Genomic DNA, 56,340 nt, shown 5'->3' with positions numbered 1-56,340 from the left:
TGGTTTCCGCAACTATCTGAAGGGCAAGTACAGTGTCCCGGCTGAGGCGTTGCTGATCGACAAGGCGCAATTGCTGACCCTGACGGCACCCGAGATGACGGCGCTCATCGGCGGCTTGCGCGCCTTGAAGGTCCAGAGCGGGCAGGATTCGCATGGTGTCTTCACCAAGCGTCCGGAAACGCTGACCAACGACTTTTTCGTCAACCTGCTCTACATGGGTACGGAATGGAAACCGGTCTCCCGGGACGTGTTCGAAGGGCGTGACCGCAAGACCGGTGAGGTGAAGTGGACCGGTAGCCGTGTCGATCTGGTGTTTGGTTCGCACGCTCAGTTGCGGGCGCTGTCCGAAGTCTATGCAAGCGAGGACGGGCAGGCGAAATTCGTTCGCGACTTTGTCGCTGCGTGGGTCAAGGTGATGAACCTCGACCGCTTCGACCTCGCCTGAGCAGGTGTGCGGGTTCCGTCAGGGTTGCTGCAACCCTGACGGAACCTTGCCTCAGCTTGCGAAGGTAATTCTGCATGTCGCGGTGCGACTCTGGTTATATCGGAGCCGCACCGTTTTTTTTGCGTCCATGCCATACCGTGCAGCCTGAGTGACTCGAACATTCGCGTCATTACATCAGCCTGCATGATCGTCTTCCCCCTTCCTTAGGCTTCGTAGCGGCCCACTTTGGTCCGCGGCTCGACCGTGGATTGCTTGCGGGTATCAGTCAGTCGATTCAGGGTTTACGCGGTGCACATATACTTGAAAAATCAAGTACACTCGGTCCCAACATGTTTGAAAAATCAAATAAATTAGCCTCTGGGACAAACCCGTGTGATGCACCTCATCTCTCCTTTGCAGATGAGGTTGCGATGCCTTGAATTGGAGCAGATCAATGAGAAACAAGATTGCACTTGAGGAACACTTTGCGATAGACCTCACTATCGAGCAGTCGAAGATTTATGCGCCTGCGCCCGTTTGGGAAATGCTGAAGTCCAATCTGATGGACATCGAGCAGCAGAGACTCGAGCGGATGGAACAGGGCGGAACCGAGTATTCAATCTTGTCGCTCAACTCGCCGGGCATTCAGGGTATTCCGGACATCAAGCAGGCGATCGATGTCGCGCGCCGGGCTAACGATGTCCTCGCAGAACATGTTGGCCGCCATCCAACCCGTTTGGGTGGATTTGCCGCGTTGCCTATGCAGGACCCCGAAGCGGCGGCACGTGAACTCGAGCGAAGCGTGAAGGATCTCGGATTCCATGGCTTCATGGTGAATGGCTTTTCCCAGGTGGGCGATGCGGAAAATGTCGTGTACTACGATGCCCCGCAGTACACCGACTTCTGGACAAATGCGGCGGCGCTCGGCAAGCCTTTCTATATGCATCCTCGCGATCCGTTGCCGTCCCGTGAGCCGATCTACGATGGCTTTCCGTGGCTGACCGCCGCGACCTGGGCGTTCGCGGTTGAGACGAGCACTCACGCACTGCGACTGATGACGTCAGGTCTTTTCGACCGCAATCCTGAGTTGCAGATGATTCTTGGCCATCTCGGCGAGGGGATTCCGTTCAACATCTGGCGCGTCGACCACATTCTTCAGAAGGCGCCACGAGGATTGCCGTGCAAGCGCAGCGTGGGCGAATACCTCCGGGAGAATGTCTACGTCACGACGAGCGGGAATTTCAGAACCCAGACGCTGCTGTCCACGATGCTCGAAATGGGCAGCGACCGGATCATGTATTCGGTCGACTATCCGTTCGAAACGCATGACGAGGCGTCCCAGTGGTTCGACACATGCTCGATCAGCGAAACGGATCGCGTGAAGATTGGACGGGAAAACGCACAGCGTTTGTTCGGTCTTGAATGATGCGAGGAATAGGAGAAATCGAATGTCCGTATTGACTCAATTGGCGCCAGCAGATGTGTGGCGTAACAGAATCTATAGCGGCGGATGGAAGACCGGAGGCGCGGGTACGATCCCGGTGACCGAGAAGGCGACCGGCGCGGAAATGGGATCGATTGGTTGCGCATCGGCTGCCGACGTATCCGCCGCTGCCGCGATCGCGACCGAAGCGCAACGCGCCTGGGCCGCGACGCCAGGGCCTCAGCGAGGGGATGTGTTGCGCGAGGTCGCCCGTTTGCTGGAGGTTCACAAAGAGGAGATCGCCGTCCAGATTGTCCGCGAGACCGGGTCGATACGGCCAAAGGGGCAACTGGAGGTGAAGCTGGCGATACGCGAGATTCTCGAAGCGGCGGCCTTGGGCAGCCAGCCAACCGGGATGATCACGACAAGCGACGTTAAGGAGCGGCATAGCGTAGCGCGCAGAATTCCAATGGGCGTGGTCGGCGTTATTACTCCATGGAATTCTCCGTTCATTCTAGCGGCGCGCGCCATCGCTCCGGCGTTGGCCACCGGCAATGCAGTGCTGCTCAAGCCCGACCCTCAATCGCCGGTTAGCGGTGGCGTTCTGTATGCGCGGCTATTTGAGGCTGCAGGGCTGCCCGAGGGACTGTTCCATGTTCTGCCCGGTGCAGCGGAAACCGGTGACGCGCTGGTTCGGGATCCGCTTGTCAACATGATCAGCTTCACGGGATCCACACGGGTAGGGCAAGCGATCGGCGCAGTAGCAGGCGGCTTGCTCAAGCGAGCGAGCCTCGAACTCGGCGGCAAGAATCCCTACATCGTGCTTGATGATGTCAATGTCGAAGCTGCGGCGAGCGCGGGAGCGTGGGGATCGTTTTTGCATCAAGGGCAAGTCTGCATGTCCGCGGGCCGGCATCTCGTTCATGAACGTATTGCTGACACCTACATTGAAAGCCTCGTCAGACGCGCCAAAGCGCTATCGGTTGGCGATCCTTTCAAGGGCAATGTCCATCTCGGTCCTATCATCAATGAACGGCAGGCTGAAAACGTCGATCGCATCGTTGCTGAGTCTGTGAGCAAGGGCGCGAAGCTTCTCGCCGGTGGGACTCGCGACGGACTGTTTTTTAACCCGACCGTTTTGGTAGACGTCGCGCCTGGGATGCCCGCGTTCGAGGAAGAGATTTTCGGTCCCGTCGCCGCGGTGACCGTGTTCAAGAACGATGACGAGGCGGTAACGCTCGCCAATCAGAACCGCTATGGCCTGGTCGCGGCAGTGGCTTGTTCGGATTTGCGTCGCGCCCAACGGATTGCGGACCGGCTGCACGCCGGCATCGTCCACATCAATGATCAGACGGTCATGCACGAGGTGTTTGGTCCGATGGGCGGTCTGGGTTTGTCCGGCAACGGGCATAACTACAGCACGCTGACCAACATCGACCAGTTTACGGAATGGCAGTGGGTGACGAGCCGCGACGAACTTCCGGCTTATCCCTTCTAGAAAGCTGTTGTGCCGGGCTAGCCGCATACGCGCACGGAGTCGCGTCGCCCGGCAACGTCGAGAAGACAGCAGTGACCCATTGGCGCACGATTTCATGCGCAAACAGAGCGAGGTGAAGCGTGACCCCCGATACTGTCCAGCGAGTCGAAAAGGCGCCCGCTTCGATCGTCGACATTGGCGCGTTGATCGATAGCCAGCCACTGAGCACCTTCCAGAAATGGATCATGGTGATGATCGGTTGCTCAGTGGTGATGGATGGGTTCGATGTGCAGACAATGGGTTTTGTCGCGCCTGCGATTGTCCGTGCGTGGGGCATCAGCCCGGCCGAGCTCGGCCCGATTTTCGGCGCCGGCTTGCTGGGGATGCTCGCGGGCTCCATCGTTCTCGGCGCCATGGCCGATCGCGCGGGGCGTCGGCCGGTGCTCATCGGCGCGACCGTTTTCTATGGGCTATGCATGCTCGGTACCACCCTGGTTCAGAGTGTGCCGGAATTTCTTGTCCTTCGGTTCCTGACCGGCTTCGGTATCGGCGGCGTGATGGGTAACGCTATCGCGCTGGTCAGCGAATACAGTCCGCAGAAATATCGGGCATCACTGATGACCTGGGTCTCGTGTGGCTTCACGGGCGGGGCCATTGCTGGAGGCCTTCTCTGCGCAGCCTTGCTTCCGTCGATGGGCTGGAGGTCGGTGTTCTTCGTTGGGGGCGTATTGCCGCTGCTTATTGCCGTCCCGATGGCGAGGTATCTGCCTGAATCGCTCCAACTGCTGGTGGTCAAACAGCGCAGCCTGGAAAAGGTGGTTCAGTGGCTCGGGCGAATTGCGCCGGGCGTCCAGTTCGCGCCCGGGACCCGCTTCGCCGTTCGCGGGCAGCCGCAAGCGAAGGCCTCCGTTGGCGAACTCTTTCGCCATGGTCGCGGCACGATGACGTTGTTGCTATGGGGGATCAACTTCGCGAATCTGCTTGATCTCTTTTTCCTGTCGAATTGGCTTCCGATGCTTTCCTTGAGAGTTGGCCATGGGGTGGCGACGGCTGTGCTCATCGGCACTTCATTGCAGATCGGCGGTACGGCAGGTGCGCTGCTGCTGGGTCCGTTGATGGACCGCTTCGGCTTCTATCGTGTGCTGGCGCTCAGTTTTCTGGTGGCGACATTTTCAGTGGCATCTGTCGGTCTCCCCGATCTATCGACGGGGCTGCGCTATGCCGTCGTGCTGATAAGCGGAATCTGTATCGTCGGTGGGCAGCCGGCGGTCAACGCGTTGACCGCGACGCTCTATCCCACCTCGTTGCGGGCCACCGGGGTTGGCTGGAGTCTGGGAATCGGCCGGGCGGGCTCGATTATCGGTCCTGTGGTGGCCGGACAACTGATCAGGCTGCAATGGTCGAATACCGCGTTGTTTGTCGCGGCTGCGGTGCCCGCGTTGGCATCGTGTTGGATGCTTGTTCTTCTTAGCCGTGCTTCGGCGAAAAATCGGATCGATTGCGTTGAGTGCTAATGTGCTGCGACAGATTTAGATAAAAGAAAAACAGCAAAGCACTGTCGTGTCAACGACAGATTACCCAATCGGTCAGCCCGGATAATGACCCCGTCATCGTTCGAATACGACGGCGACAGGTCGTACCGGTAACGATCGCGTGCGTTTGCTCAAACGGAGCGGCGCGGCTCGAACGGTTCAATCGAATGGGCGGGGGGCTGCCTGACAATGGACTCGAGTTCGGCGGTATCGACCAGAGTGATCCGGCCGTATCGGATGCGCACGAGTTGCCGGTCTATGAACCAGCGCAGTTCCTTGTTGACGTGCTGGCGCGAGGCCATGAGCAGTGCAGCCAGATCCTCCTGCGACAGACGGATGCCGAGCGTCACGCCATTGTTATCGGTGTGTCCGTAGCGTTTGCCGAGCGCAAGTAAATGGCCCGCGAGGCGCGCGCGAAACGACATCAAACCAAGATTGCCGAGGCAGTCGTGAAGGTGGCGTGCACGCGTGGCGAGTAGCCGGAGCAGGCTTGCGGTGAGGGTTGGATCGCGTTCGAGTGCGGCGTTCAACGCATCGGCGGGAATGTGGAAAAGCCGGGTGAGCCCGCGCGCCCGCTGGTTGTGAATGGAGCGCTGATCGGTCATCACTGCGGTGAGGTTGGCCAGCTCGCCTGGCGGGATGAACGTCTCGACGGCCCGAATGCCCTGAGTGCTTGGCCATCCCCATTCAAGCATGCCGGAAAGAATGATGTGGATATCGGTGCAGGGATCGTTGGCGAGATAGATCAGCTCGCCATCTGCATACGTGCGCAGAGAGCCAGCTTCGACGAGGGCGTCGAGGACAGCTTCCGGCCACGCGCTCAGGGCCTCATGGTTACGGAACGCAGTCCATATGATTTCCCGCTGCCTGCGTGACAGATCACGGCCGCTCGACTGCAATGGCAGATTTGCCGCTGCTTTAGCGGAGATATCTTCAGCGCGGTCGACAGGGGAAAGGTTTTGCGGTGCACCTTGCATGCGGCAGTCCGGTTCGGGAGGTTTGAATCGAGTATCGATAAACGCGAGCTGTGCGAATGAAATGTCTCGAGCGATTAACGATAAACGATAAACGTGTATCGCGGCATGGGTGCAGGGTCGCTTTAGGAACGTTTTTCTTATGAGCGCCGGATGTCAGCCGGCGGGACGTTGGAACGCGAGCCATCTGGACCTCGCCCTAATGGGAGAAGTTTTACATGAGTCAACCGATTGTGAGCGGCGGCGCGCTGGACGATGCAACCGCAGCTACGCGTCATGATGTCGATGTGCTGGTTATCGGTGGTGGTCCGGCCGGCACTTGGGCCGCGATTGGTGCTGCAGCGAGGGGGGCGAAGGTCGTGCTCGCGGACAAGGGCTTCTGCGGGACATCGGGCGCGACGGCGCCGTCAGGCACCGCGATCTGGTATGTCTCGCCGCAGAGCGATACGCGCGAGCGGGCGAAACAGAGCCGTTTTGATCTGGGAGGCCAGCTTGCGGAACACGAATGGATGGATCGTGTGCTTGAGCAAACCTGGGTGAACGTCCACCAGCTTGCGGAATGGGGCTATCCGTTTCCCATCGACGAAAACGGCGAGGAGCAACGCACTTCGCTGCAGGGACCGGACTATATGCGGCTGATGCGCAAGCGCGTGAAGGAGAGTGGTGCAAGCATCCTCGATCACAGCCCGGCCCTCGAACTATTCGTAGATGGGGGCGGCGCGGTTGCCGGCGCGCGCGGCGTGCAGCGCCAGAGCGGGGACACGTGGGTCGTGCGCGCGAAGGCCGTGGTGATTGCGACGGGCGGCTGCGCGTTTCAGAGCCGCGCGCTCGGCTGCAATGTGCTGACGGGCGACGGCCATCTGATGGCCGCCGAAGTAGGCGCGGAGATGTCCGGCATGGAGTTCTCGAATGCGTATGGGCTTGGTCCGGCATTCGCTTCGGTCACCAAATCGCTCTTCTACAAGTGGGCGACGTTCTACGACGAACAGGGCGTGAAGCTCGAGGGAGCGGGCTCGGCATTCGGGCGCAGCATCATCGCGCGTGAGCTGCAGACGCGCCGCGTGTTCGCGTGCCTCGATCGCGCCGACGAACAGGTTCGCGCGTGGATGCGCACGGCGCAACCGAACTTCTTCGTACCTTTCGACCGGCTGGGCATCGATCCCTTCACCCAGCACTTCCCGGTAACGCTCAGGTTAGAGGGGACGGTTCGCGGAACCGGTGGCCTGCATGTCACGGGCCGCGATTGTTCGACGTCGGTGGAAGGGCTCTATGCGTCAGGCGACGCCGCGACACGCGAGATGATTTGCGGCGGGTTCACCGGAGGCGGCAGCCATAACGCAGCATGGGCGATGTCGTCGGGTTTCTGGGCGGGCGCCGGTGCCGCTGACCACTCGCTCGCGAAGCGTCGCGCCGGGACCGGCAGACTCTATTGCGCGGGCGATGTCGGTTTGCGCGACACATCGCACAACTTGGCTTTTGACAGCGCGAGCGTCGTGAAGGCCGTGCAAGACGAGGTGTTCCCGTATGAGCGTAACTGGACGCGCAGCGGGGACCTGCTGGACGATTCGCTGGGCCGCCTCGACACACTGTGGGCGAGCTTGCGCGCCAGCGCGCCGGCACGCGGCGCACAAGAGGCCGTGCGTGCGCGAGAGGCGGCGGCGATGGTTGCGACCGCGCGCTGGATGTATCGCAGCGCGCAGGTACGTACCGAGACGCGCGGCATGCATCGACGCGCGGAATATAAGTCGATCGATGCAGGGCAGCGTCACAGGTTGATCAGCGGAGGCCTCGACGACGTATGGGTCCGCAGCAAGGAGGTAGGCACGGGGTTGGCGCCGTCTGAACATCAAGGAGCCCATGCATGATCGAAATTTTGAGCGAATCGCGCTGCACGGGATGCAATATCTGCGTGCGCGCGTGTCCCACGAATGTGTTCGAGGCGGTGGAAGGGGGCATTCCGCGGATCGCGAGGCAGGACGACTGTCAGACCTGCTTCATGTGCGAGCTGTACTGTCCGGCGGATGCGCTGTTCGTCGCGCCGCAGGCCGACGCCTCCGTCATGGTAGACGAAGCACGCCTTCCGCACGGTGTGCGCCTCGGCAGCTATCGCGAAGCACTCGGCTGGGGTCCAGGGCGCACCTCTACCGCCGCACTTGACGCAAGCTACGCACTACTGACGCCTATCCGTTGATGAACGACGGCAGCAATGCCATAGCTTCGACGAAACGCCGTACCCCTCATCAAAGGGATAGCGGTATCGCTCACCCGGGCACGAAGCCGGCCTTGCCCTCGAACATCACGGACTCTGCGATGTCCTTTTGCGCCTGCAGCTTGGCCAGACTCCCGGCGTAGCCGGCCTCCAGCACCGAATAGGCATCGCCGCCGAGGACAGTGCGCAGCGGCGGCTCCGGCATCTGGCTGACCGTATAGATGGCGTCGGCCATTTTCACGGGGTCGCCCGAAGCGTATGCGTCGCCGTTTTCCGCGATCCAGCGGCGCAGCTTGCCAACCACGCTGTCCTTGTATTCATCGAGTTCTGCGGTCCAGCGGATATTGGCCACGAAGTCGGTCCTCATGGAGCCTGGTTCGATGATGATGGTCTTGATACCGAACTCGGCGATTTCCTGGCTCACCGCTTCGGCAAAACCTTCCAGACCGAACTTCGCGGCGTGGTACAGCGCGCCTCCGGGGAAGGCCGCACGTCCGCCGACGCTGGTGACATGGATGAACGTGCCGCGTTTCCTGGCGCGCAGCGCGCCGAGGAAGGCGCGAGTGACGTGGATAGGCGCCAGCAGATTTAGCGCAATCTGCTGCTCGATATCGGCCTCGCTCATTTCCTCCATCGCGCCGATCACGGCGCCGCCCGCGTTGTTGACCACCACGTCGACATCGGAATGGCGCGCTGCGGCGGCCCGAACCTGTTCGTGATCGGCGAGGTCAACCGACTCCACCTGGAGCAGATCCGGATGGGCCTGCTTCAGCGCCTGCATCGCTTCGACACGCCGCACGGCTGCAACCACAGGATGCCCTTGGGCCAGTACTTTTTCCGTGAGGGCGAGTCCGAGACCGCCGGACGCGCCGGTAATGAACCACTTCTGATTTGCCATGATACCGTCCTCCTTACGAATAATGAGCGCGTACGCGCTCAATAATGGTCGAAAATTTTTAAGCCGTAATTGCCCGCCAGGCGACATGGAAGCCGAGTTGCAGGTGACGTTCGGCGCTCTCGGGGTGCTTGTCGACGTACTCGATCGTCGTGTCGGCGATGTGCTCGATTATGGACGAAAGAAATGCGATCGAGGCATCAACCAGCACACCGTCGCGCACGGCGTCCTCCATCATCTGGGATATCGCCAGAAACGGTCCCATTCCCTGTGCCCGTGTGTCGTCGAGTATGTGGCCGGAAGCCGAAAGCCGCGAGAGAGCGGAGCGCCCAGCCGCATTGGCCAGCCCCCAATTCACATAGCGCTCGAAGACGTGCTGCATGCGCTGGCGATAGCCCGCCTCGTGTGGATAGTCCGGCATCACGGATCTGGCCAGATCCTGCTTCAGGTGCAGGTAGAGTTCCTGGAACAGCGCGTCCTTGTTCTCGAAGTAGGTGAACAGGGTGCCTTCGGCCACGCCGGCGCGCTTGGCGATGCCCGCCGTGGTGGCCAGCACGCCCTGTTCAGCAACGGTCTGCGTTGCGGACAGCAGCAGGGCGCCGCGTTTTTCCGGACTCAAAGGACGTGCCATCGTATGTCTGAAGAAAAAATAGAGTGATTACGCGCTCAATTATAACTGCTTTTCGAGATGAACGCCGATCGGCAGATGGAAGAAGAACGACACGTCGGTCGCGATCGAGTCGGGCTAAACAAGGTCATCAAGCGCGCCGGCGTTTTCGTACACCTTGAGCAGCATGGCGCGCAGCACCTGAACGTCGTCTACCGTAAAACCGCTCAGTATCACCGACTCATGTTGCTTCGCGACCGGGACGATGCGCAGCGCCAGTTCGTCGCCCTTGCTCGTCAGGGCAATCCTGATTGATCGTCCGTCCGTCGTACTCTTCTCGCGCTTGACCAGCTCCTGGCTTTCAAGACGATCAATGATCCTCGACAGCGCGGAAATATCCGATGTCGCATGCACCGATAGTTCAGACAAGGTCTGGTGCGGAACGTACAGCAGCGAGGCACAGACGCGCCACTCGCTGAGGTTCAGGCCGAACGGTTTCAGCGCCTTCGCGAAGGCGTTTCCCATCCGGCCTCCGGCCCGTGTCAGCAGGAACGGAATCGCCTGTTCGAGTTCTTGCGGTCGCTTCGGTGTCTTCATGGTCATCGGTAGGTTGCGGGTTTACATGGGTACGTATATTTGAAAAATCAACTATACTCCACTTCAAATGTAGTTGAAAAATCAAATAAATGTTACCCGGTTGAATTCGGATAGACCGCCTCTTTCCGGGTGAGCAACGCGTCATACGCTGAACTGGTGCAGACGTGAGGGAGGAGTCGGATCGAACGATCCTGGCTGGACATAAAAGATTCAACGTTGGTCTTTCAATCACTTCATTGGCATTGCTAATAAAAATAATAATTGCAGTGACGATCTATACGAACGGAGATCGGATTTGGACACTCAAGTCATCATTGTCGGCGCTGGCCCGGTAGGACTGACACTTGCGATCGACCTCGGCAAGCGCGGTATAGCGTGTGTGCTCGTCGAGCAAAAGGCGGAGCCGCAGTTTCTGCCGAAGATGGAGCGTTGCAACGCGCGGACCATGGAGATCTTCCGGCGGCTTGATATCGCGGATCGCATCCGGGCGGCCGGCATGCCCGAAGACGTCCCCATGGACATCCAGATCATCCGCTCCATGACGGAGCCTGCGATTCTGCGCTTGCCCTATCCCTCGGTGGCGCAGGCTCGCGCGCTCACGCACGAGAGCCACGACGGCAGCCTTCCGCTCGAACCTTATCAGCTGATCTCGCAGTACACGCTAGAGCCGCTTCTGCTTGAGGTGGCCGAGCAATTGCCGGCGGTCACGGTGATGCGGAGCACGACGTTTCTGGAATTCACCGAGCAGAACGATGGTGTTCTGGTGGCGGTCAATGCCGCCGACGGTGCGAGAAGAACATTGAAGGCCGCTTACCTCGTGGGCTGCGACGGTGGTGCGAGTTCCGTGCGTAAGCAACTGGACATCCGTCTGGAAGGCGAGGGCGACATCGCGCGGCTGAGACAGGGCCTGTTTTACTGCGAGCAACTCTACGAGCGGCTTCCGATTGGCAACGGGCCGAGCCGGGGGCGGCACTACCTGATGGCGGGCGGGCCTCCCACGTTCATGATCATGCAGGATTCCACACGACATTGGACGGTTCATTCCGCTGTCGAAAGCGATGACGAGATGCGACGGATGTTCGAGCGGATCATCGGCGTTGCGTTGCCCTACGAGATGCTGTATTGCGCGGAATGGCGGCAGAATTTGCTGCTGGCCGAACGCTATGGAAAAGGACGGGTGTTTCTCGCGGGCGATGCGGCGCACCTCGTGATTCCTACGGGCGGTCTCGGCATGAACACTGGCGTTGGCGACGCCACCGACCTTGCCTGGAAACTGGCCGCCACGCTGCAAGGGTGGGGCGGCCCGGGATTGCTGGCCTCCTATGAAGTTGAACGGCGCCAGATCGGCGAGCGGGTCGTCGGCGCATCGCGTTACGCGTCGCTCGGGTATCGCGCCTGGCTGGCCGAGGTGCGCCCGGAGATCGGAGACGACACGCCCGAAGGCACGACTGCTCGTGCCCACCTGGCCGTTGTGGCGAACGTGGAGCAGCGCAAGTCGAACGAGATGATCGGCGCGGAACTGGGCTATCGCTATGTGGATTCGCCCGTTATCGACAATGTACCGGGAGGGCCGCAGCACGATCTGCGGGCCTATCTTCCCACCACATGGCCGGGCGCGCGGCTTCCCCATATGTGGCTCAAGGACGGAAGCGCGGTCCAGGACCGGCTGCGGCCGGCGCGCTACACGCTGATCGACACGGCGGGTAGGCATGATGCAAGCCCGCTGCTCGCCGAGTTCGAAACGCTCGGCGCGCCGCTCGATGTGCTCGTGCTCGCGGATTCGGCGCTTCGCACCGTCTATGAGCGCGACCTGATCCTCGTGCGGCCCGACATGCATGTCGCGTGGCGCGGAGATCGGCTCCCGCAGGCCGTCGATGATCTCGCCGCAAAGGTGACAGGACATGGCAACGTAAACCGCGCATCAGGTTCGATCAGCAGCGGCTGACCGAACTCACTGAATCGAAGCAAATCAGTATCGGTCAGCCCCACGCAGCAGACTCGACGCGCGACGGCGCAGGGGTGCCGTCGTCTTGAGATTTCAACAACATTGGAGACGAGAAAATGAGCGCACGGTTGAATTGGGCCAGAGGTGGCCATTCATGGTACCGGCTGTTTTGGTGGACGCTTCCGTCGCTTGCGGCATGTGTGTCGGGCGTGTCGTATGCGCAGAGCTCGGTCACCCTGTATGGGATCATCGATACCGGCGTTGAATATGTGACGAACGTCGGTGCTCAAAAATCCAGCTCGGTGCACATGCCGTCTCTCACGGCATCGCTGCCATCGCTGTGGGGTCTCCGTGGCAAAGAGGATCTGGGTGGTGGTCTGAGTGCGGTTTTTGTATTGGAGTCGGGGTTTGCTCCAGCGCAGGGCACGCTGAATCAAGGGGGACGTCTGTTCGGCAGGCAGGCCTACGTCGGGCTCGCGGGGCGGTGGGGGACGTTGACCCTCGGGCGGCAATATTCGCAAATCTTTTGGGCGGTATTAACGGGCGACACGCTGGCGCCGAATATCTTTGCCGCCGCCGATCTTGACCCCTACTTGACCCAGCCGCGCGTCGACAATTCGATCGCCTATACCTTCACGTCGTCGGGACTGACTGTGAGCGCGATGTATTCACTGGGACGTGACGTGGCCGATAGTGCGCCGGCCGGAGGGTGCGCCGGCCAATCGCCGACTGACTGGCGGGCCTGCAAATCAATGTCCGCGATGGTGAAATATGACGCTGGGAAATGGGGTGCGGCAGCGGCCATCGATCGCAACTACGGTGGGGGCGGCACCGGCTCGCCCTTGCCACTTAGCTCTCAAACCGATACACGCGCCGTCATCGACGGCTATGTGAAGTTTGGCAATTCGACTCTTGGCGCGGGATTCCAGCACCGGATCGATCACGGCGTGCAGACGCCGAAAATTTTCGACGCGACCAGCAACTATTGGTGGGTCGGTGGTTCCTATTTGCCCGTTCCATATATTTCGCTCGACGCACAGTTCGGCCATATGACCGTGAACAATGACGCGGGGGGCTCCGTGATCGCCGCGCGCGCCATGTATTTCCTGTCCAAGGGCACCGCGGTGTACGTCACGGCGGGGCATGTGTTTAACCAGCGTAACGCAGCGTTCTCGATTGACGGCGGTGTGGTTCCGCCTGCTTCGACGCCATTGCCGGGCGTGGGTCAAACCGGTGCGATGCTGGGTATTCGACACCTGTTCTAAATGTGATTTTTTCGCTCGATTGCATTGTTAGGATAACAATATGTTCTATATGAAATCCCGATTCCATCAACTGATATTGGTCGCCACAGCTGCCATGTTGCCCTTTCTGGGTGTTGCGCATGCGCAGGTCGATACGTCGAAAAGCACGGTGACCGCCACCTCGAAGCAGATGAACGTGCCTGTCGACGGGACCTTCAGGAAGTTCACTGCGCAGCTTGTCTTCGATCCGGCCAGGCCGACGGCGGGCAGCGCGCAACTGAGCATCGACACCGCCAGCTACGATCTCGGCGACCAGAGCTACAACCAGCAGGTGCGCGGCAAAGATTGGTTCGACTCGGCGCAGTTTCCCAATGCCACATTCGTCTCGAGCTCTATTGCACCGGCCGGCGGCAACCAGTTCAAGGTCAGCGGCAAGCTGACCATCAAGGGCAAGTCGGAGAACGTGACGGTGCCGGTCAGCGTCACGCAGCAGGGTGCGGTGCAAACCTTCGACGGTACCTTGCCGATCAAGCGTAGCCAGTTCGACATCGGCACAGGCGAATGGAAAGACACGTCGGTCGTCGCCGACGAAGTGTTGATCAGGTTTCACATTGTCGAAGCCAAAAAATAAGCAGCATACCGCTCAGAGCACCCAGGAGAGAATCACAATGAAGAAGCAATTTTTGACCGTAGTGATCGCTGCTTTGGCAGCCGGCACATCGTTCGGCGCAAAGGCAGCGGAGACCACGTATCAACTGGATCCCACGCACACGTACCCGAGCTTTGAAGCCGATCACTTCGGCGGCGTCTCGATCTGGCGCGGCAAGTTCAACAAGAGCAGCGGCAGGGTGACGATCGATCGCGAAGCCAGAACCGGCACGCTGGAAGCGACAATCGACATGACGTCGGTGGATATCGGCAACGATGCGCTGGATACGGCGTTGAAGAGCTCGAAATTCTTCGATGCCACTCAATTCCCAACTGCTGTTTATAAGGGCACGTCGATGACGTTTAAGGGTGATGTGCCGGTCGAAGTGATCGGCGAGTTGACTCTGCATGGCGTGACGAAGCCGCTGAATCTGAAGATCGAATCGTTCAAGTGCTTCCAGAACCCGCTGCTCAAACGCGAAGTGTGCGGCACGGAATCGACCGCGAGTTTCGACCGGTCGGATTTTGGCGTTGACATGGGCAAGACATACGGCTTCAGGATGCAAACGGTGCTGCACATCCAGGCTGAAGGTATCAGGCAATGAGGTAGCAGCGCCCTGCAACGCCCCGATCGCCTTGGTAAGGTTATCCACAGAAAATGTTCATATCCTTGTGGACAAGTCCTGGCCAAACCTGCCAAGTGATTGAGCGCAGAGCGATTTCCTGATTGGTACGGTGAACCCGCACATCCAGGCAGACCCAGGCAGACCACCGGCAACGCGCCGCTCATTCCACCGGCGAGGCCAGCAGCGACACCGGCACGCCGTGACAACTCACCCTGGCCACAAGCGCCGCGCCGAGGTCGGCGCTTGCTTTTGTGTGCGCGTCGAACGACGACTCTTCCTTGTCGACCCGCAGAATGTTAATTGGCCACGACGCCCGGGAGAGCCGTTCATGCGCAAAGGACCCGACCCACAGCGGCGTGGAGGACACGCCGTTCTCCACGGCATAGCCGCTCGGCCAGAAACGCAGAACGTCGCGTTCGTCGCGCGTGTCGCCGGGACGCATGAAGACCAGCGACGAAGGCACGCCGTTGTTCAGTTTCGGCAATACCGGCAGCGAAGTCGCCGCGACGTTCGGTGAAGCAAGCGAGAGCAGGCTGCGCGCGGACAGGTCCGTGCCTTCGATCCATCCCTGGGCGCGCAGTTGTCCCTTGATCGAATCGAGGTTCGACACCCATTGCAGCGTGAGTGGTTCCTTGTGGTCGCCGCCCATATCCGAGCGATAGCATGGCAGTCTCTTCCACAGCGACACGGTCCACTGCGCTTGCGTGACCAGCACGGGCCGCGGGCGCGGCATGTTGTCCGGCGGCGCTGTCGGGGGATTGATGCTCAGTTGCACGCCCACGCTCACGAGCATGACCACCAGAACCACGACCGGCATGAAGCCGCGTGAGGGCGGCACGGTCGGATACCGCAATATCGCCGTCAGCGAGACGATGGCTACCCACATGTACGCGAGCGCGGCGCCGCCGATGGCGTCCGAGACCCAGTACCTGCCGAAGTAAAGTCCCGCGAGCGCGACCACGATCACGACAACCATACTCGCGGTCGCCACGAGCAAACCTTCCAGCATGCCGACCCGCCGCACGAGCAGGAACGCGAGGAAGCCGTAGACGATTACCGTCGCGGCGACGTGATTGCTCGGAAACACGTACGCGTCGGACAGGAGTTCATTGGGCGGCGCGCGGTGCATGGCGAACTGCAGGGCAAAGATCAGCAACTGGGAAAAAACGACCGCGGCGAGCCAGTAGCCGATGGCGCGCCAGCGCCGCTCAAGCAGCATCCACACGACCACCGTCACGACCACCGCCGTCAGCGTGAAGACGCTGCCGAGTGTCGCCACGCCTGCAAGGACCGTGTCGCTCCATGGCGTGCGCACCGATTGCAGGAAGTGATAGACGGACAGATCGACGCTCACCAGCGGATCGCCGCTGACGACGTCTTCGAGCACGCCGAAGAAGAGCGCACCCGCTGCCAGCACAACCACCGACGTCAGCAAGATACTGCTGGCATCCGGCTGTTCGGGGTCGAGCAGCCGCCGCGCGAATCGGCCGAACGGGCCAGGGTGGCGGCACGCCCAGCTTCCCAGATAGCGGCCCGCCGCGCTGGACCACGCACTCGCATGCGAGACCAGAAACTCCATCGCGCGAAAGCTCAGCCAGACGATGCCCACCAGCAACGCGATGATGACGACGAGGCGAAACGACACTGCGCCGGCCAGCAGCACCGAGGCGCCGAAGACCACGCCCGGCAGGATATGCGCGGGGGCCCATAGCAGTGCCGACAGCACGTTCATGCAGTAGAAGCGCAACGGCGTCATACCCAGCATGCCGGCCACCACCGGCACGATCGCTCGTAATGGTCCGACGAAGCGGGCAAACACGACACCTTTGGCGCCGTGTTTCTGAAAGAAGCGGTGGCCGGCGTCGAGTATCTGCGGGTGGGTGCGGAACGGCCAGAACTGGACGATCCTGTTCTTGTAGCGGCCACCGATCCAGAAGCTCATGCCGTCCCCGGCGATGGCGCCGGAGATCGCCCACAGGAACACCCAGCCGAGGCTCAGTGAACCCGTGCCGGCCAGTGCGCCGGCGAGGAACATCGCGGTGCTGCCCGGGATGAAGGTGCCGATGACGGCGATGGCCTCCAGAAAGGCCGCAAGAAAGACGACCGTGAGCATCCACGCCGGATGACCGGCAAGCAGGTGCAAAAGGTGGATGTAGGCATGCTCCATCGTGCGCGATCAGCCGTTCTGGCGTAACGGTTGATCATAACGCGCACGGCGCTGCCGCACATTTTTGCCGGCAGGCATCGGGCGAGATGCCGGCGCACAATCTCACGAAGCCGTCAGCAAATCGCCAGATGCGTTCATCCGTTAAGAAGCCGTCAACGAATCACCGGATACGTGGACCCGCTCGCCGATCTGGACGTCCGGCTGCGTCGGGTAGCTGAAGTTGCGGTAGCTGCCGTCCTGCATGCGCACTTGAACCTGATAGGTGGTCTGCTTGCGCACGGCGTGCTCGATCCCGTTGCCGGCAAGACCTCCGCCGACAGCGCCCGCGATGGTGGTGAGAATCTTGCCCCGTCCACCGCCGATCTGATTGCCGACGAGGCCGCCGGCGACCGCGCCACCCAACGCGCCGAGCCCGGTGGTCGGTTCAGGCGCCTGCACCGTGTTGATGGCGACGACTTCGCCCGCATAAGGGTCGGCGACCGGCCTTGCCGGCGCCGGTTCATAGGGTGCCTGGTAGCCCTGATTGTTTGCGTACCTCGGTGTCGGCGCGACGGGCGTGCTGTGCGTGTGATGCACAGGTGGCCGTGCCGGTGCGGCTTGCTGGACCGTTTGCTGAACCGGGGCCGCCTGGGGCGCGGCGACCGGCGCGCTGGCAACTTGCGCCGCGACCGTGGTGGCCGGCTGCGCAGGCTCGGTCACGGCGCGCGAGGTAGGCAGAAGGCCAGTCATCGCCGCGATGCCGGTGGCGCTCGCTAGGATGACGGCGACCGCCGCGCCTGCAACCAGGGGATGAATGCGGTTGCGCTGCGGATTACTGGAAGTGAGGTTCGTGTTCATTGCGGGCTCCGCGGGTAGATGCCTGCAATAACGCCTCAGCAGCGCGGCCGGTGGACGCCGGACGCATGCTGCTTTGTAAGCATTTGTACAACTTGCCGATGAAGATCGGCTCGCTCAGATTTCGTCGGTAAATTCGTCGAGGAAGCGCTGCAGACGGTCGTGGCGAATCTTCGCCAGACGCGCGCCGGTTGCTGTCTGGAAGCCTGACGCGAGTTTCAGCAGCTTCGTATGGAAATGGTCGAGCGTGTACGCGGTGTCGTCTAACGGACGCTCCGCCGCGTGCGGGTCAGCCGGGTCGTACAAGGCGCGGCCCATCCGGCCGGCCACGTAGAAGCAACGCGCGACACCCAGCATTCCAATTGCGTCGAGCCGGTCGGCATCCTGCAGCGTTTTTGCTTCGAGCGTGGTCGGCGCGACGCCGGCCGAAAAGCTATGCGCCTCCACCGCGTGCGCCGCGGCCTGAATTTTTGCGTCCGGCCAGCCGAGCGACGCCAGCACGCGTGCCGCTTTTTCCGCTGACAGGCGCGAGGCCTGCGCGCGCAGCGGTGAATTCTTCTCTACTGCGACGCAGTCATGCAGCAGCGTCGAGGCGAACAGCACCTGTGCATCGCCGCCTTCTTCCGCCTGGATGGCCGCCGCGTTTTTCCAGACTCGCTGCAAGTGTGAGGTGTCGTGGGAGCCGTCGCCGTTGTCGTCGTACGCGTGAGGCAACAGGATTGCGGCGAGGTCCTGAAATGGAGCGAAGGCAGGTTTCGTCATGGTGTCGGGCGAGAAAAAGAGCCGCCGATTATCGCCGATCGCCGATCAATCCCTGATTTTCAGCGATGAACAAAAGTGGCTGGCGGGCAGTCTTACTGTTTGACCGGGTTCCTTTGCGAGCATCGTTGGCTCGACATCGCTACGATGTGCGGAAGCATGGGCCGGGAAATTCGACGGCATGATGGAGTGGGCTATGAGAATCGTAACAAAGACCATGTTGGCCGCGGCGCTGATGATGGGTCTGACGGGCGCGGCTTGCGCTCAATCGGCAAACCTCAGCACCAACGGTATGGTCGGTTTGCAAGCCGGTGGGATGAATGGCGCAGGGCAGGGAACGGGTTTGGGGGCGGGCGCGGCCGGGCTGAGCCCAACGCCAGGCGGGGGCACCGTGGGCCACGCCCCAGTGATCGGAGGAACTGGCGGCACGGGATCGGGCCCGGCGCTCAACAACATGCGGGCGAACGGCACGAGCCTGAATATGAGCCCGGATCCTCGCGCACCGAACGTAACGGGAAAAGCGTTCGGACAGTAGCAATCACTCGGCCTGAACCAGTTGCAGAACAATGCGCTTCGCCGAGGCGAGATGTTCCACCGTCATCGATCGCGCGAGGCGAGCGTTGCCAGCCTCGCATGCTTCGAGAATCTTGAGATGCTCGTCCTGGAACGCCGGTGTGTCGGCGAGCAGCGTGCTTTGCAATCGCTCGTAGCGCTCGACCTGAGCGCGCAGCTCGCGGATCGCTTTCAATTGCCGGCCGTTTGCACACGGCCGGTATAGCAGTTCATGAAACTCGCGATTAAGTTCACCCTGTCTTTGCGCGGTATCGGCATCTCCCAGAAGCCGATGAACGAGTTCGGCGCGCGATAACGTCTCACTGTCCATGCGTTTGACCGCGTGGAAAATGGCGTCGCCTTCAAGCAAGATGCGCAGGCCGTAAATCTCGTCCAGGTCCGACTCGGTCAAGGTGCGCACCACGGCCCCGCGATTGCGCATGAGCTCGACCAGTCCTTCACCCTCGAGCTTTTGTATGGCCTCTCTCATCGGCACCCGGCTTACGCCGAAGCGATCGGCGAGTTCACGCTCGACCAGCCGTGCGCCATCCTCCAGTTCGCCGGTCGCGATCAGTTCACGCAGTGAGACGGCGATGGCATCGGCCGTCGAATCCAGTTTGTGATCCATGTGTCGGGTCCCTGTCGTTTGGAATAATGGTATACCAAAATAGGTTTGCGCAGCTAGAATGCACCTGTTGCGAAATCAAATCCGGGTCAACAGCGAGGGAGATCGGCATGGCGTACGGCGAGCACAAATACGCGGTATCGGTGCAATGGACAGGCAACCGCGGCAGCGGCACCTCGGGATACCGCGAATATGGTCGTGACCACATCATCACTGCGGGAAATAAGCCCGACATTCCTGGCTCATCGGACGCAGCGTTTCTCGGCGACGCGAACCGGTGGAACCCGGAAGATCTGCTGGTTGCCTCAGCGTCCGCCTGTCACAAGCTCTGGTATCTGCATCTTTGTTCGGATGCGGGCATCGTTGTTTTGAGCTATCGCGACAATGCGGAAGGCACGATGCTCGATAGTCCGGAGCAGGGCCGTTTTTCGCAGATCGTTCTACGGCCGCATGTCGTCATTCGGGCAGGTGGTGATCTCGAACTGGCCGGGCGTTTGCATCATGCGGCGCATGAGAAGTGCTATATCGCGAACTCGGTCAACTTTCCGATTCTGTGCGAACCGGCTATCGAAACGGATGGGAATTGACGCTTGTGCGGCGCAAGTGATTCAGCATAGCGAGCGTTCGGCGTCGCATTGCCAATTGCTTCACACCTTCATGTGCGCCGCACCATGCCGTCAAAAATGATGGATTTATTGAAGTAAAAAAACTTGCATTTCATACAGAAAAAGCTACCTTCATAAAACAAAACGACTTCTGGCTCGGCACCGGAGGAGACACATGCCGGCTACACGTATGATGATTGCGCGTCGTGCGGGCGTTAGCGTGGCCACGGTCGATCGTGTGTTGCGCGACGATCAGGCCGTGCGTCCGGAAACTGCCGAGCGCGTTCACCTTGCGCTGGCCACGCTGCGCGACGAACGCGCGAGTCGCGGCCGCCCGGCGAAAGCCGGTTCGTTTCGCGTCGCCTTTGTGCTTCCCCAGATCAACTCGCGCTTTCTCGATCATGTCGAGCGCGGTATTGCGCTCTCCGCCAGCTTCTTTCGCGAACACCGCATCATCCCTTCGTTCTATCGCTGCGATTTTTCCAGTCAGCGCGACACGGCCACATTCGCCGAACAGGTGGCCGGCTACGACGCGCTCGTGCTCGTGCCGCTCGACTATCCATGGGTAGAACGTCTGATTGAAGACATGAGCGTGGCGAACGTGCCTGTCGTCACGGTGTTCTCCGATCTGCCCTCGAGCCGCCGTGCCGCGTATGTCGGCGTCGATAACCGGATCGCCGGTCGTACGGCCGGTCTGTTGATGGGCAGATTTCTCGGTTCCCGCATTGGCACGGTGGCGGTGCTTTCCGCCTCGTCACGCCTGCATGATCAACTGGAGCGGCGCACTGGTTTTTCGCAGGTTCTGGAAGAGGATTTTCGCAATCTGCGCTGGATCGCCGAGCCCGATTTCGCCGAAGACGACGACGGCGCGGGTCTCGCCGCTCAGGGTTTGCTGGCACGCCATCCGGATCTGGTCGGCGTCTATGCAACGGGCGGCGGCATCTCCGGGATCGCCGCGGCATTGCAGGAATCCGGCGACAAGACCCGTCTGGTTGTGATCGGCCATGAATGCACCGCGGAGACCCGCAGCCAGCTCACGGAACGCGCGATCGATGTGATTCTCGATCAGGACGTGCGAGGCATCGTGCACTGGGCCGGCCTTGCCGCGATTAATTTTCTTAACGACGTGCGTGGGGCGCTCGCCATCCCAACGCCGGAGACCCGAATTTATCTTCGTGAGAATGCGCATGCCTGAAGCTCGCGACACGCGGATTGCCGTCTGAATCCGCTGGAGCCGAAACACGGTGCCCGGCGCATGGGCGCTGTTCCATATCAGGTTGGAGACCCGAGAAAGACAAGGAGAAGACACATGTTACGTCTTACGTCAGCAAGGGTAGTGGCGGCGGCCATCGTATCGCTGGGATTCGGCATGGCGACAGGCGCGCAAGCACAGGACAAGCAGTTGACATTATGTTGGGCGGCATGGGATCCAGCCAACGCACTCGTCGAACTGTCGAAAGATTTCACGAGCAAGACCGGCATCAAGATGAAGTTCGAGTTCGTGCCGTGGACCAGTTACGCCGATCGCTTCATCAACGAACTTAATTCGCATGGCAAACTATGTGATCTGATCATCGGCGATAGCCAGTGGATTGGCGGCGCGGCGGTCAATGGGCACTACGTCAAGCTCAACGATTTCTTCGTGAAGAACAAGATATCGATGGACGACTTCGTGCCGGCGACCGTGGTCGGTTATTCGGAGTGGCCGAAGAATACGCCGAACTACTGGGCATTGCCGGCCATGGCTGACGCGGTCGGCTGGACATATCGCAAGGACTGGTTCGCGCGTCCGGAGTTGCGCGCGGAGTTCAAGCAAAAATATAAACGCGAACTCGAACCGCCCACCACGCTGGATGAACTCAAGCAAACCGCCGAGTTCTTCCAGGGCCGCAAGATCGACGGCAAGACCGTGTATGGTGCGTATATCTTCACCGAGCGCGGTTCCGAAGGCATTACGATGGGCGTGACCAACGCGCTCTATAACTTCGGCTTCGAATATCAGGACCCGAAGAAGCCTTATCACCTGGACGGCTTTGTCAATTCACCGGGCGCGATCAAAGGGTTGGAGTTCTATAAGGCGCTCTACAAGTGTTGCACGGCACCTGGAATGACCAACGCGTACATGCAGGAAGGACTCGACGCGTTCAAGTCAGGCCAGGTGGCGATGCAGATGAACTGGTTTGCGTTTTTCCCGGGACTCTATAAAGACCCGAACGTCGGCGGCGACAAGATCGGGTTCTTCGTCAATCCGCGTGAGTTGAAGCAGTTCACACAGCTGGGCGGGCAGGGAATCTCGGTCGTTTCGTACTCGGATCATAAAGACGACGCGCTCGAGTACATCAAATGGTTCGCGCAGCCGGATGTCCAGAAGAAATGGTGGCAATTGGGCGGTTATTCGGCGGCGAAGTCGGTGGTCGATGCCCCGGACTTCCCAAAGAGCGCCCCGTTTGCACCGGCCTTCCTGAAGTCGATGGCGATCGTGAAGGACTTCTGGGCGGAGCCCGCTTACGCCGAACTGCTGCTCGACATGCAAAAGCGCGTGCATGATTACGTGGTGGCCGATAAGGGCACGGCCAAGGAAGCGCTCGATCTCCTGGTGAAAGACTGGAACAAGGTCTTCAAGGCCGAAGGCAAGAACTAGCGCGTTTCCCGACTGGACCGGCGCCGCCTGCACGGATTGCCGCCGGTCCGCTTAAAGGAGTCAGGCATGTTGGCAAACAAGCCTTTTCCGCCGGCTGGGCTCGAGTCAGGCGCACGGGCGCGCGTGAGCACGCGCCTTGCCGGGCTATCGGACAGAACCATCGCGTGGCTGTTCATTCTTCCGACGATCCTGCTGCTACTCGCCATCAACATCTTCCCGTTGATCTGGGCATTGCGTCTCTCGTTCACGAATTTCAAGTCGAATATGCCGAGCGTGCCGGCGCACTTTGTCGGCATCGACAACTACGTCGATATTCTCACCGACGAAGACATCTGGTACGCCATGCAGGTCACGGCGCGTTTCGTGTTCTGGTCGGTCGGACTGGAGGTGCTGCTCGGCTTCGGCCTCGCGTTGCTGATCAACCGGCAGTTCCGCGGGCATAGTTTCTGGACCACGTTGATCCTGCTGCCAATGATGCTTTCGCCCGCCGTGGTGGGCAATTTCTGGACCTTTCTGCTGCAACCGCAAACGGGTCTTTTCAACGATATCGTCAGCTTCTTCACCGGCATTGCGCCCGGGTCGTTCCAGATGATCGGCGACGTCTCGCTTGCACCGTGGACCATCGTGATGGTCGATACGTGGATGTGGACACCTTATGTGATGCTCATCTGCCTCGCGGGTCTGCGTTCGATTCCCGACTACATCTACGAAGCGGCGGAAGTGGATCGCGCCACGCCGTGGCGGCAATTCTGGTCGATCACGCTGCCGATGACCTTGCCGTTCCTGATGCTGGCGGTGCTGTTTCGCGGCATCGAGAACTTCAAGATGTTCGACATGGTGAACCTGCTGACTTCCGGCGGACCGGGTTCGGTAACCGAAACCGTGTCGATCACGCTAAAGCGCGCCGCATTCGAGAAGTGGCAGACCGGCTATTCGTCGGCACTGGCCATCATTCTCTTCGTGACGGTGTTCGGTGCGGCGAACATCTATGTGAAGGCACTCAACCGGGTGAAACAACGATGAGACCGACTGCCAGTCAATACTCGGTGGTGGCGTCGTCGCCGCGCGGCAAGCGCTTTGCCGCCGCGGCCGTCATTACGTATGCATTGCTCGCCACCTTGCCGATGGTGTGGATCTTCCTGACGAGCTTCAAGACCCAGGAAGACGCGATCGCCTATCCGCCAGTCGTGCTGTTCCAGCCGTCCATGGAAGGCTACGTGAACCTGTTCACGATCCGTTCGCGGCAGACGCCGGAATTCATCGCCAGTCTGCCGCCTGCGCAAACCTGGTATGAGCGCGACGTGCGCAAGCGCGGCATGGTGATCGCCGGACCGTCGAAGGTTTTGCCGCGCTTCGTCAATTCGCTCGTGATCGGATTCGGTTCGACTTTCCTCGCGGTGTTTCTCGGCACGCTCGCGGCGTATGCCTTTTCGCGTTTCAAAGTCCCCCTCGCCGACGACCTGCTGTTTTTCATCCTGTCGACTCGCATGATGCCGCCGATAGCGGTCGCGATTCCGATCTACCTGATGTATCGCGCGTTGGGCCTGAGCGACAGCTATGTCGGCATGATCGTGCTTTATACGGCAGTGAACGTCTCGCTGGCGGTGTGGCTGCTGAAGGGTTTCATGGACGAGATTCCACGCGAATACGAAGAGGCGGCGCTGGTGGATGGCTACACGCGTCTGCAGGCCTTCGTCAAAGTCGTGCTGCCGCAGGCAATCACCGGCATTGCGGCAACCGCGATTTTCTGTCTGATCTTCGCGTGGAACGAGTATGCGTTCGCGTCTTTGCTGACAAGCGGCGATGCGCAGACCATGCCGCCGTTCATTCCGTTCATCATCGGCGAAGGCGGACAGGATTGGCCCGCTGTTGCGGCGGCGACCACGCTATTCGTACTGCCGATTCTCTTCTTTACTGTCGTGCTGCGCAAACATCTATTGCGCGGTATCACATTTGGAGCGGTGCGCAAATGAAACGTGATTTCGTTCTCACGCAGAGGCGCTGGCTGCGCCGCGGCTATAGCGAAACGGCCTCCACCGTGCTGATCGGCGCCGGCATGGCGATGCTGGTTCAGCCTTTTTCGCTGGCGCTGTTCACGTGGTCGTTTCCGGTCATTCTGGTGGGCGCACTTGCGTTCCTCGTGACGAGCCATTTCCCGGAATAGCGCCATGTCGACCATCGTGCTTGCCAACCTCCATAAACGCTTCGACGATTTCGTCGCGGTGCGCGGCACCAGTCTGACGATCGATGCGGGACGCTTTGTCGTACTGCTCGGTCCGTCGGGCTGCGGCAAGACCACCACGCTGCGGATGATCGCCGGGCTCGAGTTGCCGACCTCAGGGCAGATTCTGATCGACGGCGAAGACGTGACGGCGCTGCGTGCACGTCAGCGCGATATCGCGTTTGTGTTTCAGATGTTCGCGCTGTATCCGCATATGACGGTGCGCAATAACATTGCGTTTCCGCTGAAGAACGAGCATGTGTCGCGCAAGGAAATCGCGACGCGGGTCGATGCAGTCGCACACATGCTGCGCATCGAGGACATTCTCGATCGCAAAACGGGCGGCTTGTCGGGCGGTGACCGGCAGCGCGTTGCGCTCGGCCGCGCGATCGTGCGGCAGCCGAAGGCTTTTCTGATGGACGAGCCTCTTGGGACGCTCGATGCGGACTTCCGCGAGCTGATGTGTCTTGAACTGCGCAAGCTGCATAACGCGCTCGCGGCAACGACGGTTTATGTGACGCACGACCAGAGCGAAGCCATGGCGATGGCCGACGACATTGTCGTGATGAACAAGGGCGAAGTGCTGCAAGCCGGGCCGCCACATGAGATTTATCATTTCCCGGCCACCGTGTTCGTCGGCAACTTTATCGGCAGTCCGCCGATGAATTTCCTGCCGGTCGATCGCGGTGTCGACGCGGGTAGCGAAGTGGTACAACTTCACGGCGCCACGGTGCCGGTGCCGCGTTGCGAGGCGGCGGCCGAGCGTGTTCTGCTTGGCATTCGCCCGGAGCATGTGATGCTCGACGAGCGCGGTCCACTGCGCGGCAAGGTCATCGCGGATGAATATCTCGGCTCGCATCAGGTGCTGGTGATTGAGACGGCGCTAGGCATCGTGCGCGTGCGGGCGGGCAAGGACGATGGTTTGCCTGCCGGATCACCGGTCGGTTTGTCGTTTCGCAAGGAGCGCACACTGCTGTACGACGCGCAAACGGGCCGCCTGCTGCCACGCGCCACTCAAACGATTCCCGCATACGGAGAGGCTCATGGCTGAAATCCAGTTGCGCAATGTATCGAAACGGTTTGGCGACATCCACGCTGTCGACGATCTTTCGATCGACGTCGATGATGGCGAGTTCATCGTGTTGCTTGGGCCGAGCGGTGCGGGCAAGACCACGACGCTGCGTCTGATTGCCGGGCTGGAACGACCGGATACCGGCGAGGTACTGATCGATGGCGCCATTGCTACGGGCGTGCATCCATCGGATCGCGACGTCGCGTTTATCTTCCAGCAATACTCGCTCTATCCGCATCTGACTGTGTTCGGCAATCTGGCTTTTCCGCTGCGCTCCCCGAGAAGGCGCAGCAGCGAGGCGGAGGTGCGCGCGCGAGTCCACGCGGTGGCCGACATGCTGCATATGGAATCGAAGCTCGACAATATGGCGACACACCTGTCAGGCGGCGAAATGCAGCGCGTGGCGATAGGGCGCGCGCTCGTGCGGCAACCCAAGGCATTTTTGATGGACGAACCGCTGTCGTCGCTCGATGCAAAGCTGCGCGAAGAATTGCGTATTGAACTCAAACGCCTGCATCGCACGATTGGCGCAACGATTGTGTACGTTACACACGATCAGGTCGAAGCGACGACGCTCGCGGATCGTATCGGCATTCTCGAGCATGGGCGTCTGGTACAGCTCGGCACGCCCCGCGAGGTATACGGCAATCCGGTTTCGCTCAGTGCAGCGCAGCGGCTGGGCTCTCCGCCGATCAACCTGCTGCCGCCGGCGCTGTTCGATTCGGCGTACATGCCGGAGGGTACGGCCACAGTTGCAATCCGTCCCGAGGACGTGGTGCTGCATGACGGGGACACGCGGGATCAACGTGATGTTTCAGGCGCACAGGACGCGTTGAATCTGAAGGTGCTCGAATACTCGCCGCTGCGGCACCTGCTGATCCTCGATCGCGCAGGGACCGCCGTCGTGGCAACGACAGTGGCGGAGCGCAATTTCACGCCCGGGCAATCGGTCGGCGTTTCGCTGCCGGCGCGCAGCCTTTTATATTTTCGTGCCGACGGCAGGAGGATAGCGACATGAACGGCAAAACGGTCATGGCGTGCATCGACGCCGCATATGCGTCGCTGAAGGAACATACTGACGAGATCGCTTTGCTCGACCAGCAGATCGGCGACGGCGATCACATCTTCAATCTGCTGCGAGGCATGGAGGCTCTGCTCGCTGTGAGGTCGGACATCGAAGGCGCAGCATTCGGCCCCGCGCTGGAAATCGCGGCATCCAAGGTGCTCTCGACAGTAGGCGGATCGTCGGGGCCATTGTTCTTTTCGCTGCTGAGCGGCATGTCTAAAGCTTCCGAACGACATGCACTGGATACAGCGGGCTTTGCGCACGTTTTTGCCGCGGGGGTCGAAGCGGTCGGTCAACGCGGCAAGACCGGTGTGGGCAGCAAAACGATGATGGACGTCCTGATCCCGGTCGCGAAGCGTTTCGACGAACTGGCCGCACAGGGTGCGACCGCAGAAGAGGTGCGCGATGCGTTGCCGCGGGTCGCGGAGGAAAACATGCTCGCTACCCGCGATATGCTGGCGACCAAAGGGCGGGCGTCGTTTCTCGGCGAACGGTCGCGTGGGCACATCGATCCGGGAGCGCGTTCGAGTCAGATCATGATTGCGTCGGTATGCGCGCGCCTGGCGCTTCATAACGAGTGAAGGAGCGAGAGACCGTGAAAAAATTCATGAATCATGTGGACGATTTTCTCACCGAGAGTCTGGCGGGGTTCGCCGCTGCGCACAGCGACCTGGTCGTGCTGAACACTGAGCCGGTGTTCGTGCGCCGTAAGGTGTTGAAGCCCGGAAAGGTTGCGCTGATTTCGGGTGGCGGCTCGGGCCATGAGCCTCTGCACTCTGGCTTCGTCGGTTATGGGATGCTCGATGCAGCCTGTCCGGGGCAGATTTTCACGTCGCCGACTCCCGACCAGATGATGGCTGCGGCAAAGGCTGTCGATACCGGCGCAGGCGTGCTGTTCATCGTGAAGAACTACTCCGGTGACCTGATGAACTTTGAAATGGCGTCGGAGATGTCCGAGCTGCCGAATGCAATGGTGCTGATCAACGACGACGTGGCCGTGGAGAATTCGAGTTACACGACAGGGCGGCGCGGCGTGGCCGGCGCCGTGATCGTCGAGAAACTGGTTGGCAGTATGGCGGAGAGCGGTGCGGATCTCGAGCAATGCAAGGCCTTCGGCGACCGCATCAACAAGCGCACCGCGTCGATGGGCGTGGCGTTCACCAGTTGCACGGTCCCGGCGGCCCGTACGCTAACGTTCAAAATCGGCGACGACGAGATCGAAGTGGGCGTCGGCATTCATGGTGAGCCTGGGCGTCGGCGCGCGAAGTTCGCACCCGCTGACGCGATTGCGGGCGAGTTGCTGACGGCGATTGCTGAAGATCTGAAGCCGGCGGCAGATGCTGAATTACTTGTGCTCGTCAATGGGCTCGGTGGTACGCCGCTTGGAGAACTGTATCTGCTCTTCAATTCCACGCGTACGTGGCTCGAACAGCGCGGGCTGAATATCGGTCGGGTGCAGGTAGGCGCACTGACGACTTCGCTGGAGATGGCTGGTGCATCGATCACACTGTGCGTGCTCGACGATGAGATGAAGCGCCATTGGGACAGCGCAGTGCATACGCCGGGATTACGCTGGGGTGTGTAATGCGAAGGTCCGCCGTTTGCCCGCCGCTCACCGGAGTAACCGTGAGCAGGCGGGCAGCATTGGCTCAATGCAGCAACGTCATCTGCACGACCTTTACGACAACGAGTGCGACCGCCACGATCAGATAGCCGCGCAGCACGCCCATCCAGATGCGTTTGGATAGCGTCAGTTGCGGCGCCGGCAGTTCTTCGAGAGGCGGCATGCGCCACGTATTGCGTGCTTCTTTCGAAAACTGCTGCTCGCTATCAGACGCCTGGGCAATCGCGGAAGCCGCTGCATCCGTCGATGCGAGCCGCAGCCTGCGAACCGTAACGGTTGCAACGTAGCCGACTACGGCCAGTAGCGTGCCTCCGGCCAGTACTTCAATAATCGCTTCGCCGGTAATGTCCGGATACAACACCGATGCAGTGAGGATGATGGAGAGCATGACGAGCACCCAGACAACGGCGCCTGTAAAGAAGTTGAGTTTCTTCGAGTTCACCCACGGACCAAGAACGGCGCGGTCGTTGCACAACAGCAGCAGGAACACCGTTGCACTCGGAAGCAGCACGCCAGCGAGCGTTTGCACGGCTTCAGTCAGAAGACCGAGCGGGCTGCCGGGAATCAATACCAGCGCAGCCGCGGCCGAGATAATGCCGAAGTAGACGAGGTAGAAGCCCTTCGCGTCGGTCACACCACGATGCAGCGAGTGGCGGATCTTGAACACGTCGCCGATTGCGTATGCGGTGGACAGCGATACAGCTGCCGCGCCGATAATGCAGGCGTCTAGCAGCGCGATCGCGAAGAGAACCGCGGGTGTGCGGCCGGCATATTTTTCGAGGCCGGCGATCACGCCGCCCGCATCCGTGAAATTGCCGAACTCAGGTTTGCCTGCATACAGTGCAGCACAGAACGAGATCATGGCCACCGCACCGATCATCACGAAGACGATACCGATCCACAGGTCGGCTTTCTCATACTTCATGAAGCGCGGCGTGATGCGTTTATCCACGATATAGCTCTGCTGGAAAAACAGCTGCCAGGGCGCGACCGTGGTGCCGACAATGCCGATCACGAGCAACATCACATCGCTCAGTTTCGAATTGGCGGGCCAGCCTGGAATGAAGAAATCGTGCGTCATCTGCGCAACCGGCGGATGAATCGACACCAGTACCGGTACCAGCAGCAGGCTCAGCAGACAGAGTGCGACCGCGAAGCGCTCAAAGCGCCTGAAGTTGCCCGTGCTGACCGCGGCCATCGTCACTGCCGCGGCGATGCAGACCCCGGTCACTTTCGAAATGCCGAAGAAATCCAGCACGAACGTGATGCCGATGAACTCGGTCACGATGGTGAGCGCGTTCAGGATGAACAGGTCGACGACGCTGAATGCGCCCCAGAACTTGCCGAAGCGCTCGAAGATCAGCCGGGCATGGCCGACGCCGGTCACGGCGCCGAGACGCAGCACCATCTCCTGATTGACGAAGAGAACGGGCACGAGCAGCAGCATGGTCCACAGCAAGGTGGTGCCGTAATTCTGTCCTGCTTGCGTGTAGGTGCCGAAGGCGCCGGCGTCGTTGTCACCGACCATTACGATGAGACCGGGGCCGAGGATCGCGAGCAGCGTCCGGATGCGGGCCCACCAGTTGTTGCGCGGGGCGGTGTCGTGATGCGCGATGGTGCCGAGCGCGCCTTTGATGTCGCCGAGATGGGCTTCGTCGAGAACAGCGCTGCGTGGTGGTGAGACGTTAATTGGAGTGGACATTTTTAACCGCCTTGGCAGTGTGGTTTGAATGCAGTGGCGCGCCTTCGGAATCCGCAGTACGCGTGTCGTCGAATGGGCTCGAGCGACGGCGACGCATGCGGATCGCGAAGACGTGCGGGTACTGTCAGTGGCTATTAGGGAGCCGAGTTGAGAAGAGCGCCTTGACACGGTGCCAGGACATGGCGAGCCAGTGCGGTTTGATGCTGTGAAGTGCGAGTGCAGCGTCGCTGTGGATATGCGTTTGCTGCAGGGTCGGTACGAGGACGGCGATGTACATGGTATTTCTCCGGTGCGTATGGCTTGACGCGAGTTGCGGAAAGCCAGCAGACACGGAGCGCGGCCGGCACTATGCGCGCGGCGGCGAACGTCTACCTGCTTTCCTCAGGAAAAAGAAAAATTGCACGGCAATAGAGCGGCATAAGGGATAACTGTCACTGTCGGGCATGGCGGCTCCTTATCGGTTTCGTTTATCGACGTTGCTGATCTGCATTGCTATTTGCGTTCGTCAGGCACGTGCTTGTCCACGCGCTCGGCCGCGCCGGATTCGAACGAATCGAACCGGCGTGAGCGAACGCTGCCGCGAGTGGATGCTCGCGACGCGATGCCATACGGTTGCGGGACGTGCGTAAGCACGGCGCGGCCGAATGGCGCTAGTTAAGGTGCACGGGGAGGTTACTTGTTACGGCGCGCACCGTCTGCCTGCTGGCAAGACGGCGGCTGAGAAAAGAGAGCGCGGGCGTCGGGCCGGTCAGGCAGTGAAACTGTTCGAAGATCGACTACTGCTGGTGTCCAAGGCAATGGCCCCGTTTGTGATGACGGGCGAATTTTAGGCACTCCCGCAAGCAGAAGTCAACATGCTTCGTTAAGCGAAGCAAATATTCTTTTCTTATACGTGCGACAACGCACTTCGCTATCTCTGGCGGGGCTGAGCCTTTCAGAAGTGACAGGAAGGACAGGGGATTAAAGGACGCGCGCGGCCTTAAATAACGTAACGACGGGTAGCGGCAGGGCAACGCCAAGGGCAGGCAACCGGCTCGCCTGGAAATTCGGAGTGCGATCTCTTTTATGTGATTTTCACTTGCGATTTTATGAATGTGTCCCGGCCGGCAGGCGGAATTCCGGATCCGGGCAATCCGTCCAACGCGTCGGTAACGAAGCCATCTTCGGGTTGCGGACCCCTATCGTTTTCCGAGTGGATAGAGTGGCTGTTTCGATGCGGTTCTGAACGCATTAGTGCGTTGAAACGAGGATTCAGCGGTGCGGGAGTTCCAGTTCCAGGACGTTAATACGCAACTAACGGTCAAGTCCAGCCGACCGCTCCGAATAACGCGACGCCCGCCTCGGTGGAAACTGAAGACGGCCGCCGCTCGCGTCCTACGCAGCAGCTATGCAGTGAAGAGACCGGCTATGCCACTCAACGATTGCCGTCAAGCAGATCGCCAAGCAATTCGTCGAAGGCGGCTTGGGCATCTTCGAGCTCCTGCAATGCAGCGTCGAATGTTTGCAGCGCGAACTGCGAAGGCTGGCCGCTGCCGGCCGGCGGGAATTGCGATTGCAGCGACGCGAAGGCTGCTTTTACCCGCGTGGTTGCAGTCAAGACGCGCTCCATCGCGGCTGATTCTTCGGCTCTTGCCTGTTCGTGATCCATGAAAACTCCGTGCTCGTCTGGTCGGCTCGCGCCGTATCAAATGCGTGACTATGCCACGTCCGCGTTCAGGACAGCGGCAGGCCGCCGTTAGCCTTGATTTCCCGTAGCGACAACGCCGATTCCACCGACGTCACGCCCGGCAGGCTGCGCATCTCGTCGCGCATGAACGTGCCGTAGTCGTCGAGATCGCGCGCGACCACCTGCAGAATATAGTCGGCGCTGCCCGACACGTTGTGGCACGCGAGAATTCGCGGGATTGCCTGCACCTCGCGCTCGAAACGGGTGGCCACCGCGCGGTCGTGCACGGCAAAACGCACATAGACGAACGCGACGACGCCGAGGCCGAGGGCGGAGCGCGAAAGCATCGCGCGGTATTGGTCGATATAGCCATCGTTTTCGAGGCGCTTGAGGCGGCGGGCGCAAGGCGTCTCGCTCAGGCCGACCAAGTCGGCCAGCCGTGCGTTCGACATGCGGCCATCGTTCTGCAGCGCGGCGAGGATCGCGCGGTCTGTTTTATCGAGGTCGGTTGTCATGGTTTTGAGGTGTTGACAGTGCGTTGGCGGAAAACATGACTCGGGAGTGGAATATTAGCGTATTCCTTCAAAGACGAAGCCGCTGCCCCTGTATTTCGCCAGCAAACCCTCCGCCGACGACGGCAAGATAGAGCCCTTAAAACAAGAGGCTTCTATGATTTCCGCACACCTTCTGGTCGTTTATATCGCTGCGTTGTTTGTGGTTTATGCCGTGCCTGGACCCGACATGGCGCTGGTTCTGCAGACCAGTATCGGACGCGGCGTGCGAAGTGGTTTCGCCGCGGCTGGCGGCCTTGGGGTGGCGCGGGCCACACACGTCACATTGTCGGCATGCGGGGTGGCGGCGCTGCTGCGCAGCGCGCCCTGGTTGTACGACGTGGTGCGTTATGGCGGCGCGGTTTATCTCGCGTGGGTTGGTATCCAGATTTTCCGCTCACCTGTATTCGCATTGCCCGAAGGCGGTGTGATGGGCGCCGAGTCGCGGCCGTTGCGGACCGCTTTCGTCAAGGGCTTGCTGACCAATCTGTTGAACCCGAAAGCACTGCTGTTCTGCTCGGTGCTATTGCCGCAGTTCGTGCGTCCTGCGGCCGGACCGGTTGCGCTGCAGATGGTCGAACTGGGTTTGGTGCTGCTCGCCATCGGCGCATGTTTCGACATCGTGTACGCGATTGGCGCGGCGCGCATTGCCGGGTGGATGAGGGCTCATCCTCTCGCGCAGACACTGCAGCGTTGGACTTTCTCAGCGGCGCTGATCGGCTTTGCGTTGCGGCTTTCGCTGGACTGACTGACTTCCGAACTTCCGCACTTGCGGATGTCGGCATCAAGCTGATGTGATGCCCATGACAGGTAGCGAATAGAGCAACGAGGCGCGGCACACTCGGCGCATGCATCATGTCCACGCGCGAAGTGAGTGTGTTAAAAAAGCCGATAGGCAGCCGCGCACCGTTCCGCGGCAAAACAACCGCTCGCTTCTATCTGTCGATGAAAACTTTTCTGCTTTATGCCGTGACCGCCGTGGCTGAGATCGTTGGGTGCTATTTGCCCTGGCGTTGGCTGAAGGAGGGGGGCTCCATCTGGCTGCTGGTGCCCGGCGCGCTCAGTCTTGCCTTGTTCGCCTGGCTGCTGACGTTGCACGGCACCGCCGCAGGCCGCGTGTATGCGGCTTACGGCGGTGTGTACGTGGCGGTGGCGATCGTGTGGCTATGGGGCGTCGACAAAGTGCGCCCCACGCTGTGGGATGCGGCTGGCGTGGTATTCACCCTGGCCGGCATGGCGATCATCGCGTTCCAGCCGCGTGTGTGATGTCGCAATCACATGGCGCCCACGCCACAGCGAATGCGCCTTCTTACTTGGCGCCGCCCAGATAGTCGAGCTTGCCAAGTTCGACACCGTTGTGACGCAGAATGTCGTATGCCGTCGTCACGTGAAAATAAAAGTTCGGCAACACGAAACCGAGCAGATATGACAGCCCTGTGAACTCGATTGGGCCAACGCGCATTTTCAGTGTGATCGGACGTTCTTCAGATCCGTCGATCTGTTGCGGATTGAATTCCTTCAGATAATCAATCGTCTTTTGAAGGCGGGCATCGAGTTCTTCGAAGGTCTGTTCGACGTCGTCGTACTTCGGCGCTTCGACGCCGGCCAGACGCGCCGCGCAGCCCTTTGCCGTGTCGCTCACGATATAGACCTGGCGCAATAGCGGCAGCATGTCCGGTGCGAGCCGGGCGTTCGTGAGCACGGACGGGTCGATCTGTTTCTCTGCAGCGTGCGCCTCGGCCTTGCCGAGGATGACTTGCAGGTTAGTCATGCCGCGCACCAGCACGGGCAATGATGCTTGATACATCGAAATTGACATGGGGTTCCTCTGATTCTTCGATCGTGCGCGCGGGTGGCGCGCGAGGCGCTGCGACGGCTGGATTGCCGCTTCAGCATCATAGCGCGGGTGCTGCGCGATGCGCATTGATCGAACGCGACGTTAGCCATTCGGACAACTGCCGCGCATGCCGGAACTGTGTTCGAATGCATGGGTCGGACGGTTTGGCGAAGTCCTTGAAACAGCAATCCGTCGCTGGCCACGCGGCGGAGAGTTCGTGCAGGCGCGTGCCGTGCTTGGGGTCCACCTTGCGGCCCGCGCCGTCACGCTAACAGGAGAATCGATACCATGGTCAATAGACAACCGTTGCCAGGCAGCGAGCGCACGGCGGAACAAGGTTCGACAGTCGTTGGGCAATGCGATCCGGCAGAACGGATCGAGGTTTTCGTGCTGCTGCGCCGTCCACACCAGGCGCAGTTCGATGCACTGATGAGCAAGATCGAAGCGGGCGACCCGAGCGTCAAACCTCTATCGCGGGAAGCCTTTGCAAAAGATTACAGCGCCACTCCGGACGACATCGCCAAGGTCAGAGCTTTTGCCACGGCACACGGCCTGACGGTGGCGCGGGAAGATCCGGCAGCGCGCCAGGTTGTGCTGAGCGGCACGATCGCGCAGTTCCAGACCGCCTTCGGCGTCAAGCTGGAACATTACCAGCACCACACTGCGGGCCAGTTCCGCGGCCGCACCGGCACGATCAGTGTGCCGGACGATCTGCACGGCATCGTGCAAGCCGTGCTCGGCCTCGATAACCGGCCTCAGGCGCGGCCGCACTTTCGCATCCGGCCGCCGTTCCAGCCGGCCAAAGCGCATCAGGCGTCCTTTACGCCGCTGCAGCTCGCGTCGCTGTATCAGTTTCCGCAAGGCGACGGCAGCGGCGAGTGCGTCGGCATCATCGAGCTCGGCGGTGGGTACAACACGTCCGACCTCAAAAGTTACTTTGCGAGCCTCGGCGTCGCTTCACCCAAGGTGAAATCTGTCGGTGTCGATCAGGGTAGCAATCAGCCGAGCGGCGACCCGAACGGGCCTGACGGCGAAGTTACGCTCGACATCGAAATCGTCGGTGCGATTGTGCCTGGTGCGACGATCGCGGTTTATTTCACGCAGAACAGCGATGCGGGTTTCATCGACGCGGTAAGCCGCGCGGTGCATGACACGACCAACAAACCTTCGGTCGTCTCGATCAGTTGGGGCGGCCCGGAGTCGAACTGGACCAGCCAGTCGCAGCAGGCGTTCAACAGCGTGCTGCAAACGGCGGCAGCACTCGGTGTGACGGTCTGCGCGGCGTCGGGCGATAGCGGCTCGAGCGACGGTTCCAGCGGCGATCAGGTCGACTTTCCGGCGTCGAGCCCTTACGTGCTGGCATGCGGCGGCACGAGCCTGACCGCGTCGGGCACATCGATTTCTCACGAGGTGGTGTGGAACGATGGCGCACAGGGCGGCGCAGGCGGCGGTGGCGTGAGCCGGACCTTCCCGGTGCCGGTGTGGCAAAAGGGTCTGTCGGCCACTTCATCGAGCGGCGCGAAGACGGCGCTCAGCGGGCGCGGCGTGCCGGACGTGGCCGGCGATGCATCGCCCATCACCGGCTATAGCGTATTGATCGACGGCACGCAGACGGTGGTCGGCGGCACCAGTGCGGTTGCGCCGCTGTGGGCGGCGTTGATTGCGCGGATCAACGCGGCGAAGGGGCAACCGGCCGGTTTCATCAACCCGAAGTTGTATAAGGCGCCGAGTGCGCTCAACGACATCACCCAGGGCAACAATGGCAGCTTCGCCGCGTCGCCAGGCTGGGATGCGTGCACGGGACTCGGCAGTCCCAATGGTCAGAAGGTGGCGGCGGCACTATAGTCTGATGAGTCGCGGTTCAGTTCGGAAGGCGCCTCGCTGATTGCCAGCTCCGGCGCTGACCGGCTGTCCGCGCTTGGTCCCGGTACGTTGCGTTCAGGCCGCAGGCGGTTCGGTGCTTGTCTTCAGGAGGCGCAGGCAACGCAGGACACACGAGTGACATCAAGAGACATCGAGACACATCAAGAGAGACACACCAAGACACACCAAGACACACCAAGACTTTAACGAATCCATGGAGCGATCATGACGAACACCGAGTCAGCTTCCGTTAGTCCGCAGTCGTCACACAACACGCATGCTTCGTCCGCAACGGCCGCCGCCGGTGCGTCGCACAAAGGCGGAGATCAGCCGTTCTTCGATCCGGTCGCTTATGGCAACGGACCGGACGATTCCGTCACCGATACCACTGAAACAGCCGCGGTCACGCACCATTCGACCACGATCGGCGGCCAGAAGATCAACTACACGGCGACGGCGGGTCACCTCGTCATTGTCGACCCAAGCAGTTCGCAGCCTGAAGCCAAGATGTTCTACGTGGCGTTCACGCAGGACAACCAGAAGGAGGAAACCCGCCCGGTAACGTTCTTCTACAACGGCGGCCCGGGTTCGTCGTCGGTGTTCGTGCTGCTGGGCTCGTTCGCGCCGCGCCGCATCAAGACGTCGATGCCGGGCTTTACGCCGCCCGCGCCGTATTCGATGGAAGACAACCCGGACAGCCTGCTCGACAAGAGCGACCTCGTCTTCATCAATCCGGTCGGCACGGGCTATTCGGCAGCCATTGCGCCGAAGACCAACCGCGCCTTCTGGGGTGTCGACCAGGACGCCGACTCGATCAAGCAGTTCATCAAGCGCTTTCTTACCAAGAACAATCGCTGGAATTCGCCGAAGTACCTGTTCGGCGAGTCTTACGGCACGGCGCGCAGTTGCGTGCTGGCGTACCGGCTGCACGAAGACGGCGTCGATCTGAACGGCATTACGCTGCAATCGTCCATTCTCGACTACACGCAATCGGGCAACCCGGTCGGCGCCTTGCCCACCACCGCGGCGGACGCGTGGTATCACAAGAAGCTCGGCATTGCACCGCGGCCGACCGACCTCGGCACGTTTGCCGAAGAAGTGGCGCAATTCGCGCGCACCGACTATCTGGCGGCGCTGCGCAAGTTTCCGACGACCGATTCCGCAACGGTTGAAAAACTCAGCGAATACACCGGTATCGACAAAACCACCTTGCTCGCCTGGAGCCTCGATATCGCGTCGTACGACAGCCGCGGCAATTCGCTGTTCCTGACCACGCTGCTGAAATCGCAGGGTCTCGCGCTCGGTGAATACGATGGCCGGGTGACGGCGATCAACACCGGCATCGCCGGCAAGATCGACCCGAATTCCGGTGGCAACGATCCGACCATGACGGCGGTGACCGGCGTCTATACGACGATGTGGAACGTGTATCTGAACGAGCAGTTGAAATACACGTCGAATTCGGCGTTCACGGACCTCAACGATCAGGCATTTCAGTATTGGGACTTCAGCCATATCGATCCGACCGGCGCGCAGAAGGGGCTGGACGCGAAGGGCAACATCATTCTGTACACCGCCGGCGACCTTGCCGCCGTGATGGCGCTCAATCCTGACCTGAAGGTGCTGTCGGCGAACGGGTTCTTCGACTACGTCACACCGTTCTACCAGACCGTGCTCGATCTGCAGCAAATGCCGCTTGTCAGTCAGCAGGTCCGGCAGAATCTGTCGGCGCGTTTTTATCCGTCGGGGCATATGGTCTATCTCGACGGCGGTTCGCGTACCGCGCTCAAGGCGGATCTCGCCAAGATGTACGAGACGACAGTGTCCAACACCCAGGCGCTCTTCCGTATCCGCGCCTTGCAGGCCCGGGTGGTGCAAAAGCCGAAGTAGGTTGCGGTCGCGCGGTGCCTGGGCCGCGCCTGAGCGAGGCTCAGGCAGCTGCGTTGCCTTTGTACGGTGTTTCGGCACGGTCCTGCTAACTGTATCCGTGCAGGCCAGGGCCGCGCCGGCGTTCGCCTGCGAGTGCATTGGGACGCACCTTCACTAACCTGCGTATGTAAGCCTTTTTAGCGTAGGCATATTGAATGTGTTTTAATTAGTCTGCGAATTGAACTATTGCGCGCCGCTGCCGGCGCGCCGACGAATGAACGCAGGCATTGCAGACAGGCGCCGCATCATCTATTACAGCGACGCAACCAGCAGGACACATCAGGAGGCTCCGTCGACGCTCGCGCGCCGGTGCAGTGCCGCGCGTCCCGGCCGCAAGATGCGTCTTGCGTTCCTGCTCGGCTTCACCGCGCTGCTTGCTTTGCGAATCGGTGAAGTCCGGGCTCAGGATTCATCGATGCTCGATGAGCGCGTCACGCAGGAGTCCGTCGGCGAAACGATTTGCCGACCCGGCTATGCGGACACGGTTGCACCGCCGTTCGACGAGTTGATGGCCCACAAGGACCGCATGCTTGCCGCGCGCGGCATCGGTGCCGAGAACGGTTCCGCTTTCGCGCTGGACAGGCGCGTGCCCATCGTGCTCGGCGGCTCGCCGAACGCACCCGCCAATCTCGATCTTCTGCCGTGGGCAGGCCACCAGGGCGAGCGTCGCAAGGCGCGCGCCGCGGTCATGCTCAAACGCTGCGTTTGCGAAGGGAAGCTGAGTCTCGCGGAGGCGCAAGCCGCGATTGTCGGTAACTGGTCGGTGGTCTATTCGGGCTTCAGCCAGACGTCTTGCGACGTGAGCCGTCTCGATGTCGCAACCGGCGACAGCAACGGACGAGGCGAAGGTCACGACAGCGCGCCATGAGGCTGCCTGTCTTTGCCTGCGTTGTCCTCGCGGTTCATTCGCGTTCACTCAGCGCCGCTCGCGGCGCGCTGCCCCAACATATTCCCGGAGAACCACCATGACCCATTCACGCCTTACCGCCTTGGCTCTCGCATTCGGCTCTCTGTTCGGCAGCGCTGCGGCGCTTGCCGCCGAGCCCGTACACTGCGGCAGTGCCGACTCGCTGCAGATTCGCGGCGACGTGCCCGCAGCAATCAGTTTCGACGTGTACCGGCAACTGCGACCGCTGAACGCGCAGCGCGTCGCGCTGTTTCAGGCGGCCGGCGAGGTGAAACGCCTGCCGGACGGTTTGACGGTATGTGAAGTTGCCGACGACGGCGTCGACGATCCATCCGCGGTACTGGTTCACGTGCCGCAAGGCAAGAATGCATGGTGGGTGAGCGCGGCAAACGTGCAAGCGGCGGACTGATCCCGACGATCAGCCCGCCCTTTGCCCACGTCCCCCGTAGGATGCCGGTGGCGATAAATGTCGCTGTCCGGTGCGGCCCGGTTTTTGCGCAGCGTCCGCGTCTGGCGCGTGTGCCGGGCCTGCACCACTGAATGAACATGTGTTTTGCTATTTTTACGGCCGCTTATTCAGGTACAGTGCATTAACGGAAGTTTTTGTAGGTCCGTTTTTACGACATTGTGTCGCATCGCTTTTGTTGTCGATTGTGGCTATCCTGAAAACAGGACGAAATTCGAAGGGGAGATTTAAATGATTGCCTTCTATCTGACATTGGCTGCTGTGGGTGCGGCCGGCGCCGCCTTGATCCGCGAACTCGCGGCTGCTCAGGCGAAACAGCGTGCAGCGCTGCGCCCGGTGCGGGTACAGGCCGCGGATCGCAGCGCGCGCCGAGGGTAGGCGGCATGAACCTGATCGTGCGCAATATCGCGGAATCGTGCAGCGAGCAGGAAGTGCGGGAGTTCCTCAAGCGTGAGCTTGGGCATTACGCGAAAAACGTTGAGGTGGTCGACGCCGGGAAGCCCAGCGCCTACGCCACGGTCGAGTTAAACGCGGAAGTGCCATATGTGGGCGAGGTGATCGCGCGGCAGATTCACGGCAAGCAGTTAGGTGGCTTGACGCTCGAAGCCAGCGCCGATCTGTTCAGTGACGACACGCCGCCTGCTCACTGAGTCAGTCGCGACCGCATTTGCTGATTGCTTCGAATGTGCCGAGCGGCGAGAACGCGCTGCGTCAGGCGCAAATTCCTCGCGTGCGTCCTCCCCGCACATTCCGGTTGTTACTTCCCTTTTTTCATTCCTCACCTGTCTTTACCGGCCAATCGAACGGCGTGTAGGGCAGCGCCCGCTTGTGCCGTGTGACGTCGTAGAAGCGCAGGACAGTTTCGCGCGCCGCATCGCTCACCGGTTTGCCTTCCAGAAAGTCGTCGATATCGTCGTAAGGGATGCCGTACGCGTCTTCGTCAGGTCGTTGTGGACGCAACATTTCCAGGTCGGCGGTCGGCACCTTGTGCGCCAGCGATTCGGGTGCGCCCAAGGCTTTGGACAGTGCCCGCACACGACGTTTATTCAGGCCAGTGAGCGGCAGCACGTCGGCGCCGCCGTCGCCGAACTTCGTGAAAAATCCCATCACCGATTCGGCCGCGTGATCCGTGCCGATCACCACGCCCGCCCGCGCGCTGGCTACCGCGTATTGCGCGATCATTCGCTGGCGCGCCTTGATATTGCCGTGGACGAAATCCTGCTGTGAGTCGTCGTTAAATCGCACGCCGCTGTTATCCAGCGCGGCGAGCATTGCATCGGCGGCAGGTTTGATGTCGATGGTGAGATTTTCGTCCGCGCGAATGAAGCTCAAGGCCTGCTGCGCGTCGGCTTCATCTTTTTGCACGCCATAAGGCAAACGGACCGCGACGAAGCGCGCGTCGTACTGTTCGGCGCGCAGTCGCTCGACCGCGAGTTGTGCAAGCCTGCCGGCGGTAGTCGAATCGACGCCGCCGCTGATGCCAAGCACGTAGGTTTTCAGGCCATTGCTGCGCAGATAGTTCGCCAGAAAGGCGACCCGGCGCTCGATTTCCTGTGCGGCGTCGAACTCGGCGGCGATGTGCATTTCCGCTGCAATGCTTGCTTGGCGTGCGACTGGGTCCTGTTGCGTCATGTTCCTCTTTCCTCCATGTGCGGTAACGCGAGTGTCGACCATGAATGCTCGCGCTGATTGCATGAGCGACCGGTCCACAAGCGAGTCGATTCTGCGAGTATGTCGCGACGAATCGGTTGTACGGTTTTATCGCGGATATTGGCTTTCAATTCACTTTGCGCTGCTTTTGAAACCGAGGGGCAGAGCGTTGAATATGGTTTGTTAATACGGTGATATGGACGAATTGGCCGAGTCTTCATCGACAGATGCCAACGCGCTTAGTAACATCCTCGTTCCGAGCGCCGCATGAGCCGGCGAGCAGTCAATAATAATCAGGTTTGCTCAAACACGCGATGAACTACCCCAATTGGCCTGGTCAGCCTGCACCGGACCGCAGTACTTCTGCATCGGTAGATCGTCGAAGCGAAGTGGTGTGCATGTCGGATTTACGCTTCGTGCCGCGTTTCGTGCGCGCCGTTGGTTCAGTGCGCTACCTGGCGCGCGTGTTCACGGCTGTCATTTGCGCGGTGTCATGTGGCGTCGCTATTGCGGCGACGGGTACGGCATCGGCTCCGGCTTCAGTCGCCACGTCCGCACGGCCATCGGCATCCGTAGTGGCGAACCACCCGGCGCGCGCGGTCGACGCATCGGGCGTTGCCGTGCCCGATGCGGCCGGCGTGGTCGACCCACGTCGCGCGTTCCTGCTGCGAGACGTGTTCGCGCAAGACGTCACGCGCCGGCTGAAAGTGCCGGCCGCGGAGCAGCGCGCCTATGCCGACCGTCTGCAAACGGCGCTCGGCGAGCACCTGCTCGGCAGCCTGTCGGGCGAGTATGTCGTGCTGGTCGATCGCAACGCCAACGTGCAGGCGCTGTTCATCTATTTCCGGGCAGCGCCGTCCGACGGTTGGCAGATGATCGGCGCTTCGCCGGTCTCGACGGGCCGGCCTGGCGAGTACGACCACTTCATCACGCCGCTCGGTGTGTTCGAACATACGCCGTCCAATATGGACTTTCGCTCCGAAGGCACGCTGAACGAGAACCACATCCGCGGCTACGGCAAGCGCGACATGCGGATCTTCGACCTTGGCTGGGCGCAGGGCGAGCGGGGTTGGGGCAAGGGCGGCATGTCGCAGATGCGTTTCCAGATGCACGCCACCGATCCGGACCGGCTCGAGCCGCTGCTCGGTATTCGCCATTCGAAGGGTTGCGTGCGGATTCCTGCGTCGCTCAACGCGTTTATCGACCACTACGGCATTCTCGACGCTGAATATGTCGCGCTCGTCGAGTCGGGCAAATCGCTGTGGGTATTGAAAAGCGATCGCCAGGTGACGCCGTGGGCGGGGCGCTACATCGTCGTGGTGGATTCGGCGCGCAAGAGCCGCCCGGCCTGGGCGCCGGCCCCGGGCAGCAAGGTGCGCGCGAAAGTGCCGGCCGGCGCCGATACAGCGGATTAAGCGGTGGGTTGAGTAGCGGGCGAGGCTGCTGAACTGAATCGAACTGATCACGGCCCGCGGCCAAGCCGCCCGGAACGCGCGACGAACGCGCATTGATCGACGCAGGCCGCTCTGCGTCGATCGAAAAAACCTCAAGACCGCGCCAGCACCACGCCCACGAGCGCCACTGCAAATCCAGCGATCTGCACCGGCAGCAACGTCTCGCCAAAGCCGACATACCCCTCGAGCGTGGCGAGCGGCGGCGCGAGAAACATCAGCGCGGTGGCGCGCGCTGCATCGCCGCGCCTGACCATCCACACCAGTAAGGTGACGCTGATTCCGGACAGCATCACGATGCCCCACGCCAGCGACCCCCACAAAGTGGCCGATGCAATCCAGCGATGCTCGCCGAGCGCCAGCGCAAGCATCGCCGCAACGACTGCCGCGCCGAAGTTCTGCACCGCACTTGCGCTGCGGATATCGGCCTTTGCGAGCGAAGTCTTCTGAAACAGCGTGCCTGCAGTGATCGCGCCGATCGCGAGGATCGAAATTAGCACGACCAGCCACGGCGGCGCGTCGCCATGCGAGGCGGACGGCGCGGCCGCGGCGAGTTTCGGTTCGAGAACCAGCACGACGCCCGCGAGGCCGAGCGCCATCCCGGTCCAGCCACGCCGGGAAAGCCGTTCGCCGAATAGCGGGGCCGCGACAGCGGCAGTCGCAAGCGGCTGCAGTGCGCCGAGCAGCGCCATCACTCCGGCGCTCAATCCCTGTGCGACAGCCCAGTAGCCCGCGCCGAGATAGACGCCTTGCAGCAGCGCGCCCGCTATCAGGTGCTTGCCAAGATCGCGGCCGGTCGGCCACGCGGCGCGTGCAGCGAGCGCCGCAAGCGCGAATATCAGCGCGGTGCCGCCGAAGCGCGCGAGCAGGAACAGATTGGGATCGGCATACGGTGTGATCGCTCGGGCGACCACGAAACCGGTCGACCACAACACGACGAATACGGCGGCGATGGAGGAGGCGAGCATCGGCAACAGGTAGCGTGAAAAGCCGCCATCTTGCCGGGACGCAAGACGCGCGTCTTGTTCGAAGCTGCAATCATCACCACATCAGCAATACCGTCCCCGCGCCGAGTACTCCGCCGCACACCGCGCACGCCCACAGCAGCACACGCGTGCGCCGATATTCATGGCTGATATCGACCATCAACTGCGCATTCTGCTGCGGGGTGCGGGCGCGATCGTGCTCATGCTGCAGATAGCGCACGGCCAGTTGCGGCACGCGCGGCAGCATATGCGCCAGATGTGGCAACTCGCGCGAGATGCGCTTGATCCAGCCGCGATGATCCATATCGCGCTGCGCTATGCCTGCCAGCACGCCGCGTGTGACATTCCACGTATCGACACCCGGATGCAGCGCACGCGCGAGCATTTCCGCCTGCTGGAACGAACGCTGCGCGGTGGCGAGCCGCCCGGACACGGCGCCGTCGAACGGATGCACCGCATGCAGCAGATGATGAAATAGCGAACCCGCCGAGCGGTCCTCCGGCGCGGCTGCAAAGTGCGCTTCGGCGCGCGTGCGCAATTCGGCTTCGAGCATTTCCTTGCGCGTGTCCTCGGACACATGACCGGCGTCGCGATGCAGCTCGGCGAGCCGGCCGTAGTCCTGGTCGAAGAGGGCAGTCGCGCCGTGCACGAAGAATTCGCGCTCGCCGGTCGACAGACTCGACATGATCGAAAACTCCGCCAGCACGAGGCGTCCCAGCGTGTCCGGTTCGATGCTCACGCGCACCTTGCGCGCATCGAGCGTCGCGTGAAAGAAGCCGTGCTCGAATGCCTGTTCAGTTACCACCTCGACGATATGCGCGGCCAGCGGCGCCAGCTTGACGTGATGCAAATGCAGGCCGGGCAGGTCGCTTGCGGCCAAGGTGCTGACGCGTTGCATCGTCAGCGTCTGGTTGGTGCACAGGTCCCAGATCACGGCCGGCACGACGATGCGCCGGTCGCCGTCGAAATGATGGCCGGTCTGGCTCAGATTGGCGGCTTCGGCGCGCAGATCGAAACGGCGCTGGATATCGTCGGTGAAGGTCTGCGCCAACGTCCGCAGTTGCAGGCGGCGGGCCGAGCTGGAAAATTTCTCCAGCCAGCGCGCGACCCAGCGCAGAAGCGCGAGCTCGTCGCCGATCTGTTGCAACTGATCGGCGTGCACCAGCTTGATGGCCACTTCGCTATGGCCGTTGACCGGCACGATGAGCCGCGCGAAGTGCGTCTGTTCGGCAAAGCCGCCGCGCACTGGCACCAGATCGACGGCGCTGAAGATCGTGGCGAGCGGCCGGCCGAATGCGCGTGCCAAAGCCAATTCGGATTCCTGCGGCGGCAACGCGGCTTCGAGATGATCGATTGCGTCGATGGCATCGTGCAGGGTGCCGCTCGCGAGTTCGGGCCGTTCGGCCAGGGTCTGCGCGAAGCGGCTCGCGAGCGGCCCGAGCGCGGGCAGCACGCCGTGCAGGCTCGCGCCGCTGCGCCCGGACGCGTGCACGCGGCCGATCAGCTCGATCATCCAGTGCAGTTTGTGGTCGGATGGGGCGGCAAGCCAGATCAGGCGTGCGCCATAACGCAACGCGTGGAACAGCAGCAGTAAGCGGCGAAACAGTGGCGGCATCGGCAGTTCGGTTGACGGGCTACGCGGCTTCGACAGGCGTCGGCGCGCGGCCAGGGCGTTCAGATTAGCAGGTAAGCGCCATAAGAGGAGCGTCCCCGTGCCACGCGTAATACAATACCGCGGCCTTCTCCAATCGTGGCGAAACCCAAGCGTGCCGGTTCCCGGCCTCCAACAGATGCTCGCAGAACAACGTCACCAATACATCCTGGCGCAAGTCGCTAAAACCGGCGCGCTCTCGGTCGCTGAACTGGTGCGCGAACTGAATGTGTCGCGCGAGACCATCCGCCGCGATCTGAATGCGCTGGCCGGGCGCGGTCTGCTCGTCACGACCCACGGCGGCGCGCTCTCCAGCGACCGGCGCGAGCCCGACCTCGATACGCGCGAAGCCGCCAACGCCGGCGCCAAGCGGGCCATCGGCGAACGCGCGGCCGAGTTCGTGCCGGACGGCGCCTCGCTGATCATCGATTCGGGCAGCACCACGCAAGCGGTGGCCCGGGCGCTGCTCGACCGGCACCGCCTGTCGGTCTATACGAACGACTGGCGTATCGCGCTGCTGCTCGGCCGCCGCAACGATAACCGCGTGACGCTGCTCGGCGGCGAACTGTCGGATATCGAAGACGCCACTTTCGGCCTCGACACGGTCCATCAGCTGACGCAGTACCACGCGGACTTCGCCTTCATCGGCGCGGGCGGCATTTCGCCGGATGGCTACCTGACCGACTACAGCCGCATGGCCGCCGAAGTGCGCAGCCGTATGATCGCCGCCGCCGACATGGTGGTGGTGGTCGCCGACCACTCGAAGTTCGGACGCGTGACGCCGGTGCGCATCAACGGGATCGAATCGGCGCGCTATCTGGTCACCGAACTGGCACCGGAGAAGGCGCTCGGCAAGGCGATCACGGCGCATGGGCCGGAAATCCTGATTGCCTGAGCGGCTGCGCCCGCGGAGTCATCCGAGTGGCTGGCGGCGTGGGCGCATGAGCGAGCGCCCCGCATACCTGCGCGCCACGACTGCTCTGCGGCATCCACATCACTTCACGCGAATCCCAAGCCATTTCAGCGTACGGTCGATCGCGGCCACTGCGCTACGTAGTTCGTCCGCATCGATCGCGCCGATGCAACCCACGCGGAACGTGTCCACTTGCGTCAGCTTGCCGGGATACAGCACGTAACCCGCCTCGCGCACCGCGGCATAAAAGTTTGCAAAATTCCACGCGGGGTCGCGCGGCGCGTAGAACGTGACGATCACCGGCGCCTGTACTTCGGGTTTCAGAAACGGTTCGAAGCCGAGCGCTTTCATGCCGCTTACCAACGCCGCGCAGTTCTGCGTATAGCGTGCGCCGCGCGCCGCTTGTCCCCCTTGCGCGAAGAACTGATCGAGCGCCTGACGCAAAGCCGCGACCACATGAGTCGGTGGCGTGAAGCGCCACTGCGTCGTCTTCTGCATATAGACGTATTGATCGTACAGATCCAGCGCGAGCGACGGCGAACGTCCTTCGCAGTGTTCCAGCACGCTGCGCCGCACAATCACGAATCCCATGCCCGGCACGCCTTCCAGGCATTTGCCGCTCGCCGAGATCAGCGCGTCGATGCCGCCGCGCCGTAAGTCGATTGGCAGCGCGCCGAACGAGCTCATTGCGTCGACGATCAGGCTTTTGCCGTGCCGCTGACACACCGCGGCGATATCGTCGAGCGGATTGAGCAGGCCGGCGCTCGTTTCCAGATGGACTTGCGCGACGTGAGTGATACGCGATTCGCGATTCAGGGCGTCTTCGATGGCGGCCGCGCTGACCGGTTCGTCCTCGCGCAGCGTCAGTTCCACATACGCTGCAATATTCGGATCAGACGGGCACAATACGCGCCGTTGTTCGGAACCAGCACGCAGCCTTGACGCGGCACCAGCGTGCCGAGCGCCGCTTCGACCGCGAACGTACCGCTGCCTTGCAGCGGTACGCAAACATAGTCATTTTCGCCATGTACGATTTTGACGAGGTCGGCGCACACGCTATGGGTCATACGGTTGAACGCGGCGTCCCACGAGCCCCAGTCGCGCAGCATCGCCTCGCGGGTTTGCGGCGAAGTGCTCAACGGGCCCGGGGTCAGCAGGATTGGATCGTTTCCAGGAATCACAGCGCCTCCGTCATCAGATGAATGTCCGTCGCCCGGGCAGGGTGACGAAAAGATTGATTTGGATATTATTGGCGAATTGTGTCAATTGTTGGAATTCGCCAGAATCGTCATGGCGTTGTCATGGAAACCTGTGATCCTTGCCGTGCCCGTTCAGGCATGGCCGGCAGCGCGAATGTGGTAGGTGAGCTGTAAGTCAGGCTGGAGAAGAAGCAGCAAAGTTGTCGGCAATCTGCAATTCGGGCGAAACTGCACGGCAACTGGCTGCGGGCAACACGCAAGCGGCGCGGCGCTACCGCCGTTCAATCACAACAGGTATCGGGATATCCCGACCGTCTGGTTTTTTGCCTTTCGGAGAGAGCGACATGACAAAGACGAATTCCCTTCACGCCACGGCTGGCCTCGCACGCAAACTGTTGCCGGCGCTGATCGCCGCGGCAGCATTCGGCGGCGCGGCGATGCAGGCCCACGCGGCTGACGCAGTGGTGCTGTACACCGCCGACGGCCTCGAAAACCTCTATAAGGATGTGCTGCCGGCCTTCGAAAAGAAGGAAGGTGTGAAGGTCAACATCGTCACGGCCGGCAGCGGCGAAGTGGTGAACCGCGCCACCATCGAGAAGGATCAGCCGAAGGCCGACGTGATCGTCACGTTGCCGCCGTTCATCCAGCAAGCCGACCAGGCCGGCCTGCTGCAGGCTTATCAGAGCGCCAACTACAAGAACGTGCCGGCGATCGCCAAGGCGCCGAACGGTTCGTGGGCGACTTTCGTGAACAACTACTTCTCGTTCGCGATCAACCCGGACGTCACGAAGAACCAGCCGAAGACCTTCGCCGACCTGCTGCACCCGGACTACACCGGCAAGGTCGCCTACTCGAACCCGGCTACGGCTGGCGACGGTATGGCCGTGATCATCCTGACCACGTCGTTGATGGGCGAAGACAAGGCGTTCGACTATCTGAAGAAACTCGAAGAGAGCGCCAAGTTCCACACCAAGGGCACGGGCTACCTCGACGTGCTGCTCTCGCGTAACGAAATCGCCTTCGCGAACGGCGACCTGCAGATGGATCTGGACGATGCAGCGAACGGCGGCCTGTCGCTCAAGCCGATCTTCCTCGCAGCCAAAGCCGGCGATAAGCCGACCACGTTCCAGCTGCCGTACGCGATCGGCCTGATCAAGAACGGTCCGAACCAGGCTGAAGGCAAGAAGCTGATCGACTACCTGATGTCGACCGACGTGCAATCCAAGGTGCCGGACATCTTCGGTATCCCGGGCCGCACGGACGTACCGCTCGCCGGCAAGAACGGCGAAGCAGTCAAGAAGGCGATCGCCGGCGTGACGCTGATTCCGGTGGACTGGACGCAAGTGATGGCGAAGAAGGCTGACTGGACGGCACGTTGGAAGAGCGATGTGATCGGCTCGTCGGGCAAGCAGCTCGAAGTCGTCAAGCCGAAGTAAGCCGCAGTTCGCAATTGAGTCAGGCGGCGCTTCCTGCATTCGTGCGGGGCGCCGTATCAGCATTAATCCAGTTGGAGGATGAACCCGGTGAATACGGCCAGTCTTGCTCACCCAGGCGCGCTCGGCGCCTCACCGGACGCGCTCGACGGCGCGCGTTCGAACACGCCGGGCGGCGTGCAGATCGACCATCTGACGGTGCGCTTCGGCACGCGCACCGTGCTCGACGACCTGTCGTTGACCATTCAGCGCGGCGAGTTGCTCACCGTGCTCGGTCGCAGCGGTTGCGGCAAGACCACGCTGTTGCGCTTCATCGCCGGGTTCATCGAAGCGGACGGACTGTCGGGCACCTTGACCGTCGCCGGTCACGATCTGACGCACGTGCCGCCGCATAAGCGCAATCTCGGCTTGCTGTTCCAGAGCTATGCGCTGTTCCCGCATTTATCGGTATTCGACAACGTGGCTTTCGGCTTGCGTGCGCGCCGCACGCAGTCGAAGGATGTCGCGCGACGTGTCGCTGATGCCTTAAAACTCGTGCAACTGGGCGACGCCGGGCATCACATGCCGGCGCAATTATCGGGCGGCATGCAGCAGCGCGTGGCGCTCGCGCGTGCGCTTGTGATCGAGCCCGATGTGTTGTTGCTCGACGAACCGCTTTCCGCACTCGACGCCAATCTGCGCGCCTCGGTGCGTTCCGAACTGAAGGCGCTGCACGAGCGCCTGCCGAATCTGACGATCGTCTGCGTGACGCATGATCAGGACGACGCGCTGGTGCTGTCCGACCGCACGCTGCTGATGCGCGAAGGCCGCATCGCCCAACTCGGCACGCCGCAACAGTTGTACGACACGCCGAACGACGGTTTCGTCGCGCGCTATCTGGGCGCGGCCAATCTGTTGCCGCCGCAGGTGGCATTCGGCATGGATGACGTGCGCTACAACGAGCGCGAGCGGGTGGCATGTCTGCGTCCGGAAGCGTTGCGCATCGTGCCGCTTGGCGAGGGGCAATTGCATGGCGCGATTACGTCGGTCGAATGGTACGGCGCGGTGTTGTCGGTGTCGGTCGCTCTGGACGCGATGCCTAACGAGCCCGTGTTGGTCACCATGCAGCGTGGCCACGGCATGATGCCGGAGAAGGGCGCGCGTGTTTCCCTGCGTTATGAGGCTGACGATGTCGTCCTTATCAACCCCTGATACCCCAAATTCGATCAGCGAAGCCGCTGCCGATGCCCGCCGCAGCGCGAGTGCGGCCTCGCACACGGCGGCGGTGAAGCGGCGCGAACGCGCGGCGCAATGGCACCTGCTGTTCCTCGCGGTGGTCGTGCTGGGTCCGCTGGTGATCTATCCGCTCGTGCGTCTGGTGCTGCTGAGTTTCACCGGTCCGCACGGTTTGAGTCTGCAGGCCTACTCGGCGTTTTTCGGCAATCCGGAAACGCGCGGCGTGGTCGGCACCACGCTGTGGATTCTGTGTGTGAGCGCCGGGCTCGCATCCTTGCTCGGTATCGGCCTCGCGTCGCTCTTGTTCTTCAAGCCGTTTCCCGGCGCGCGCATGGTCACGCGTTTTCTTGAACTGTTCGTCGCGTTCCCCTCGTTTCTGGTCGCGTTCACGCTGATCTTTCTGTACGGCTCGCAAGGCTCGGTCAGCATCGCCTTGCAGCAGCTGTTTCATCTCGAGGCGCCGCCGCTCAATTTCCTGTTCGGCGTGGGCGGCGTGATTCTCGCGGAAGTGGTCTTCTACGCGCCGTTCGTCGTGCGTCCTACGCTGGCGTCGTTTGCCACGCTCGACATGCGTCTGATCGAAGCGGCCCGCAGTCTCGGCGCGAGTGGCTGGATGGTCGCGTTCAAGGTGATCCTGCCGCTCGCGTGGCCGGGCATCGCCGCGGGCACGATCCTGTGTTTTCTGCTGACCTTGAACGAGTTCGGCATTCTGCTCGTGCTCGGCAGCGCGCATCTGATCACGCTGCCGGTCGCGATCTACAGCTCGGCGACCGTCGACCTGGATCTGCCGACCGCCGCCGCCGGCGCGGTCGTGATGCTGATCATGTCGTTGTCGCTGTACGCGTTGTACCGCCAGGTCAACCGTCGCAAGGTGAAAGGAGCGGGCCATGGCCGTTGAACTCGACCCAACCGTTTTGCCGGTCATACACAAGAAGGCGCGGCCGGTGCGCCGCAGTCTGCCGGTGCGCATACTCGGCAGTCTGTTTCTCGGCTTTGCCGCGTTGCTGTGCTTCTGGCTGTTCGTCTTGCCGGTGCTGGTGGTCGCGCTGTCGAGCGTCGCCGGGCACTGGTCGGGCACGATCCTGCCGGACAGCCTCAGCACACGCTGGTTCGAGCGGCTCGGTTCCAGCGACTTCGACGCGCTGACTACAAGCCTCAGCATCGGCATGGGCGTCGCCGTGCTCGGCACGATTCTCGGGCTGTGGCTGGCACTGGCGCTCGAAGGCCGTGACCGGCGTGGTCTTGGCGCGTTCGTCGACACCATCGCGATGATGCCCAACGGCGTGCCGAGCGTGGTGCTCGGGTTGGCCGTGCTGATCGCGTACCACAAGCGTCCACTCGATCTGTCGAGCTCGGCGGCCATCGTCGTGTTCGTGCAGCTCGCGCTGGTGCTGCCGTTCTGCTACCGCTGCGCGGCCGCCGCGTTGCGTCCGGAATTGACCATTCTGCGGGAAGCTGCGGCGAGCCTGGGTGCGCCGCCGTCGATGGTGCTGCGCCGCGTCGTGCTGCCGCAACTGGTGCCGGCGATCCGCGCAAGTCTCGCACTCGGTTTCGCGCTCTCGCTCGGCGAACTCGGCGCCACGCTCACCGTGTACCCGCCGGGCTTTGCGACGGTGCCGATCGTGGTGGTCGGGCAGGTGGAGCGTGGTTATTACCTGCCGGCCTCCGCGTTGTCGCTGATTCTGCTGATGGTCTCGCTTGCTGCGTTGCTGCTGATCGCGGCGCGTGTCCCGCGCCGTCGGGTGGGCTGACGGGCACCTTCTGATTGTTGTGTTTGCGTGCGCATGCCAGGCGGCGGGCGTGCAGACACATATCAATGTGGCGAAATTTGTCAAAATGACCGAATATATGCAAACTGCTTCTGTCGATCCGATCGAGGTTGTGCGCAGGCATTCGCTGACGACGCTGGTCCGCGACGAAATCGAACGGCACATCATCGAAGGGGCACTCGCACCCGGCGACAAACTCAACGAGGCCGACTGGGCTGCGCGTCTGCAGGTGTCACGCGGGCCGGTGCGTGAGGCGTTTCGCGCGCTGGAGCAAGCGGGTCTCGTGCGCACCGAGAAAAACCGCGGCGTGTTCGTGCGGACAGTATCGCTCGCGGAAGCGGACGAGATTTATGCGGTGCGCGCGGTGCTCGAAGAAGCGGCGTGCCGGATGCTGGCTTCGCGTATCGATGCGCAGAAGCTTGCGGTGTTGCGCGAGTGGCTCGACGCGATGCGCGCCTCGCTCGATGCGCAGGATCACGATGCCTACGCGCGCGCCAACGTGGCGTTTCACGACGCGATCGTGGCGGCGTCGGGCAATGTGAAGCTGTACGAGACCTATCGAAGGCTGGTGAGCGAATTGAGTCTGTTTCGCCGCGCCGCGCTGGTGGTGCATGCCGATGCGATGGAACGCTCGCTAGCCGAGCATCGCGCGATTCTGACGGCGCTGGCTTCGCGCGATGCCGAACATGCCGCGGCGCTGATGCATGCGCATGTGAACGGCGGCCTGCAGCGCGCGCGTGAGGCGTGTGAACCGGCGGGGTCGTTGGGTGCGGTGCGGATGTCGGCGGCATCGAACGATTGAGACTGGCTGCAACGGATTGACTGGAGCACACGTGCTCTCAACGGATGGAAGGTAACAATGGCAAACGCAAGCGAACGTACGATCGAAGTCAACGGCCGCAGCTACCGGCTGCCCTCGCAACCCACGGTCGTGGTGTGCGTCGACGGCTGTGAATACGATTACCTCGAAGCCGCGGTTGCGGCCGGCGTCGCGCCTTTCATCGGCAAGATGCTCAAAAGCGGCGCGGCCTTCAAGGGTGACTGCGTGATTCCGTCGTTCACCAACCCGAATAATCTTTCGATCGTGTGCGGTGTGCCGCCCTCGGTGCACGGCATTTGCGGCAACTACTTCTGGGACCCGGACGCGAACGGCGGCGAAGGCGCGGAAGTGATGATGAACGATCCGGCCTATCTGCGCGCGGGGACCTTGCTGGCTGCTGCGGCGGAAGCAGGCGCGGCGGTCGCCGTGGTCACCGCGAAAGACAAGCTGCGCCGGCTGCTCGGCTGGCAATTGAAGGGCATCTGCTTCTCTGCGGAAAAAGCCGACAAGGTGACGCGCGAAGAAAACGGCATCGATGAAGTACTCGATCTGGTCGGCTTGCCGGTGCCTGATGTGTATAGCGCGGGGTTGTCCGAGTTCGTGTTCGCCGCCGGTGTGCGGCTTGCTGAAACCCGCAAGCTCGACCTGATGTATCTGTCGACCACCGATTACATTCAACATAAATGGGCGCCGGGCACCGAAGGCGCGAACGCGTTTTACGCGATGATGGACGGCTACCTCGCCAAACTCGATGCGCTCGGCTGGGTGATCGGCCTCACCGCCGACCACGGCATGAACGCCAAGCACGATCCGAAGACTGGCGAGCCGAATGTGATCTATCTGCAGGACGTGCTGGACGATTGGCTCGGTGTTGGCCGCGCCCGTGTCATCTTGCCGATTACCGATCCCTATGTCGTGCATCACGGCGCGCTCGGTTCGTTCGCGACGATTTACCTGCCGCACGATGTGAGCGTTACACAGGTGATCGAACGGATCGGCGGATTGCAGGGCATTGAAGTCGTGCTCGACAATCGCGCCGCTTGCGAGCGCTTCGAGCTGCCGAATGACCGCGTCGGCGATATCGTCGTGGTCAGTACCCGGCATGTGGTGCTCGGCACGCGTCGCGATGAGCACGATCTGTCCGGACTGACCGTGCCGTTGCGCTCGCACGGCGGGATTTCCGAGCAGGAAGTGCCGTTGTTGTTCAATCGCCGCGTCGAGGGTTTGCCTTCCGGAAAACGGTTGCGCAACTTCGATATCTTCGACGTCGCTTTGAATCACGTGTCGCCATCATGAACGCCGTGCTGCGGGACCATCCGGCATTTCGGGCGGAAGCGCTGCGGCTCAAAGGCGAGCACGCGATGCGCTCGCGCACGCTCGACGTGTTCGATCCTTATTCAGGGACACGGGTGGGCACGGTTCCGTTGGCGAGCATCGAAGATGTGCGCGCCGCGTTCGAATACGCCGCCGCCTATCAGGCGAAGCTCACGCGCTATGAGCGTTCGCAGATTCTCGAACGCGCTGCGGCGTTGCTGCGGGAGCGGACTGAAGAGGCCTCGGATCTGATTTCGCTCGAGTCGGGTTTGTCGAAGCAGGATTCGCGCTACGAGATCGGCCGCGTCGCTGATGTGTTCAAGTTCGCCTCGATCGAAGCCTTGCGCGACGACGGACAGAGTTTTTCCTGCGATCTCACGCCGCATGGCAAGAAGCGCCGGGTGTTTTCGCAGCGTGAGCCGCTGGCGGGTGTGATCGTCGCGATTACGCCGTTCAACCATCCGATGAACCAGGTCGCGCACAAGATTGCGCCGGCTATTGCAACCAATAATCGCGTGGTGTTGAAGCCGTCGGAGAAGGTGCCGTTGTCGGCGTTTTATCTGGCGGACATTCTTTATGAAGCGGGTTTGCCGACGCCGATGCTGCAGGTGCTGACCGGCGATCCGCGCGAAATCGCCGATGAACTGATTACGCATCCTTTGGCCGATCTCGTCACTTTCACCGGTGGCGTGGCGATCGGCAAATATATTGCGTCGAAGGCGGCTTACCGGCGCGTCGTGCTGGAGCTTGGCGGCAACGATCCGCTGATCGTGCTCGAAGACGCCGATCTCGATCGCGCGGCGACACTGGCCGTGCAGGGCTCGTATAAGAACTCCGGGCAGCGGTGTACTGCAGTCAAACGAATGCTGGTGCAGAAGAGCATCGCGGCGGACTTCACCGATCTGGTTGTGGAGAAGACGCGCGCATGGACCTATGGCGATCCGTTCGATGCGTCGAATCAGATGGGCACGGTGATCGACGTCGCCGCGGCGCAACTATTCGAGGCGCGTGTGAACGAGGCCGTCGCGAGTGGCGCGCGCTTGCGCATCGGCAATCAGCGCGACGGCGCGCTTTATTCGCCGACGGTGCTGGATGGCGTCGACCCGTCAATGACATTGGTACGCGAGGAAACGTTCGGCCCGGTGTCGCCGATCATCACCTTCGATACGCTCGACGACGCCATTCGTATTAGTAACGGGACGGCGTTCGGGTTGTCGTCCGGTGTGTGCACGAACCGGCAGGACGCGATCACGCGCTTCATCAATGAATTGCGCGTGGGGACAGTCAACGTGTGGGAAGTGCCGGGGTACCGGATCGAACTGACGCCGTTCGGCGGCATCAAGGATTCCGGGCTTGGCTATAAGGAAGGTGTTCAGGAAGCGATGAAGAGCTTCACCAATCTGAAGACCTTTTCATTACCGTGGGAGTAAGAACGTGGCATTGAGTCTGAACGATATCCGTTCGCTATATGAGCAATACGGCAAGCTCGCCTATAGCGGTGAACCGGTGACGCAGCTTGAACATGCGCTGCAGAGCGGGGCATTGGCGGAAGAGGCGGGTGCCGACGATGAACTCGTCGCTGCCGCGTTTCTGCATGACCTCGGCCATCTGCTGAATCTGCAAGGCGAAACGCCGACGGAGCGGGGCATTGACGATCTGCATCAGTATTTCGCGCTGCCGTTCTTGCGGCCGGTGTTGTCGGACGCGGTGCTGGAGCCGATCCGCTTGCACGTCGACGCCAAGCGCTGTCTCTGCGCAATCGACGATGCGTACTTCGGCCAGCTTTCCGCTGATTCGGTGCGGAGCCTGGAATTGCAAGGCGGCATCTTCAGTAAGGAAGAGGCAGAAGCGTTCCTGCAGAAGCCCTACGCGGAAGACGCCTTGCGTCTGCGCAAATGGGACGACCGCGCAAAAGAAAAGAGCCGTGCGACGCCGGGGCTCGATCATTATTTGAGCGTAGTCGAACGTGTGATGCAGAAGCACGTGGCTGCCTGAACGGGGTGGTTTTCGGCTGAGCTTCGGGTGGGCTTGTTGTGCCAGTCGTTTTCAATTCTCGCGCCATTTCTGGCGCAGTCCATGCGTATCAAAATAACGCTTGCAAGGGGCCGTGCGGCTCGCTAGAATCTCGCTCTTTCGTGCTTCGGACACCGGGGCACGGGAAGCGGGAGAGCCAGCAGTGGCAAGGCTTTGCGCGAAGTGGGCAGGTTCAGGAAGTTAGAAAAACCTGTTGACGGCGTAGCGAAAGTTCTTC

The 56,340-nt window shown here is 61.5% G+C and carries 54 protein-coding genes and 1 pseudogene (1 of these 55 only partly in view); 39 read left to right on the top strand and 16 right to left on the bottom strand.

Going from position 1 to position 56,340, the window contains the following annotated elements:
- The 4 genes from katG to M0D68_RS29585 all read left to right on the top strand — a co-directional run.
- Positions 1–445: the end of a catalase/peroxidase HPI gene (gene katG / locus M0D68_RS29600; protein WP_266226151.1), read on the top strand. 1,805 nt of this gene lie to the left of the window's left edge; only the last 445 of its 2,250 coding nucleotides appear in the window; its start codon lies off the left edge, out of view; the stop codon is at positions 443–445.
- A gap of 433 nt (positions 446–878) precedes the next feature.
- A complete protein-coding gene (locus M0D68_RS29595; protein ID WP_200572054.1) occupies positions 879–1,850 on the top strand; it encodes an amidohydrolase family protein in 972 nt (323 codons plus the stop codon).
- Positions 1,851–1,872: 22 nt separating this feature from the next.
- Complete coding sequence (locus M0D68_RS29590; protein WP_256457824.1) at positions 1,873–3,345, top strand: aldehyde dehydrogenase family protein; 1,473 nt, start codon at positions 1,873–1,875, stop codon at positions 3,343–3,345.
- Between the two features lie 182 nt (positions 3,346–3,527).
- The gene (locus tag M0D68_RS29585) at positions 3,528–4,838 is read left to right on the top strand and encodes an MFS transporter (protein ID WP_266226149.1); all 1,311 of its coding nucleotides are present in this window, start codon (positions 3,528–3,530) and stop codon (positions 4,836–4,838) included.
- A 149-nt stretch (positions 4,839–4,987) separates the two neighbouring features.
- Here the strand turns inward: M0D68_RS29585 and M0D68_RS29580 are convergent, their stop codons facing one another.
- Positions 4,988–5,833: a Crp/Fnr family transcriptional regulator gene (locus M0D68_RS29580; protein ID WP_256457826.1), complete on the bottom strand. Its 846-nt coding sequence runs from the start codon at positions 5,831–5,833 to the stop codon at positions 4,988–4,990.
- Positions 5,834–6,048: 215 nt separating this feature from the next.
- Between M0D68_RS29580 and M0D68_RS29575 the strand changes: the two genes are divergently transcribed.
- Together M0D68_RS29575 and M0D68_RS29570 are read left to right on the top strand one after the other, a co-directional pair.
- Entirely contained in the window at positions 6,049–7,695 is a 1,647-nt protein-coding gene (locus M0D68_RS29575) for an FAD-binding protein (protein ID WP_266226147.1), read from the top strand.
- On the top strand, positions 7,692–8,021 hold the full coding sequence (locus M0D68_RS29570) for a ferredoxin family protein (protein WP_266212350.1): 330 nt from the start codon (positions 7,692–7,694) through the stop codon (positions 8,019–8,021). Before M0D68_RS29575 ends, M0D68_RS29570 begins: the two co-directional genes overlap by 4 nt.
- Positions 8,022–8,091: 70 nt before the next feature.
- On the opposite strand, the gene M0D68_RS29565 is transcribed toward M0D68_RS29570, so the two are convergent.
- The 3 genes from M0D68_RS29565 to M0D68_RS29555 form a co-directional block, all read right to left on the bottom strand.
- Positions 8,092–8,979, bottom strand: a complete 888-nt coding sequence (locus M0D68_RS29565; protein WP_244179235.1) for an SDR family NAD(P)-dependent oxidoreductase — start codon at positions 8,977–8,979, stop codon at positions 8,092–8,094.
- A gap of 16 nt (positions 8,980–8,995) precedes the next feature.
- On the bottom strand, positions 8,996–9,565 hold the full coding sequence (locus M0D68_RS29560; RefSeq protein WP_093632824.1) for a TetR/AcrR family transcriptional regulator: 570 nt from the start codon (positions 9,563–9,565) through the stop codon (positions 8,996–8,998).
- Positions 9,566–9,679: 114 nt separating this feature from the next.
- Entirely contained in the window at positions 9,680–10,138 is a 459-nt protein-coding gene (locus tag M0D68_RS29555) for a MarR family winged helix-turn-helix transcriptional regulator (RefSeq protein ID WP_200651313.1), read from the bottom strand.
- Between the two features lie 295 nt (positions 10,139–10,433).
- Here M0D68_RS29555 and M0D68_RS29550 point away from each other — a divergent pair, with 295 nt between their 5' ends.
- From M0D68_RS29550 to M0D68_RS29535, 4 genes are all read left to right on the top strand, one after another.
- Positions 10,434–12,083, top strand: a complete 1,650-nt coding sequence (locus tag M0D68_RS29550) for an FAD-dependent monooxygenase (protein ID WP_266226144.1) — start codon at positions 10,434–10,436, stop codon at positions 12,081–12,083.
- Between the two features lie 116 nt (positions 12,084–12,199).
- Positions 12,200–13,348, top strand: a complete 1,149-nt coding sequence (locus tag M0D68_RS29545; RefSeq protein ID WP_266226142.1) for a porin — start codon at positions 12,200–12,202, stop codon at positions 13,346–13,348.
- 49 nt (positions 13,349–13,397) lie between these two features.
- Entirely contained in the window at positions 13,398–13,958 is a 561-nt protein-coding gene (locus M0D68_RS29540) for a YceI family protein (protein WP_093633230.1), read from the top strand.
- 37 nt (positions 13,959–13,995) lie between these two features.
- The gene (locus tag M0D68_RS29535) at positions 13,996–14,580 is read left to right on the top strand and encodes a YceI family protein (protein ID WP_200651316.1); all 585 of its coding nucleotides are present in this window, start codon (positions 13,996–13,998) and stop codon (positions 14,578–14,580) included.
- Between the two features lie 181 nt (positions 14,581–14,761).
- Here M0D68_RS29535 and M0D68_RS29530 read toward each other — a convergent pair whose 3' ends face one another.
- From M0D68_RS29530 to M0D68_RS29520, 3 genes are all read right to left on the bottom strand, one after another.
- A complete protein-coding gene (locus M0D68_RS29530; RefSeq protein ID WP_211706403.1) occupies positions 14,762–16,768 on the bottom strand; it encodes a bifunctional DedA family/phosphatase PAP2 family protein in 2,007 nt (668 codons plus the stop codon).
- 141 nt (positions 16,769–16,909) lie between these two features.
- Entirely contained in the window at positions 16,910–17,605 is a 696-nt protein-coding gene (locus tag M0D68_RS29525; RefSeq protein ID WP_093632819.1) for a glycine zipper 2TM domain-containing protein, read from the bottom strand.
- A gap of 114 nt (positions 17,606–17,719) precedes the next feature.
- The gene (locus M0D68_RS29520) at positions 17,720–18,364 is read right to left on the bottom strand and encodes an HD domain-containing protein (RefSeq protein WP_093632818.1); all 645 of its coding nucleotides are present in this window, start codon (positions 18,362–18,364) and stop codon (positions 17,720–17,722) included.
- Positions 18,365–18,557: 193 nt separating this feature from the next.
- On the opposite strand from M0D68_RS29520, the gene M0D68_RS29515 reads away from it, so the two are divergent.
- Positions 18,558–18,896 (top strand): hypothetical protein, encoded by a 339-nt coding sequence (locus M0D68_RS29515; protein ID WP_093632817.1) that lies wholly within the window; start codon positions 18,558–18,560, stop codon positions 18,894–18,896.
- A gap of 3 nt (positions 18,897–18,899) precedes the next feature.
- Here M0D68_RS29515 and M0D68_RS29510 read toward each other — a convergent pair whose 3' ends face one another.
- Positions 18,900–19,541 carry a GntR family transcriptional regulator gene (locus M0D68_RS29510; RefSeq protein ID WP_093632816.1) on the bottom strand — a complete coding sequence of 214 codons (642 nt, stop codon included), beginning with the start codon at positions 19,539–19,541 and terminating at the stop codon, positions 18,900–18,902.
- A 107-nt stretch (positions 19,542–19,648) separates the two neighbouring features.
- Between M0D68_RS29510 and M0D68_RS29505 the strand changes: the two genes are divergently transcribed.
- The 10 genes from M0D68_RS29505 to dhaK all read left to right on the top strand — a co-directional run bounded on the left by M0D68_RS29505 (position 19,649) and on the right by dhaK (position 28,728).
- Entirely contained in the window at positions 19,649–20,125 is a 477-nt protein-coding gene (locus tag M0D68_RS29505; protein ID WP_266226140.1) for an OsmC family protein, read from the top strand.
- A gap of 193 nt (positions 20,126–20,318) precedes the next feature.
- A complete protein-coding gene (locus M0D68_RS29500) occupies positions 20,319–21,338 on the top strand; it encodes a LacI family DNA-binding transcriptional regulator (protein WP_266226138.1) in 1,020 nt (339 codons plus the stop codon).
- Positions 21,339–21,452: 114 nt separating this feature from the next.
- Positions 21,453–22,784, top strand: a complete 1,332-nt coding sequence (locus M0D68_RS29495; protein WP_093632814.1) for an ABC transporter substrate-binding protein — start codon at positions 21,453–21,455, stop codon at positions 22,782–22,784.
- Between the two features lie 66 nt (positions 22,785–22,850).
- Positions 22,851–23,807 (top strand): carbohydrate ABC transporter permease, encoded by a 957-nt coding sequence (locus tag M0D68_RS29490; RefSeq protein WP_211702792.1) that lies wholly within the window; start codon positions 22,851–22,853, stop codon positions 23,805–23,807.
- Positions 23,804–24,757: a carbohydrate ABC transporter permease gene (locus tag M0D68_RS29485; protein ID WP_200619633.1), complete on the top strand. Its 954-nt coding sequence runs from the start codon at positions 23,804–23,806 to the stop codon at positions 24,755–24,757. The genes M0D68_RS29490 and M0D68_RS29485 overlap by 4 nt, the downstream gene beginning before the upstream one ends.
- On the top strand, positions 24,754–24,948 hold the full coding sequence (locus tag M0D68_RS29480) for a hypothetical protein (RefSeq protein ID WP_054039222.1): 195 nt from the start codon (positions 24,754–24,756) through the stop codon (positions 24,946–24,948). Before M0D68_RS29485 ends, M0D68_RS29480 begins: the two co-directional genes overlap by 4 nt.
- Positions 24,949–24,952: 4 nt before the next feature.
- Positions 24,953–26,056: an ABC transporter ATP-binding protein gene (locus M0D68_RS29475; RefSeq protein WP_266226137.1), complete on the top strand. Its 1,104-nt coding sequence runs from the start codon at positions 24,953–24,955 to the stop codon at positions 26,054–26,056.
- Positions 26,049–27,095, top strand: a complete 1,047-nt coding sequence (locus M0D68_RS29470) for an ABC transporter ATP-binding protein (protein ID WP_266226135.1) — start codon at positions 26,049–26,051, stop codon at positions 27,093–27,095. The genes M0D68_RS29475 and M0D68_RS29470 overlap by 8 nt, the downstream gene beginning before the upstream one ends.
- Positions 27,092–27,724 carry a dihydroxyacetone kinase subunit DhaL gene (gene dhaL / locus M0D68_RS29465; protein ID WP_256457836.1) on the top strand — a complete coding sequence of 211 codons (633 nt, stop codon included), beginning with the start codon at positions 27,092–27,094 and terminating at the stop codon, positions 27,722–27,724. The genes M0D68_RS29470 and dhaL overlap by 4 nt, the downstream gene beginning before the upstream one ends.
- A 14-nt stretch (positions 27,725–27,738) precedes the next feature.
- Entirely contained in the window at positions 27,739–28,728 is a 990-nt protein-coding gene (gene dhaK / locus M0D68_RS29460) for a dihydroxyacetone kinase subunit DhaK (protein ID WP_266212340.1), read from the top strand.
- 64 nt (positions 28,729–28,792) lie between these two features.
- Here the strand turns inward: dhaK and M0D68_RS29455 are convergent, their stop codons facing one another.
- The 3 genes from M0D68_RS29455 to M0D68_RS29445 all read right to left on the bottom strand — a co-directional run bounded on the left by M0D68_RS29455 (position 28,793) and on the right by M0D68_RS29445 (position 32,650).
- Entirely contained in the window at positions 28,793–30,469 is a 1,677-nt protein-coding gene (locus M0D68_RS29455) for an NRAMP family divalent metal transporter (protein WP_266226133.1), read from the bottom strand.
- A gap of 1,414 nt (positions 30,470–31,883) precedes the next feature.
- Positions 31,884–32,117 (bottom strand): hypothetical protein, encoded by a 234-nt coding sequence (locus tag M0D68_RS29450; RefSeq protein ID WP_054039234.1) that lies wholly within the window; start codon positions 32,115–32,117, stop codon positions 31,884–31,886.
- 65 nt (positions 32,118–32,182) lie between these two features.
- Positions 32,183–32,650 carry an Lrp/AsnC family transcriptional regulator gene (locus M0D68_RS29445; protein WP_211702799.1) on the bottom strand — a complete coding sequence of 156 codons (468 nt, stop codon included), beginning with the start codon at positions 32,648–32,650 and terminating at the stop codon, positions 32,183–32,185.
- A gap of 154 nt (positions 32,651–32,804) precedes the next feature.
- Between M0D68_RS29445 and M0D68_RS29440 the strand changes: the two genes are divergently transcribed.
- Entirely contained in the window at positions 32,805–33,434 is a 630-nt protein-coding gene (locus M0D68_RS29440) for a LysE family translocator (RefSeq protein WP_266226131.1), read from the top strand.
- A 197-nt stretch (positions 33,435–33,631) separates the two neighbouring features.
- Complete coding sequence (locus M0D68_RS29435) at positions 33,632–33,952, top strand: YnfA family protein (protein ID WP_175050059.1); 321 nt, start codon at positions 33,632–33,634, stop codon at positions 33,950–33,952.
- Positions 33,953–33,995: 43 nt separating this feature from the next.
- Here M0D68_RS29435 and M0D68_RS29430 read toward each other — a convergent pair whose 3' ends face one another.
- Complete coding sequence (locus tag M0D68_RS29430; RefSeq protein ID WP_093633227.1) at positions 33,996–34,505, bottom strand: DUF1993 family protein; 510 nt, start codon at positions 34,503–34,505, stop codon at positions 33,996–33,998.
- A gap of 306 nt (positions 34,506–34,811) precedes the next feature.
- Here M0D68_RS29430 and M0D68_RS29425 point away from each other — a divergent pair, with 306 nt between their 5' ends.
- The 6 genes from M0D68_RS29425 (at position 34,812) to M0D68_RS29400 (ending at position 40,338) form a co-directional block, all read left to right on the top strand.
- Complete coding sequence (locus M0D68_RS29425) at positions 34,812–36,368, top strand: protease pro-enzyme activation domain-containing protein (protein ID WP_266226130.1); 1,557 nt, start codon at positions 34,812–34,814, stop codon at positions 36,366–36,368.
- Between the two features lie 243 nt (positions 36,369–36,611).
- A complete protein-coding gene (locus M0D68_RS29420) occupies positions 36,612–38,276 on the top strand; it encodes a S10 family peptidase (RefSeq protein WP_200651330.1) in 1,665 nt (554 codons plus the stop codon).
- A gap of 253 nt (positions 38,277–38,529) precedes the next feature.
- Complete coding sequence (locus M0D68_RS29415) at positions 38,530–39,183, top strand: hypothetical protein (protein WP_211702803.1); 654 nt, start codon at positions 38,530–38,532, stop codon at positions 39,181–39,183.
- 97 nt (positions 39,184–39,280) lie between these two features.
- Positions 39,281–39,631, top strand: a complete 351-nt coding sequence (locus M0D68_RS29410) for a hypothetical protein (protein ID WP_211702804.1) — start codon at positions 39,281–39,283, stop codon at positions 39,629–39,631.
- Positions 39,632–39,919: 288 nt separating this feature from the next.
- Positions 39,920–40,066, top strand: a complete 147-nt coding sequence (locus tag M0D68_RS29405; RefSeq protein WP_172737774.1) for a hypothetical protein — start codon at positions 39,920–39,922, stop codon at positions 40,064–40,066.
- Positions 40,067–40,071: 5 nt separating this feature from the next.
- On the top strand, positions 40,072–40,338 hold the full coding sequence (locus M0D68_RS29400; RefSeq protein ID WP_054039246.1) for an RNA-binding protein: 267 nt from the start codon (positions 40,072–40,074) through the stop codon (positions 40,336–40,338).
- Positions 40,339–40,459: 121 nt separating this feature from the next.
- On the opposite strand, the gene nadE is transcribed toward M0D68_RS29400, so the two are convergent.
- Positions 40,460–41,320, bottom strand: a complete 861-nt coding sequence (gene nadE / locus M0D68_RS29395; RefSeq protein WP_266226128.1) for an ammonia-dependent NAD(+) synthetase — start codon at positions 41,318–41,320, stop codon at positions 40,460–40,462.
- A 416-nt stretch (positions 41,321–41,736) separates the two neighbouring features.
- Between nadE and M0D68_RS29390 the strand changes: the two genes are divergently transcribed.
- On the top strand, positions 41,737–42,753 hold the full coding sequence (locus M0D68_RS29390; RefSeq protein WP_244864137.1) for a L,D-transpeptidase: 1,017 nt from the start codon (positions 41,737–41,739) through the stop codon (positions 42,751–42,753).
- Between the two features lie 131 nt (positions 42,754–42,884).
- Here M0D68_RS29390 and M0D68_RS29385 read toward each other — a convergent pair whose 3' ends face one another.
- Both M0D68_RS29385 and M0D68_RS29380 read right to left on the bottom strand, forming a co-directional pair.
- Entirely contained in the window at positions 42,885–43,757 is an 873-nt protein-coding gene (locus M0D68_RS29385) for a DMT family transporter (RefSeq protein ID WP_266226126.1), read from the bottom strand.
- Positions 43,758–43,830: 73 nt separating this feature from the next.
- Positions 43,831–45,390 (bottom strand): AarF/ABC1/UbiB kinase family protein, encoded by a 1,560-nt coding sequence (locus M0D68_RS29380; protein ID WP_266226124.1) that lies wholly within the window; start codon positions 45,388–45,390, stop codon positions 43,831–43,833.
- 175 nt (positions 45,391–45,565) lie between these two features.
- Here M0D68_RS29380 and M0D68_RS29375 point away from each other — a divergent pair, with 175 nt between their 5' ends.
- Entirely contained in the window at positions 45,566–46,321 is a 756-nt protein-coding gene (locus M0D68_RS29375; RefSeq protein ID WP_093632798.1) for a DeoR/GlpR family DNA-binding transcription regulator, read from the top strand.
- A 99-nt stretch (positions 46,322–46,420) separates the two neighbouring features.
- Here the strand turns inward: M0D68_RS29375 and M0D68_RS29370 are convergent.
- Positions 46,421–47,517, bottom strand: a pseudogene (locus M0D68_RS29370) (2-aminoethylphosphonate--pyruvate transaminase).
- Positions 47,518–47,882: 365 nt separating this feature from the next.
- On the opposite strand from M0D68_RS29370, the gene phnS reads away from it, so the two are divergent.
- The 8 genes from phnS (at position 47,883) to M0D68_RS29330 (ending at position 56,084) form a co-directional block, all read left to right on the top strand.
- Entirely contained in the window at positions 47,883–48,974 is a 1,092-nt protein-coding gene (gene phnS / locus M0D68_RS29365) for a 2-aminoethylphosphonate ABC transporter substrate-binding protein (RefSeq protein WP_093632797.1), read from the top strand.
- An 87-nt stretch (positions 48,975–49,061) separates the two neighbouring features.
- A complete protein-coding gene (gene phnT, locus M0D68_RS29360) occupies positions 49,062–50,162 on the top strand; it encodes a 2-aminoethylphosphonate ABC transport system ATP-binding subunit PhnT (protein ID WP_054039278.1) in 1,101 nt (366 codons plus the stop codon).
- Positions 50,140–51,084: a 2-aminoethylphosphonate ABC transporter permease subunit gene (locus M0D68_RS29355; RefSeq protein WP_154564295.1), complete on the top strand. Its 945-nt coding sequence runs from the start codon at positions 50,140–50,142 to the stop codon at positions 51,082–51,084. Before phnT ends, M0D68_RS29355 begins: the two co-directional genes overlap by 23 nt.
- Positions 51,074–51,937: a 2-aminoethylphosphonate ABC transport system, membrane component PhnV gene (gene phnV / locus M0D68_RS29350; RefSeq protein WP_266226123.1), complete on the top strand. Its 864-nt coding sequence runs from the start codon at positions 51,074–51,076 to the stop codon at positions 51,935–51,937. Before M0D68_RS29355 ends, phnV begins: the two co-directional genes overlap by 11 nt.
- 85 nt (positions 51,938–52,022) lie before the next feature.
- Positions 52,023–52,757, top strand: a complete 735-nt coding sequence (locus M0D68_RS29345) for a phosphonate utilization associated transcriptional regulator (RefSeq protein WP_200651340.1) — start codon at positions 52,023–52,025, stop codon at positions 52,755–52,757.
- Between the two features lie 57 nt (positions 52,758–52,814).
- Positions 52,815–54,071: a phosphonoacetate hydrolase gene (phnA, locus tag M0D68_RS29340; protein ID WP_266226122.1), complete on the top strand. Its 1,257-nt coding sequence runs from the start codon at positions 52,815–52,817 to the stop codon at positions 54,069–54,071.
- A complete protein-coding gene (phnY, locus tag M0D68_RS29335; protein ID WP_266226121.1) occupies positions 54,068–55,519 on the top strand; it encodes a phosphonoacetaldehyde dehydrogenase in 1,452 nt (483 codons plus the stop codon). Before phnA ends, phnY begins: the two co-directional genes overlap by 4 nt.
- Before the next feature lie 4 nt (positions 55,520–55,523).
- Positions 55,524–56,084, top strand: a complete 561-nt coding sequence (locus tag M0D68_RS29330) for a phosphonate degradation HD-domain oxygenase (RefSeq protein WP_256457849.1) — start codon at positions 55,524–55,526, stop codon at positions 56,082–56,084.
- Positions 56,085–56,340: the final 256 nt, after the last annotated feature.

It is taken from the genome of Paraburkholderia sp. SEWSISQ10-3 4 (assembly GCF_030464785.1).
In the GTDB taxonomy this organism is placed as follows: domain Bacteria; phylum Pseudomonadota; class Gammaproteobacteria; order Burkholderiales; family Burkholderiaceae; genus Paraburkholderia; species Paraburkholderia aspalathi.
This window is presented reverse-complemented; position numbering and strand designations above follow the sequence as displayed.

What these genes read in the sequence shown, in the direction of transcription:
- M0D68_RS29595 (WP_200572054.1), top strand. Translation starts at nt 879, where the DNA reads ATGAGAAACAAGATTGCACTTGAGGAACACTTTGCGATAGACCTCACT.
- M0D68_RS29590 (WP_256457824.1), top strand. Translation starts at nt 1,873, where the DNA reads ATGTCCGTATTGACTCAATTGGCGCCAGCAGATGTGTGGCGTAACAGA.
- M0D68_RS29580 (WP_256457826.1), bottom strand. Translation starts at nt 5,833, where the DNA reads ATGCAAGGTGCACCGCAAAACCTTTCCCCTGTCGACCGCGCTGAAGAT.
- M0D68_RS29575 (WP_266226147.1), top strand. Translation starts at nt 6,049, where the DNA reads ATGAGTCAACCGATTGTGAGCGGCGGCGCGCTGGACGATGCAACCGCA.
- M0D68_RS29570 (WP_266212350.1), top strand. Translation starts at nt 7,692, where the DNA reads ATGATCGAAATTTTGAGCGAATCGCGCTGCACGGGATGCAATATCTGC.
- M0D68_RS29560 (WP_093632824.1), bottom strand. Translation starts at nt 9,565, where the DNA reads ATGGCACGTCCTTTGAGTCCGGAAAAACGCGGCGCCCTGCTGCTGTCC.
- M0D68_RS29555 (WP_200651313.1), bottom strand. Translation starts at nt 10,138, where the DNA reads ATGAAGACACCGAAGCGACCGCAAGAACTCGAACAGGCGATTCCGTTC.
- M0D68_RS29545 (WP_266226142.1), top strand. Translation starts at nt 12,200, where the DNA reads ATGAGCGCACGGTTGAATTGGGCCAGAGGTGGCCATTCATGGTACCGG.
- M0D68_RS29540 (WP_093633230.1), top strand. Translation starts at nt 13,398, where the DNA reads ATGAAATCCCGATTCCATCAACTGATATTGGTCGCCACAGCTGCCATG.
- M0D68_RS29535 (WP_200651316.1), top strand. Translation starts at nt 13,996, where the DNA reads ATGAAGAAGCAATTTTTGACCGTAGTGATCGCTGCTTTGGCAGCCGGC.
- M0D68_RS29530 (WP_211706403.1), bottom strand. Translation starts at nt 16,768, where the DNA reads ATGGAGCATGCCTACATCCACCTTTTGCACCTGCTTGCCGGTCATCCG.
- M0D68_RS29525 (WP_093632819.1), bottom strand. Translation starts at nt 17,605, where the DNA reads ATGAACACGAACCTCACTTCCAGTAATCCGCAGCGCAACCGCATTCAT.
- M0D68_RS29520 (WP_093632818.1), bottom strand. Translation starts at nt 18,364, where the DNA reads ATGACGAAACCTGCCTTCGCTCCATTTCAGGACCTCGCCGCAATCCTG.
- M0D68_RS29515 (WP_093632817.1), top strand. Translation starts at nt 18,558, where the DNA reads ATGAGAATCGTAACAAAGACCATGTTGGCCGCGGCGCTGATGATGGGT.
- M0D68_RS29510 (WP_093632816.1), bottom strand. Translation starts at nt 19,541, where the DNA reads ATGGATCACAAACTGGATTCGACGGCCGATGCCATCGCCGTCTCACTG.
- M0D68_RS29505 (WP_266226140.1), top strand. Translation starts at nt 19,649, where the DNA reads ATGGCGTACGGCGAGCACAAATACGCGGTATCGGTGCAATGGACAGGC.
- M0D68_RS29500 (WP_266226138.1), top strand. Translation starts at nt 20,319, where the DNA reads ATGCCGGCTACACGTATGATGATTGCGCGTCGTGCGGGCGTTAGCGTG.
- M0D68_RS29495 (WP_093632814.1), top strand. Translation starts at nt 21,453, where the DNA reads ATGTTACGTCTTACGTCAGCAAGGGTAGTGGCGGCGGCCATCGTATCG.
- M0D68_RS29490 (WP_211702792.1), top strand. Translation starts at nt 22,851, where the DNA reads ATGTTGGCAAACAAGCCTTTTCCGCCGGCTGGGCTCGAGTCAGGCGCA.
- M0D68_RS29485 (WP_200619633.1), top strand. Translation starts at nt 23,804, where the DNA reads ATGAGACCGACTGCCAGTCAATACTCGGTGGTGGCGTCGTCGCCGCGC.
- M0D68_RS29480 (WP_054039222.1), top strand. Translation starts at nt 24,754, where the DNA reads ATGAAACGTGATTTCGTTCTCACGCAGAGGCGCTGGCTGCGCCGCGGC.
- M0D68_RS29475 (WP_266226137.1), top strand. Translation starts at nt 24,953, where the DNA reads ATGTCGACCATCGTGCTTGCCAACCTCCATAAACGCTTCGACGATTTC.
- M0D68_RS29470 (WP_266226135.1), top strand. Translation starts at nt 26,049, where the DNA reads ATGGCTGAAATCCAGTTGCGCAATGTATCGAAACGGTTTGGCGACATC.
- dhaL (WP_256457836.1), top strand. Translation starts at nt 27,092, where the DNA reads ATGAACGGCAAAACGGTCATGGCGTGCATCGACGCCGCATATGCGTCG.
- M0D68_RS29455 (WP_266226133.1), bottom strand. Translation starts at nt 30,469, where the DNA reads ATGTCCACTCCAATTAACGTCTCACCACCACGCAGCGCTGTTCTCGAC.
- M0D68_RS29450 (WP_054039234.1), bottom strand. Translation starts at nt 32,117, where the DNA reads ATGGATCACGAACAGGCAAGAGCCGAAGAATCAGCCGCGATGGAGCGC.
- M0D68_RS29445 (WP_211702799.1), bottom strand. Translation starts at nt 32,650, where the DNA reads ATGACAACCGACCTCGATAAAACAGACCGCGCGATCCTCGCCGCGCTG.
- M0D68_RS29440 (WP_266226131.1), top strand. Translation starts at nt 32,805, where the DNA reads ATGATTTCCGCACACCTTCTGGTCGTTTATATCGCTGCGTTGTTTGTG.
- M0D68_RS29435 (WP_175050059.1), top strand. Translation starts at nt 33,632, where the DNA reads ATGAAAACTTTTCTGCTTTATGCCGTGACCGCCGTGGCTGAGATCGTT.
- M0D68_RS29430 (WP_093633227.1), bottom strand. Translation starts at nt 34,505, where the DNA reads ATGTCAATTTCGATGTATCAAGCATCATTGCCCGTGCTGGTGCGCGGC.
- M0D68_RS29425 (WP_266226130.1), top strand. Translation starts at nt 34,812, where the DNA reads ATGGTCAATAGACAACCGTTGCCAGGCAGCGAGCGCACGGCGGAACAA.
- M0D68_RS29420 (WP_200651330.1), top strand. Translation starts at nt 36,612, where the DNA reads ATGACGAACACCGAGTCAGCTTCCGTTAGTCCGCAGTCGTCACACAAC.
- M0D68_RS29415 (WP_211702803.1), top strand. Translation starts at nt 38,530, where the DNA reads ATGAACGCAGGCATTGCAGACAGGCGCCGCATCATCTATTACAGCGAC.
- M0D68_RS29410 (WP_211702804.1), top strand. Translation starts at nt 39,281, where the DNA reads ATGACCCATTCACGCCTTACCGCCTTGGCTCTCGCATTCGGCTCTCTG.
- M0D68_RS29405 (WP_172737774.1), top strand. Translation starts at nt 39,920, where the DNA reads ATGATTGCCTTCTATCTGACATTGGCTGCTGTGGGTGCGGCCGGCGCC.
- M0D68_RS29400 (WP_054039246.1), top strand. Translation starts at nt 40,072, where the DNA reads ATGAACCTGATCGTGCGCAATATCGCGGAATCGTGCAGCGAGCAGGAA.
- nadE (WP_266226128.1), bottom strand. Translation starts at nt 41,320, where the DNA reads ATGACGCAACAGGACCCAGTCGCACGCCAAGCAAGCATTGCAGCGGAA.
- M0D68_RS29390 (WP_244864137.1), top strand. Translation starts at nt 41,737, where the DNA reads ATGTCGGATTTACGCTTCGTGCCGCGTTTCGTGCGCGCCGTTGGTTCA.
- M0D68_RS29385 (WP_266226126.1), bottom strand. Translation starts at nt 43,757, where the DNA reads ATGCTCGCCTCCTCCATCGCCGCCGTATTCGTCGTGTTGTGGTCGACC.
- M0D68_RS29380 (WP_266226124.1), bottom strand. Translation starts at nt 45,390, where the DNA reads ATGCCGCCACTGTTTCGCCGCTTACTGCTGCTGTTCCACGCGTTGCGT.
- M0D68_RS29375 (WP_093632798.1), top strand. Translation starts at nt 45,566, where the DNA reads ATGCTCGCAGAACAACGTCACCAATACATCCTGGCGCAAGTCGCTAAA.
- phnS (WP_093632797.1), top strand. Translation starts at nt 47,883, where the DNA reads ATGACAAAGACGAATTCCCTTCACGCCACGGCTGGCCTCGCACGCAAA.
- M0D68_RS29355 (WP_154564295.1), top strand. Translation starts at nt 50,140, where the DNA reads ATGTCGTCCTTATCAACCCCTGATACCCCAAATTCGATCAGCGAAGCC.
- phnV (WP_266226123.1), top strand. Translation starts at nt 51,074, where the DNA reads ATGGCCGTTGAACTCGACCCAACCGTTTTGCCGGTCATACACAAGAAG.
- M0D68_RS29345 (WP_200651340.1), top strand. Translation starts at nt 52,023, where the DNA reads ATGACCGAATATATGCAAACTGCTTCTGTCGATCCGATCGAGGTTGTG.
- phnA (WP_266226122.1), top strand. Translation starts at nt 52,815, where the DNA reads ATGGCAAACGCAAGCGAACGTACGATCGAAGTCAACGGCCGCAGCTAC.
- phnY (WP_266226121.1), top strand. Translation starts at nt 54,068, where the DNA reads ATGAACGCCGTGCTGCGGGACCATCCGGCATTTCGGGCGGAAGCGCTG.